This window comes from Micromonospora sp. AMSO1212t, assembly GCF_008868145.1.
Lineage (GTDB): Bacteria > Actinomycetota > Actinomycetes > Mycobacteriales > Micromonosporaceae > Micromonospora > Micromonospora tulbaghiae.
Genome location: NZ_WBKS01000012.1, coordinates 1 through 56,006 on the forward strand (window position 1 = coordinate 1; position 56,006 = coordinate 56,006).

57 protein-coding genes and 1 tRNA gene are annotated in these 56,006 nt (G+C 73.4%); 37 read left to right on the forward strand and 21 right to left on the reverse strand.

The annotated features are described in order from the left end of the window. On the reverse strand, positions 1-897 hold an 897-nt coding region (locus F8279_RS05545; protein WP_151499303.1), incomplete at its 3' end, for an A/G-specific adenine glycosylase. Positions 898-993: 96 nt separating this feature from the next. Here F8279_RS05545 and F8279_RS05550 point away from each other — a divergent pair. The 3 genes from F8279_RS05550 to F8279_RS05560 all read left to right on the forward strand — a co-directional run bounded on the left by F8279_RS05550 (position 994) and on the right by F8279_RS05560 (position 2,930). Beyond that, entirely contained in the window at positions 994-1,506 is a 513-nt protein-coding gene (locus tag F8279_RS05550) for a glycine cleavage system protein R (protein WP_073829205.1), read from the forward strand. Next, positions 1,503-2,066: a peptide deformylase gene (locus F8279_RS05555; protein WP_091047297.1), complete on the forward strand. Its 564-nt coding sequence runs from the start codon at positions 1,503-1,505 to the stop codon at positions 2,064-2,066. Before F8279_RS05550 ends, F8279_RS05555 begins: the two co-directional genes overlap by 4 nt. Before the next feature lie 105 nt (positions 2,067-2,171). Then, a complete protein-coding gene (locus tag F8279_RS05560; RefSeq protein WP_151499304.1) occupies positions 2,172-2,930 on the forward strand; it encodes a hypothetical protein in 759 nt (252 codons plus the stop codon). A gap of 8 nt (positions 2,931-2,938) precedes the next feature. Here the strand turns inward: F8279_RS05560 and disA are convergent, their stop codons facing one another. From disA to F8279_RS05580, 4 genes are all read right to left on the reverse strand, one after another. Further along, positions 2,939-4,129, reverse strand: a complete 1,191-nt coding sequence (disA, locus tag F8279_RS05565) for a DNA integrity scanning diadenylate cyclase DisA (RefSeq protein ID WP_091425665.1) — start codon at positions 4,127-4,129, stop codon at positions 2,939-2,941. 129 nt (positions 4,130-4,258) lie between these two features. Continuing rightward, entirely contained in the window at positions 4,259-5,707 is a 1,449-nt protein-coding gene (gene radA / locus F8279_RS05570) for a DNA repair protein RadA (protein WP_151499305.1), read from the reverse strand. Between the two features lie 104 nt (positions 5,708-5,811). After that, positions 5,812-6,561 carry a hypothetical protein gene (locus F8279_RS05575; RefSeq protein WP_091426048.1) on the reverse strand — a complete coding sequence of 250 codons (750 nt, stop codon included), beginning with the start codon at positions 6,559-6,561 and terminating at the stop codon, positions 5,812-5,814. A gap of 141 nt (positions 6,562-6,702) precedes the next feature. Next, positions 6,703-7,533 (reverse strand): UbiA family prenyltransferase, encoded by an 831-nt coding sequence (locus F8279_RS05580; RefSeq protein WP_091425662.1) that lies wholly within the window; start codon positions 7,531-7,533, stop codon positions 6,703-6,705. A gap of 45 nt (positions 7,534-7,578) precedes the next feature. Here F8279_RS05580 and F8279_RS05585 point away from each other — a divergent pair, with 45 nt between their 5' ends. From F8279_RS05585 to F8279_RS05600, 4 genes are all read left to right on the forward strand, one after another. Further along, on the forward strand, positions 7,579-8,337 hold the full coding sequence (locus F8279_RS05585; RefSeq protein ID WP_151499306.1) for a methyltransferase domain-containing protein: 759 nt from the start codon (positions 7,579-7,581) through the stop codon (positions 8,335-8,337). 40 nt (positions 8,338-8,377) lie between these two features. After that, a complete protein-coding gene (locus F8279_RS05590; RefSeq protein WP_151499307.1) occupies positions 8,378-9,544 on the forward strand; it encodes an acyl-CoA dehydrogenase family protein in 1,167 nt (388 codons plus the stop codon). Positions 9,545-9,631: 87 nt separating this feature from the next. Continuing rightward, entirely contained in the window at positions 9,632-10,693 is a 1,062-nt protein-coding gene (locus F8279_RS05595; RefSeq protein ID WP_151499338.1) for a type III polyketide synthase, read from the forward strand. A 39-nt stretch (positions 10,694-10,732) separates the two neighbouring features. Beyond that, positions 10,733-11,335 (forward strand): hypothetical protein, encoded by a 603-nt coding sequence (locus F8279_RS05600; protein WP_151499308.1) that lies wholly within the window; start codon positions 10,733-10,735, stop codon positions 11,333-11,335. A 30-nt stretch (positions 11,336-11,365) separates the two neighbouring features. On the opposite strand, the gene F8279_RS05605 is transcribed toward F8279_RS05600, so the two are convergent. Continuing rightward, positions 11,366-12,058: a hypothetical protein gene (locus tag F8279_RS05605; protein WP_151499309.1), complete on the reverse strand. Its 693-nt coding sequence runs from the start codon at positions 12,056-12,058 to the stop codon at positions 11,366-11,368. A 328-nt stretch (positions 12,059-12,386) separates the two neighbouring features. Between F8279_RS05605 and F8279_RS05610 the strand changes: the two genes are divergently transcribed. The 3 genes from F8279_RS05610 to ispF all read left to right on the forward strand — a co-directional run bounded on the left by F8279_RS05610 (position 12,387) and on the right by ispF (position 14,433). Beyond that, entirely contained in the window at positions 12,387-12,872 is a 486-nt protein-coding gene (locus tag F8279_RS05610) for a CarD family transcriptional regulator (protein WP_013288937.1), read from the forward strand. A gap of 53 nt (positions 12,873-12,925) precedes the next feature. Further along, a complete protein-coding gene (ispD, locus tag F8279_RS05615) occupies positions 12,926-13,621 on the forward strand; it encodes a 2-C-methyl-D-erythritol 4-phosphate cytidylyltransferase (RefSeq protein ID WP_151499310.1) in 696 nt (231 codons plus the stop codon). Between the two features lie 329 nt (positions 13,622-13,950). After that, a complete protein-coding gene (gene ispF, locus F8279_RS05620) occupies positions 13,951-14,433 on the forward strand; it encodes a 2-C-methyl-D-erythritol 2,4-cyclodiphosphate synthase (RefSeq protein WP_091425649.1) in 483 nt (160 codons plus the stop codon). A gap of 38 nt (positions 14,434-14,471) precedes the next feature. On the opposite strand, the gene F8279_RS05625 is transcribed toward ispF, so the two are convergent. Continuing rightward, complete coding sequence (locus F8279_RS05625; RefSeq protein ID WP_091426046.1) at positions 14,472-15,002, reverse strand: hypothetical protein; 531 nt, start codon at positions 15,000-15,002, stop codon at positions 14,472-14,474. Between the two features lie 174 nt (positions 15,003-15,176). Here F8279_RS05625 and F8279_RS05630 point away from each other — a divergent pair, with 174 nt between their 5' ends. The 3 genes from F8279_RS05630 to F8279_RS05640 are packed head-to-tail and all read left to right on the forward strand — an operon-like array spanning position 15,177 to position 18,673. Further along, entirely contained in the window at positions 15,177-16,529 is a 1,353-nt protein-coding gene (locus F8279_RS05630; RefSeq protein ID WP_151499311.1) for a BTAD domain-containing putative transcriptional regulator, read from the forward strand. 50 nt (positions 16,530-16,579) lie between these two features. Further along, on the forward strand, positions 16,580-17,587 hold the full coding sequence (locus tag F8279_RS05635) for a tetratricopeptide repeat protein (RefSeq protein ID WP_151499312.1): 1,008 nt from the start codon (positions 16,580-16,582) through the stop codon (positions 17,585-17,587). A 45-nt stretch (positions 17,588-17,632) separates the two neighbouring features. After that, positions 17,633-18,673 (forward strand): NAD(P)-dependent alcohol dehydrogenase, encoded by a 1,041-nt coding sequence (locus F8279_RS05640; protein WP_151499313.1) that lies wholly within the window; start codon positions 17,633-17,635, stop codon positions 18,671-18,673. A gap of 55 nt (positions 18,674-18,728) precedes the next feature. Here F8279_RS05640 and F8279_RS05645 read toward each other — a convergent pair whose 3' ends face one another. Beyond that, positions 18,729-19,895 (reverse strand): homogentisate 1,2-dioxygenase, encoded by a 1,167-nt coding sequence (locus F8279_RS05645; protein ID WP_151499314.1) that lies wholly within the window; start codon positions 19,893-19,895, stop codon positions 18,729-18,731. A 94-nt stretch (positions 19,896-19,989) separates the two neighbouring features. On the opposite strand from F8279_RS05645, the gene F8279_RS05650 reads away from it, so the two are divergent. The 5 genes from F8279_RS05650 to F8279_RS05670 all read left to right on the forward strand — a co-directional run bounded on the left by F8279_RS05650 (position 19,990) and on the right by F8279_RS05670 (position 24,471). Further along, positions 19,990-20,856, forward strand: coding sequence for a hypothetical protein (locus tag F8279_RS05650; RefSeq protein ID WP_192580637.1), 867 nt, complete (start codon positions 19,990-19,992; stop codon positions 20,854-20,856). 110 nt (positions 20,857-20,966) lie between these two features. Next, complete coding sequence (gene fahA / locus F8279_RS05655; RefSeq protein ID WP_151499340.1) at positions 20,967-22,166, forward strand: fumarylacetoacetase; 1,200 nt, start codon at positions 20,967-20,969, stop codon at positions 22,164-22,166. A gap of 177 nt (positions 22,167-22,343) precedes the next feature. Then, on the forward strand, positions 22,344-22,553 hold the full coding sequence (locus F8279_RS05660) for a DUF397 domain-containing protein (RefSeq protein ID WP_091425635.1): 210 nt from the start codon (positions 22,344-22,346) through the stop codon (positions 22,551-22,553). A 114-nt stretch (positions 22,554-22,667) separates the two neighbouring features. Further along, positions 22,668-23,150, forward strand: a complete 483-nt coding sequence (locus F8279_RS05665; protein ID WP_091425632.1) for an SRPBCC family protein — start codon at positions 22,668-22,670, stop codon at positions 23,148-23,150. A 67-nt stretch (positions 23,151-23,217) separates the two neighbouring features. After that, the gene (locus tag F8279_RS05670) at positions 23,218-24,471 is read left to right on the forward strand and encodes a PQQ-binding-like beta-propeller repeat protein (RefSeq protein WP_151499315.1); all 1,254 of its coding nucleotides are present in this window, start codon (positions 23,218-23,220) and stop codon (positions 24,469-24,471) included. A gap of 121 nt (positions 24,472-24,592) precedes the next feature. Here F8279_RS05670 and hisC read toward each other — a convergent pair whose 3' ends face one another. Genes hisC through hppD form a run of 4 tightly spaced genes read right to left on the reverse strand, consistent with a single transcriptional unit; the run spans position 24,593 to position 28,649 of the window. Further along, on the reverse strand, positions 24,593-25,696 hold the full coding sequence (gene hisC, locus F8279_RS05675; protein ID WP_151499316.1) for a histidinol-phosphate transaminase: 1,104 nt from the start codon (positions 25,694-25,696) through the stop codon (positions 24,593-24,595). After that, complete coding sequence (locus F8279_RS05680; protein WP_091425624.1) at positions 25,693-26,721, reverse strand: RDD family protein; 1,029 nt, start codon at positions 26,719-26,721, stop codon at positions 25,693-25,695. The genes hisC and F8279_RS05680 overlap by 4 nt, the downstream gene beginning before the upstream one ends. Positions 26,722-26,776: 55 nt before the next feature. After that, positions 26,777-27,433: an RDD family protein gene (locus F8279_RS05685; RefSeq protein ID WP_151499317.1), complete on the reverse strand. Its 657-nt coding sequence runs from the start codon at positions 27,431-27,433 to the stop codon at positions 26,777-26,779. A 10-nt stretch (positions 27,434-27,443) separates the two neighbouring features. Beyond that, positions 27,444-28,649: a 4-hydroxyphenylpyruvate dioxygenase gene (gene hppD, locus F8279_RS05690; protein WP_071097563.1), complete on the reverse strand. Its 1,206-nt coding sequence runs from the start codon at positions 28,647-28,649 to the stop codon at positions 27,444-27,446. A gap of 140 nt (positions 28,650-28,789) precedes the next feature. On the opposite strand from hppD, the gene F8279_RS05695 reads away from it, so the two are divergent. From F8279_RS05695 to F8279_RS05720, 6 genes are all read left to right on the forward strand, one after another. Then, positions 28,790-29,284, forward strand: coding sequence for an Lrp/AsnC family transcriptional regulator (locus tag F8279_RS05695; RefSeq protein ID WP_091425618.1), 495 nt, complete (start codon positions 28,790-28,792; stop codon positions 29,282-29,284). A 72-nt stretch (positions 29,285-29,356) separates the two neighbouring features. Then, entirely contained in the window at positions 29,357-30,793 is a 1,437-nt protein-coding gene (locus F8279_RS05700) for a PQQ-binding-like beta-propeller repeat protein (RefSeq protein ID WP_091425615.1), read from the forward strand. A 76-nt stretch (positions 30,794-30,869) separates the two neighbouring features. Next, positions 30,870-32,537, forward strand: a complete 1,668-nt coding sequence (locus F8279_RS05705; RefSeq protein ID WP_091425612.1) for a fumarate hydratase — start codon at positions 30,870-30,872, stop codon at positions 32,535-32,537. 249 nt (positions 32,538-32,786) lie between these two features. Next, positions 32,787-35,762: an AfsR/SARP family transcriptional regulator gene (locus F8279_RS05710; RefSeq protein ID WP_091425609.1), complete on the forward strand. Its 2,976-nt coding sequence runs from the start codon at positions 32,787-32,789 to the stop codon at positions 35,760-35,762. Positions 35,763-35,806: 44 nt separating this feature from the next. Further along, entirely contained in the window at positions 35,807-37,216 is a 1,410-nt protein-coding gene (locus F8279_RS05715; RefSeq protein WP_175438833.1) for a class II fumarate hydratase, read from the forward strand. A 54-nt stretch (positions 37,217-37,270) separates the two neighbouring features. Next, on the forward strand, positions 37,271-37,870 hold the full coding sequence (locus F8279_RS05720) for a GNAT family N-acetyltransferase (RefSeq protein WP_091425607.1): 600 nt from the start codon (positions 37,271-37,273) through the stop codon (positions 37,868-37,870). Here the strand turns inward: F8279_RS05720 and F8279_RS05725 are convergent. Further along, positions 37,834-38,379 (reverse strand): CGNR zinc finger domain-containing protein, encoded by a 546-nt coding sequence (locus tag F8279_RS05725; RefSeq protein WP_091425604.1) that lies wholly within the window; start codon positions 38,377-38,379, stop codon positions 37,834-37,836. The genes F8279_RS05720 and F8279_RS05725 overlap by 37 nt on opposite strands. Before the next feature lie 72 nt (positions 38,380-38,451). Here F8279_RS05725 and F8279_RS05730 point away from each other — a divergent pair, with 72 nt between their 5' ends. Further along, a complete protein-coding gene (locus F8279_RS05730; protein ID WP_091425602.1) occupies positions 38,452-39,408 on the forward strand; it encodes a DMT family transporter in 957 nt (318 codons plus the stop codon). Further along, positions 39,405-40,103 (forward strand): HAD family hydrolase, encoded by a 699-nt coding sequence (locus F8279_RS05735; RefSeq protein WP_151499318.1) that lies wholly within the window; start codon positions 39,405-39,407, stop codon positions 40,101-40,103. The genes F8279_RS05730 and F8279_RS05735 overlap by 4 nt, the downstream gene beginning before the upstream one ends. On the opposite strand, the gene F8279_RS05740 is transcribed toward F8279_RS05735, so the two are convergent. Together F8279_RS05740 and F8279_RS05745 are read right to left on the reverse strand one after the other, a co-directional pair. After that, positions 40,100-41,221, reverse strand: a complete 1,122-nt coding sequence (locus F8279_RS05740) for a hypothetical protein (protein WP_192580638.1) — start codon at positions 41,219-41,221, stop codon at positions 40,100-40,102. The genes F8279_RS05735 and F8279_RS05740 overlap by 4 nt on opposite strands. 121 nt (positions 41,222-41,342) lie before the next feature. Beyond that, positions 41,343-41,990, reverse strand: coding sequence for an IclR family transcriptional regulator (locus tag F8279_RS05745; RefSeq protein WP_091425597.1), 648 nt, complete (start codon positions 41,988-41,990; stop codon positions 41,343-41,345). Between the two features lie 63 nt (positions 41,991-42,053). Here F8279_RS05745 and cysS point away from each other — a divergent pair, with 63 nt between their 5' ends. Together cysS and rlmB are read left to right on the forward strand one after the other, a co-directional pair. Further along, positions 42,054-43,469, forward strand: a complete 1,416-nt coding sequence (cysS, locus tag F8279_RS05750; protein WP_151499319.1) for a cysteine--tRNA ligase — start codon at positions 42,054-42,056, stop codon at positions 43,467-43,469. Continuing rightward, positions 43,469-44,590: a 23S rRNA (guanosine(2251)-2'-O)-methyltransferase RlmB gene (gene rlmB, locus F8279_RS05755; RefSeq protein ID WP_091425593.1), complete on the forward strand. Its 1,122-nt coding sequence runs from the start codon at positions 43,469-43,471 to the stop codon at positions 44,588-44,590. The genes cysS and rlmB overlap by 1 nt, the downstream gene beginning before the upstream one ends. Before the next feature lie 60 nt (positions 44,591-44,650). Here rlmB and F8279_RS05760 read toward each other — a convergent pair whose 3' ends face one another. After that, complete coding sequence (locus F8279_RS05760; RefSeq protein WP_091425590.1) at positions 44,651-45,742, reverse strand: ABC transporter ATP-binding protein; 1,092 nt, start codon at positions 45,740-45,742, stop codon at positions 44,651-44,653. A gap of 364 nt (positions 45,743-46,106) precedes the next feature. Here F8279_RS05760 and F8279_RS05765 point away from each other — a divergent pair. Both F8279_RS05765 and F8279_RS05770 read left to right on the forward strand, forming a co-directional pair. After that, a tRNA-Thr gene (locus F8279_RS05765) sits at positions 46,107-46,183 on the forward strand. Between the two features lie 81 nt (positions 46,184-46,264). Next, entirely contained in the window at positions 46,265-46,603 is a 339-nt protein-coding gene (locus tag F8279_RS05770) for a hypothetical protein (protein ID WP_151499320.1), read from the forward strand. Between the two features lie 43 nt (positions 46,604-46,646). On the opposite strand, the gene F8279_RS30210 is transcribed toward F8279_RS05770, so the two are convergent. Then, on the reverse strand, positions 46,647-47,183 hold the full coding sequence (locus F8279_RS30210; protein ID WP_175438831.1) for a hypothetical protein: 537 nt from the start codon (positions 47,181-47,183) through the stop codon (positions 46,647-46,649). A 71-nt stretch (positions 47,184-47,254) separates the two neighbouring features. Here F8279_RS30210 and F8279_RS05780 point away from each other — a divergent pair, with 71 nt between their 5' ends. Genes F8279_RS05780 through F8279_RS05790 form a run of 3 tightly spaced genes read left to right on the forward strand, consistent with a single transcriptional unit; the run spans position 47,255 to position 48,790 of the window. Continuing rightward, complete coding sequence (locus F8279_RS05780) at positions 47,255-47,674, forward strand: helix-turn-helix domain-containing protein (protein WP_091425581.1); 420 nt, start codon at positions 47,255-47,257, stop codon at positions 47,672-47,674. Between the two features lie 35 nt (positions 47,675-47,709). Then, entirely contained in the window at positions 47,710-48,129 is a 420-nt protein-coding gene (locus tag F8279_RS05785) for a VOC family protein (RefSeq protein ID WP_030502816.1), read from the forward strand. Positions 48,130-48,178: 49 nt separating this feature from the next. Further along, on the forward strand, positions 48,179-48,790 hold the full coding sequence (locus F8279_RS05790) for a histidine phosphatase family protein (protein WP_091426029.1): 612 nt from the start codon (positions 48,179-48,181) through the stop codon (positions 48,788-48,790). 7 nt (positions 48,791-48,797) lie between these two features. On the opposite strand, the gene F8279_RS05795 is transcribed toward F8279_RS05790, so the two are convergent. Continuing rightward, positions 48,798-49,454, reverse strand: a complete 657-nt coding sequence (locus tag F8279_RS05795) for a type 1 glutamine amidotransferase domain-containing protein (RefSeq protein WP_225853152.1) — start codon at positions 49,452-49,454, stop codon at positions 48,798-48,800. Between the two features lie 76 nt (positions 49,455-49,530). Then, positions 49,531-49,983, reverse strand: a complete 453-nt coding sequence (locus F8279_RS05800; protein ID WP_151499321.1) for a protealysin inhibitor emfourin — start codon at positions 49,981-49,983, stop codon at positions 49,531-49,533. Between the two features lie 170 nt (positions 49,984-50,153). Here F8279_RS05800 and F8279_RS05805 point away from each other — a divergent pair, with 170 nt between their 5' ends. The 3 genes from F8279_RS05805 (at position 50,154) to F8279_RS05815 (ending at position 54,068) form a co-directional block, all read left to right on the forward strand. Next, positions 50,154-52,553, forward strand: coding sequence for a M4 family metallopeptidase (locus F8279_RS05805; RefSeq protein ID WP_151499322.1), 2,400 nt, complete (start codon positions 50,154-50,156; stop codon positions 52,551-52,553). A gap of 77 nt (positions 52,554-52,630) precedes the next feature. Beyond that, positions 52,631-53,398 (forward strand): enoyl-CoA hydratase/isomerase family protein, encoded by a 768-nt coding sequence (locus F8279_RS05810; protein WP_151499323.1) that lies wholly within the window; start codon positions 52,631-52,633, stop codon positions 53,396-53,398. Positions 53,399-53,456: 58 nt separating this feature from the next. Beyond that, on the forward strand, positions 53,457-54,068 hold the full coding sequence (locus tag F8279_RS05815) for a hypothetical protein (RefSeq protein ID WP_091425570.1): 612 nt from the start codon (positions 53,457-53,459) through the stop codon (positions 54,066-54,068). On the opposite strand, the gene F8279_RS05820 is transcribed toward F8279_RS05815, so the two are convergent. Beyond that, complete coding sequence (locus F8279_RS05820) at positions 54,043-54,594, reverse strand: peroxiredoxin-like family protein (RefSeq protein ID WP_151499324.1); 552 nt, start codon at positions 54,592-54,594, stop codon at positions 54,043-54,045. The two genes, F8279_RS05815 and F8279_RS05820, sit on opposite strands and share 26 nt — an antisense overlap. 69 nt (positions 54,595-54,663) lie before the next feature. On the opposite strand from F8279_RS05820, the gene F8279_RS05825 reads away from it, so the two are divergent. After that, positions 54,664-55,287, forward strand: coding sequence for a TetR/AcrR family transcriptional regulator (locus F8279_RS05825; RefSeq protein ID WP_175438830.1), 624 nt, complete (start codon positions 54,664-54,666; stop codon positions 55,285-55,287). Between the two features lie 73 nt (positions 55,288-55,360). Here F8279_RS05825 and F8279_RS05830 read toward each other — a convergent pair whose 3' ends face one another. Continuing rightward, positions 55,361-55,801 (reverse strand): HNH endonuclease, encoded by a 441-nt coding sequence (locus F8279_RS05830; protein WP_091425560.1) that lies wholly within the window; start codon positions 55,799-55,801, stop codon positions 55,361-55,363. Between the last annotated feature and the right edge of the window lie 205 nt (positions 55,802-56,006).

The window sequence follows — 56,006 nt, forward strand, 5'->3', positions numbered from 1 at the left end:
GGGGAGGGGGACGGCAGGGCCGTCGCCGGCCAGGCGGAACGACTCCTCGCCGACCGGCTCCACCAGGCCGTCCGTGACCAGGCCGGCCAGTGCGCGGGCCCGCTGCACGTCGTCGTGCCAGACCTGGTCCAGCCGCTGGTGCGGCACCGGGCCGGTGGACTCCCGCAGCACCGCGAGCAGTAGTCCGCGTACCTGCCGGTCGGTGCCGGCGTAGCGCTGCGGCCGACGGGTCGGTCCGGTGGGCGCGGCCTGCCCGGAGGCCCGCCAGGCGCAGCTCGACTCGACCGGGCAGATCGCGCAGCGCGGCGCGCGGGCCGTGCAGACGACAGCGCCGAGTTCCATGAACGCGGCGCTGGCCAGCGCTGCGGCGGCTGGTTCGACCGGCAGCAGTTCCTCGGTGGCGACCAGGTCGGCAGGGCGGGTGGTGGGGCCGGCGTCGGGTTCACCGGCGATCGCCCGGCACACCACGCGCCGCACGTTCGTGTCCACCACCGGGTGCCGCTGCCCGTACGCGAAAGCGGCGACCGCGCGGGCCGTGTACGTGCCGACGCCCGGTAGTGCCAGCAACTGGTCGAGCCGGTCGGGCACCACGCCGCCGTGGCGCTCCACGATCGCGACCGCACACTCGCGCAGGCGTACCGCCCGGCGCGGGTAGCCGAGCCGTCCCCACATCCGGATCGCCTCGGCCGGAGTGTCCTCGGCGAGCGCGCGCGGCTCCGGCCAGCGGGCCAGCCACGCCTCGAAGGCGGGCACCACCCGGACCACAGGGGTCTGCTGGAGCATGACCTCGCTGACCAGGATCGCCCAGGCGCCGATGCCGGGCTTGCGCCAGGGCAGGTCGCGGGCGTTGCGCTCGTACCACCGGCTGACCTGGGTGGCGAATGTGGGATCGGACATCGCGCCGTCGATCATGTCACGGCGGTCTTTCCCGCAGGTTGGGCGGGCCGGGTGGCCGGGCGCGATCGATCATGGACGACGGGGCAGAATGTCCGAATGAACGAGCTCGCGATCACCGTCATCGGCCGGGACCGGCCGGGCATCGTTGCCGACGTCGCGGAGGTCCTCGCCCGGCTGGGCGCGAACCTCACCGACTCGACGATGACCCGGCTGCGTGGACACTTCGCGATGACGCTGATCTGCGTGGGCCCGGCCGCCGCCGATGTCGAGGCCGCGCTGGCCCCGCTCGCCGCCGACGGGCACCTGCTGGCGACCGTACGCGCGGTCACGCCCGACGCCGGCAGCGAGCCCACCGGGGAGCCGTACGTGCTGGCGGTGCACGGCGCCGACCGGATGGGCATCGTCGCGGCGATGACCCGGGTGCTCACCGACGCGGGCGGGAACGTGACCGACCTGAGCACCCGGCTCACCGGTTCGCTCTACGTGGTGGTCGCCGAGGTCGAGCTGCCGCCCGGTGTGTCGGACGAGGTGGCCGGCCGGCTCACCCGCGTCGCGGCAGAGCTGGGCGTGGGGGTCAGCCTCCGCCCGGCGGACACGGACCTGCTGTGACCGGGCCGGAGTACGCGGGCCTGGGCGGCTGGACACCGGAGAAGCTCGGCGTCCCCGGCGCGGTACGCCCGGTGGTCACCGCGCCGGAGCCGGTGCTGAGTCGACCCGGCCCGGAGGTCGACCCCACATCTGCCGAGGTGGTGCGCCTCGCCGCCGACCTGGTGGCGACGATGCGCGTATCGCCCGGGTGCGTGGGACTGGCGGCGCCGCAGGTCGGGGTGAGCGCGCAGGTGTTCGCGGTGGACGTCACGGGGCATCCGAAGGCGGTCACCGTGCACGGCACGTTCGTGCTCTGCAACGCCCGTGTGGTGGAGGCGTCCCGGTGGAAGGCCGGGCGGGAGGGCTGCATGTCGGTGCCGGACCTGACCGGCGACGTGAAGCGGGCCAGCCGGCTGGTGGTCGAGGGCGCGCTTCCCGGCAGCGGCGAGCCGGTCCGGCTGGTGACGGACGGCTTCGAGGCGCGTGCGCTCCAGCACGAGATCGACCACTGCGCCGGGCTGCTGTTCCTCGACCGGGTGGCCGGCGCGCACGCGATCTACCAGCGCAAGGTCTACCTCTGACGGTGGCGCTCGGAATCCTGTGTGGACGGGTGCGGCCGCACGGCGGCGGGTTCCCGGCGCGTCGGACCGCCGAGCCGTGCGCCGCGCGGCTACGGTAGGCGCATCATGCGTCTGACGGTCGGCCCCCTGCCCCCTGCCGTGTACTGGCGGCGTCGTGCCGTCGTGCTCGGAGCAGGGCTGCTCTTCCTGATTGTCCTGCTGTATTCGTGCACCGGTACGGACCGCAACACCGGAGCGCCGGGCACGGACCCGTCCCCGACCGGCTCCGCCGGGGCTCAGCCCGACCCGTCCGGCTCGGTGCTGACCCCTCGGACGGGCAGCCCGTCACCGACGGCGGGCGACTCCGGCGGCGGTGGCGCGAACACCGGCGGCGACGCCACCGGTGACGGTGGGAACACCGGCGGGGGCGCGAACAACGGGGGTGGCACCGGCAACGGTGGCGCGACCGGTCAGCCGGTCTCCGACGACGGCACCTGCACCGACTCCGAGCTGCTGGTGACGCCGGTGGCGGTGCCGCCCACCGCCCAGCGGGGCACAGTGGTCACGTTGCGCCTGAAGGTCAAGAACGTGTCGAACCGGACGTGCAGCCGGGACGTCGGCGCCGACCTCCAGGAGCTGTACGTCAAGTCCGGGGCGGAGAAGATCTGGTCGTCCGACACGTGCGGTACCGGCAAGGGGTCGGACGTGCAGTCGTTCACGCCGAACTTCGAGCGCTCCTACGAGCTGGGCTGGAACGGCCGGCTGGACAACCGGTGCGCGAGCGGGCTGGCGAACGGCGACTTCGCGGCGATCGGCGCGTACCAGGTGTTCGCCCGCGTCGGCACCAAGCTCAGCGAGCCGGTCAAGCTGACCGTCACCGGCTGAGCGGTCGGTCAGACGTACCGTTCGAGGATGCTCGCCTCGGCGAGCCGGGACAGGCCCTCGCGGACGCCGCGGGCGCGGGCGTCGCCCACGCCCTCGACCGCTTGGAGGTCTTCCACTGTCGCACCGAGCAGCCGCTGGAGGCTGCCGAAGTGCACCACCAGCCGGTCGACCACGGCGACCGGCAGCCGGGGCACCTTCGCCAGCAGGCGGAACCCGCGCGGGCTGACCGCCGCGTCGAGCGCGTCGGAGGCGGACGGGTAGCCGATCGCCTTCGCCACCGCCACGAGGTCGATGAGTTCGGTGGCGCTGAGCAGGTCGAGCTCGACGAGCGCCTCGTCGAGCGTGCGTGACTTGCGGCCGGTCGGCAGGTAGTCGCGGATGACCAGGGTGCGGTCGGCGTCCACGCCGGCCATCAGCTCGTCGAGCTGGAGGGCCAGCAGGCGACCGTCGGTGCCCAGCTCCACCACGTAGCCGGCGATCTCGTCGGCGATCCGCCGGACCATCTCCAGGCGCTGCACCACAGCCACCGCGTCGCGGACGGTGACGAGGTCTTCGATCTCCAGCGCGGAGAGCGTGCCGGAGACCTCGTCCAGCCGGAGCTTGTAGCGCTCCAGCGTGGCGAGCGCCTGGTTGGCGCGGGACAGGATGGCCGCCGAGTCGTCGAGCACGTGCCGCTGGCCGTTGACGTAGAGGCTGATGATCCGCATCGACTGGCTGACCGAGATGACCGGGTAGCCGGTCTGCCGGGCCACCCGCTCGGCGGTGCGGTGCCGGGTGCCGGACTCCTCGGTGGGGATGGACGGGTCGGGCATCAGGTGCACGCCGGCCTGCACGATCCGGCTGCCGTCGCTGGAGAGCACCACAGCGCCGTCCATCTTGCACAGCTCACGGACCCGGGTGGCGGAGAACTCCACGTCCATCGGGAAGCCGCCGGTGCAGATCTGCTCGACGACCTTGTCGTAGCCGAGCACGATCAGCGCGCCGGTGCGGCCGCGCAGGATCCGCTCCAGGCCGTCCCGCAGGGCGGTGCCGGGAGCCATCAGGGCGAGGTTGGCGCGCAGCGGATCGGCGCCGGCCCCGCCGCCGACGCTTCCGTTGACGCTCACGCTGATGGCACGAGCGGGGTTGCCGCTCACGGCGCCGGTACGGGCGTGCGGCGTCGCCGTTGCGGGCTTGGTGGCATCGCGGTCGATCGGCACGGGCACAGTCTACGGACTGCCATGCGGTGGGTGCTCTCGTGGTTACTGTGATGTGTCACGATGCCCGGCTCGGGCGGCTCGTCGCGGGCTGCGTGGCCTGCCCGGAAACGCCCGGCGGATCCCGCCGTGTCACTCCGCCGACGCGCGCGCGGCCGCCTGGAGGGCGGCCCGCACGTCAGTGACCTCGATCACCCGCATGTTGTCCGGCCCGGCGCCGCTGCTCTCGGGCCCGCACCCGGGCGGCACGAGGGCCAGCCGGAAACCGAGCCGGGCGGCCTCGGCCAGCCGGCGGGGCACCGCGCCGACACGGCGGACCTCGCCGGTGAGCCCGACCTCGCCGATGGCCACCAGGTGGGGGTTGAGCGCCAGGTTGAGCCCGCCCGAGGCGACCGCGAGCGCCACGGCCAGATCGGCCGCCGGCTCCACCACCCGGATGCCGCCGACGGTGGCGGCGAAGACCTCCCGGTCGTGCAGCGTGAGCCGCTCGGTGCGGCGCTGGAGCACCGCGAGGACCATGGCGAGCCGGGCGCTGTCGAGGCCGGAGACGGTACGCCGGGGCGAGCCGGCCACCGTCGCCCCGATCAGCGCCTGCACCTCGGTCACCAGCGCCCGGCGCCCCTCCATCGCCACCGTCACGCAGGTGCCCGGCACCGGTTCGGAGTAGCGGGTCAGGAACAGGCCGGACGGGTCGGCCAGGCTGCTGATGCCGCCCTCGTGCATCTCGAAGCAGCCCACCTCGTCGGCCGCGCCGAACCGGTTCTTCACGCCGCGCACCATCCGCAGCGAGGAGTGCTTGTCGCCCTCGAAGTGCAGCACCACGTCGACCAGGTGCTCCAGCACCCGGGGACCGGCGACCTGGCCGTCCTTGGTGACGTGCCCGACCAGCACGGTGGCGACGCCGCGCTCCTTGGCCACCGCGACCAGGGCGGCGGTGACCGCGCGGACCTGGGTGACACCGCCGGGCACGCCCTCGGTGCCGGTGGTCGAGATGGTCTGCACCGAGTCGAGCACCAGCAGCCCCGGCTTGACCGCGTCGAGGTGGCCGAGCACCGCCGACAGGTCGCTCTCGGCGGCCAGGTAGAGCTGGTCGTGCAGGGTGCCCATCCGCTCGGCGCGCAGCCGCACCTGGCTGACCGACTCCTCACCGCTGACCACCAGTGACGGGCTGCCGGCTCCGGCCGCCCACTGCTGGGCCACGTCGAGCAGCAGCGTCGACTTGCCCACGCCGGGCTCACCGGCGAGCAGCACCACCGCGCCGGGGACCAGCCCGCCGCCGAGCACCCGGTCGAGCTCGCTGACGCCGGTGGGACGGGCCCGGGCGGGCGCGGCGCTGATCGTGGCGATCGGCCGGGCCGGCTCGGCCGGCATCCGTGAGCTGACCACCCGGCCGGAGACCACCGGGCCGGTGACCGTGCACTCGACCACCGAACCCCACTCGCCGCACTCGGGGCACCGGCCCACCCACTTCGGGGGCTGGTGACCGCAGGCGTCGCACTCGTAGGCCGGGCGGGGTTCGCGGGTCGCGGCGCGACCGCGGCCGGCGCCGGCACGGGAGGAGGTCGATCGGGGCGTGGTCACCACCGGACGCTAACCGGCCCGTACGACGAAAGCCCACCCGAAACGGCGACACCGCCGACGTGGCGCTGGCCACGGCGGCGGTGCCGACGGAGGAAGTACGGAGGTCAGTGGCCGCCCTCGGCGCCGCCGTCCTCACCGGCGTGCTCACGCGGGTTCACGATCTTCGACGGCGTGGCCTCCGGGGTCAGCGGGATGCCGATCGGCGCCGGGGTCTTGACGACCTTGCCGTCGCCGAAGTCGAAGGTCAGGTTGACCTGCTGGCCGACGAGCAGCTTCTCGTTCAGGCCGACGAGCTGGAGGAACCGCGGGTTGCCGGCGTTGAGCTGGGCGTAGCTGAGCGCCGGGATCTCGATCCGGGCCGGCTGGCCGGCGGGCGCGGACTCGCTCTCGCTCGGCGACGGGCTGGCCGACGGCGACCCGGTCACCTCCAGCGACTGGCTCGGCGACGCGCTCGGGTCGGTGGCGGTCGGCGAGGAGGTGGCCGGCTCGGTGGGCGAGCCGGTCGGCGTGGCAGCGCCGCTCTCACCCGCGCCGGAACCGGTGAGCACGATCTCCCGCGCGCTGTCGGTGGTGACCGTCACGGTCACCGGCTTCTCGCTGTCGTTGTAGATCACCACGTTGACCGGCGCGTTCGACCCGGCCTCGTAGCCCTTCGGGCCCGGGAACTGCACGTAGAGCCCGCGCACCTTGTAGAGGTTGTCGGAGGTCTGGACGTTGACGCCCTGTACCGACGGGATCTTGTTGGCGGTCTCGGAAATCTGCCCGGCGCCGCACCCGGACAGCAGCAGGCTCGCCGCCGCCGTGCCGGCCAGCAGCAGGGCCGGCCCCCGGGAACCCCTGATCGAGCGCGTCACGTCGGTCCTCCTCGTCACGATCCCCGCCCGGTCGACCACCGGGCACGGGGTGGCCATACCCGCGCAGACCGCGCTCCAGGGTAGTTGGAGCTGATCGAGGCCCGCACGCGGACCCGGCAATGCCACCTCGGAGGGGACTCCTCAGACCAGCCGGCCGCTCGTCACCAGCAGCACCACATCGATGAGCGCCACCACCAGCACCGCCCGGAAGGCGGTCGCCGAGCGTCCGGCGGTCGCGCGTCCCGCGTACCAGCCGACCGCCGGCACGGCGACGGCGGCGGCGACCGCCGACATGCCGGTCCACGACGGCGGCCCGGGCGGCCCGAGGACCAGCGCGACGGTGGCCGCGAGCAGCAGCCCGGCGGCGGCCAGCCGGCTGCCGACCGGCCCGAACCGGTGCGGCAGGCCGCGTACCCCGGTCCGGGCGTCGTCGGCCAGGTCGGGCAGCACGTTGGCGAAGTGCGCGCCGGCGCCGAGCAGCGCGGCCGCGGCCACCAGCCAGGCCGGGGGCACCGGCGAGCCGGGCAGCGCCAGCACCACGAACGCGGGCAGCGCGCCGAACGAGACCGCGTAGGGCAGCACCGACACCGGCGTCGACTTCAGCGGCCGGTTGTAGAGCAGCGCGGAGACCAGGCCCAACGTCGCGCAGGCCGCCGCTGCCGGGCCGCCGGCCAGCGCCAGGACCGGCACGGCGACAGCGGCCACCGCGGTGGCCCGGGCCAGCGTCGGCCGGGCGACCTCGCCGGTGGTCACCGGTTTGTCGGTACGCCCCACCGCCGCGTCCCGCTCGGCGTCGATCAGGTCGTTGCTCCACCCCACCGCGAGCTGGCTGGCCAGCACCGTCAGCGCCACCGCCGCGACGCCCGCCGCGGAGTGCCCGACGCCGGCGGCGAGCAGCGCGGCGACGACGGTGACCGCCGCCGCGGGCTCCGGATGGCTCGCCCTGACCAGCCCTAACACCCGTGTCGACATAAGGGAAGTCTGGTCGTTACCGGGCAGTCGTGCCACGCTCGACGCATGCCCGACGCGTCGCCGGTGTCCACTCCGTACCGGGTGCTGCCGCCGAACGACCCGCGGCAGTACGACGACCTGGCCGGTGAGTGGTGGCGGCCGGACGGCGCGTTCGCGATGCTGCACTGGCTGGCCCGGGCCCGGGCGGCGCTGGTTCCGGCGGCGTCCACGCCGGACGATCTGCTCGTCGACCTGGGCTGCGGCGCCGGGCTGCTGGCGCCGCACCTGGCCGGCAAGGGCTACCGCCACGTCGGGGTGGACCTGACGCGCTCCGCGCTCGACCAGGCCGCCGCGCACGGCGTGACGGTGGTCCAGGCCGACGCGACGGCGGTGCCGCTGGCCGACGGCTGCGCGGCTGTGGTCTCCGCCGGGGAACTGCTGGAACACGTGCCGGACTGGCGGCGTGCGGTCGCCGAGGCGTGCCGGCTGCTGCGCCCGGGCGGCCTGCTGGTGCTGGACACGCTCAACGACACGCTGCTGGCCCGGCTGGTCGCGGTCGAGCTGGGCGAACGGCTGCCCACGGTGCCGCGCGGCATCCACGATCCACGGTTGTTCGTCGACGCCCGTGCGCTGGTCGCCGAGTGCGCCCGGCACGGCGTGTCGCTGACGGTGCGCGGGGTCCGCCCCGAGCTGGGCGGCACGCTGGCCTGGCTGCTGCGCCGCATGCGCGGCGCCGGTGACCGTCCGGGCAGGACGGAACCGCGCATCGTGCCGACCCGGTCGACGGCGGTGCTGTACCAGGGCTGGGGGCACCGGGGCGGGTAGCCGGGCCCGCCCGGGGTAAAGGACGCGAGGAGGGGGCGACATGACTGTGCACGCGCTGGAGGCGGCCCGCCGGTTGGCGCCGCGACTGGCCGCCCGCGCGGCCGAGCACGACCGGGACGGCTCGTTCCCCGTGGACGACTTCGCGGACCTGCGGGCGGCCGGGCTGTTCGGCCTGATGGTGCCGCCCGAACTGGGTGGCACGGGCGCGAGCTTCGCCGAGTACGCCGCCGTCGCCACCGAACTGGCCCGGGGCAACGGTGCGACCGCGCTGGTGTTCAACATGCACGCCTCGGTCACCGGCGCGCTGGGCGCGGTCACCGAGGAACTGGCCGAGGCGCTCGGCGTACCGGCGGAGGCGCTCGCGGCGCGGGACCGGCTGCTGCGCGCGGCGGCCGACGGCGCCTGGTACGCGGTAGCGATGAGCGAACGCGGCGCCGGCGCCCGGCTGTCCCAGCTCAGCACCGTCTACGAACCGGTCGAGGGCGGCTGGCACATCAAGGGCAGCAAGACGTTCTGCTCCGGCGCCGGCCACCCCGACGGCTACCTGGTGGCCGCCCGAAGCGCCGCCGACCAGTCGGTGGTGTCGCAGTTCCTGGTGCCTGCCGGGGACGGGATCACCGTCGAGCCCACCTGGGACTCGCTCGGTATGCGCGCCACCTCCTCGCACGACGTGCACCTGGACGTGACGGTCCCGGCCGACCGGCTGCTCGGCGGCGTCGAAGGACTGGCCCTGGTCGTCGCCCAGCTCATGCCGCACTGGCTGGTGGCGAGCTACGCGGCGGTCTACGTCGGCGTGGCCCGGGCCGCCGTCGACGCCGCGGCCGAGCACCTCAACGCCCGCAACCTCGCCGGCCTGCCCGCCGTACGGGCCCGCCTGGGCCGGGCCGACGCGGCCACCGCCGCCGCCGAACTGGTGGTCGCCGAGGCGGCCCGCCGGGTCGACGAGGCGCCCGGCGACGCGGAGACGAACCGCTGGGTGTGGCGGGCCAAGCTGCTGGCGGGCACCACCGCCGCCGAGGTGGCGGCCTCCATGCTGGAGGCGGCGGGCACGTCGGCGACCCGCCGCGGGCATCCGCTGGAGCGGCTCTACCGGGACGCCCGCTGCGGCTCGCTGCATCCGGCCACGTCCGACGTGTGCGCCGACTGGCTCGGCATCGCCGCACTTGGCGGCGACCCGGACCGGGACAGCGCGCTCCCTCGTTGGTGAGCGCGAGGAGTGAGCCGGGTTTGCGAGCTCCGCAGTCGCGAACGAAAGGCGGCACGGTGAGCGCGAGGAGTGAGCGAAGGGCGAGGGGTGGGGGACGTGGGCATACCGGTGATCGCGGGTCTGGGTACGGCGCAACCGCCGGCCGCGATGCAGGACGAACTGTGGACGGGCTTCTTCGCGGGGCACTTCCAGGGAAACACCCGGGCGCTGGCCGAGCGGATCTTCGCGAACTCGGGCGTGACCCGGCGGCAGGCGGCGGTCAACCCGCTGCTGGAGGACGTCTCGGAGTGGCCGACCGAGCGCCGGATGCGCCGCTACCAGGTCGAGGCGCTGCCGCTGGGCAAGGAGGCGGTCAGCCGGGCCCTCACCGCCGCCGGCCTGGACGCCGCCGACGTCGGGCTGTTCATCGTCTGCTCGTGCACCGGGTACGCCACCCCGGGCCTGGACATCCTGCTCGCCCGGGACCTGGGGATGTCCCCGAGCACCCAGCGCATGTTCGTCGGGCACATGGGCTGCTACGCGGCCCTGCCCGGGCTGGGCGCGGCGAGCGACTTCGTCACCGCCCGCGGGCGGCCCGCGCTGCTGCTCTGCGCGGAGCTGACCAGCCTGCACATCCAGCCGCCGGGTGCCCGGGTGGACACCCAGCAGATCGTCTCCCACGCGCTGTTCTCGGACGCCGCGGTCGCCGCCGTGGTCGTCCCCGGTGGCCGGGGGTACGCGCTGCGCGAGGTCACCTCGGTCACCGACACGTCCACTGCCGACCACATGACCTGGGACGTCACCGACACCGGTTTCCGGATGGGGCTGTCGCCGAAGGTGCCGCAGGTCCTCTCCCGGCACGTACGGACGCTGGTCGACGACCTGCTGGCGCGGCACGGATGCGCGCGTTCCGACGTGGACGGCTGGGCGGTGCACCCGGGCGGGCCGCGAATCCTCAACGTGGTGGAGCGTGAGCTGGCGCTGCCGCCGGACGGGCTCGCCGCGTCCCGGGGGACGCTCGCCGACCACGGCAACTGCTCGTCCCCGACGGTGCTGCTGATCCTGGACCGGCTGTGGCGTACGGAGCCGTCACCGCCGCGCCGGGTGGTGATGCTCGCGTTCGGCCCGGGCCTGACGCTCTACGCGGTGCTGCTGGAACGGGTGGGCTGACGGCTCGCCCCGCCGGGGCCGCGCGGATACGCTGCCGTCATGGCCTCCGACGAGCGGAACGGACGGGTGCTGCTGACCGTCCTGACCGTCCTGGCGCTGGCGGCCGGCGCGGCCTGGTGGCGGTCGGCGGCACCGGAGCCGGGTGCGACCACGGCAGTGCCGGCGCTGTCCGCGAGCGCCGAACCCATCTCCCGCACCTGGCGGGTCGACCCGTCGACCGGTGACGCCTGGCCGGCCCGCCCGGAGCGTGATCCGACGCCCAGGGCACGCCGTGCGCCGGCCACGTCGCCGGACCGGTCGGTGGTGATGCGGGTGGAGGGGGACGGCACGGCACGTGTGCTCCAGGTGTCGCACGTGGTGTGGCGGGAGACGTCCGCACTGACGCCGGACGGGCCGCCCGTCGTACGGCAGGTGAATCCCTCGCGGGGCGACGACTACCGGCTGACGGTGAGCTGCTCCGGGGACGGGGCGGTCGCCGTGCAGCTCTCCGGTGCCGGGTCCGGCGACGCACGCCGGTTCCTCCGGTGCGGCGGGCGACTGGAGCTGCCCTTGCTGGGTGGCACGGGCGCACCGGTGCTGGTGCGGTTCACCGGTGTACGCGGCCGGGCCGAGCTGGACGCCCGGCTCGAGGCGCTCTACTGACCGCTGTCGCGCCACCCTCGGGCGAGGGTCTCAGCCGCTCAGCCGGGCCAGGTCGGCGCCGTAGTCCGACAGCGGGCCCAGTTCCGGCACCACCCGGACCAGCGAGCCCTGCCGGTCCACGAGCAGCGCCGCGGCGGTGCCGGGGTGGGGCGACAGGTGCAGGTAGGAGCGCAGGCCGCCGGCCGGGTCGCCGAGCGGGCGTACGCCGGGGACGCTCGCGGGTCCGGCGCTGCGGCCCTCGGTCACGGTGACCACCGTGACGCCGGGCGGGGCGGCGCGTGCGGCGGTGCCGACCTGTTCGGCGCAGGTGCAGGCGTCGACCAGAATGATCATGGCGGGCAGCAGGCTGCGCAGCGGTACCGGCGTGTCGTCCGCCCCGACCAGGTCCAGCGCGGGCAGCGGGCCGACCGGTTGCGGCGCGGTGGTCGAGCGGGGAAGCACCGTCGGCGCGCCGGACCGGGTGGTACGCGGCCAGGTGACGGCGGCCAGCCCGGCGAGCGTGACCAGCACCGACACGAGCAGGATCAGCGCCGGCAGCCCGAGTCGGGCCGGACCGGTACGCCGGCTGGTGTCCTGCCGGGCGCGACGCAGCTCGCGGCGGATCTGCCGGGCCTCGTCGGCGAGCGCCGAGGCGTCGTCCGGGACGACCACCCGGCCCCACTCCGGGGGCAGGCCGGGCAGCCCGTCCGGCGGCCCCTGGCCGTCAGCGTCAGGCACGCCCATCGGACCCCCAGGAACGTCTCGGTGAGCGGACGTCGCGTCCGTTCCCAGCGTCCCGCACCGGCCGCCGTAACGCCACACCTGGGCGCGGACGGACTTGCGGAGCTACCATGGAAGGAGCGCATTGCCCTAGATCTGGACGCTCCCGTCACCCGTTACCGGGTTGTCACGTGTTCCTCACGGAGCGTGTCGAAAGCATCGGTTTGACCGCCTGTCAAGCCGAAGAAGTACCTCTCACAGGGCCCCTGAGCTGCGCCAACGATCAGGACAGCGGTGAGACATCGGTGCCTGAGCGTGTTACCCTAGACACAGCGAAAGGGGTTTCGAACCTATGGTTTTCAGTGTCGGCGAGACCGTTGTTTACCCCCACCACGGGGCCGCACTCATCGAGGCAATCGAGACTCGGGTCATCAAGGGCGAGCCCAGGGAATACCTCGTCCTGAGGGTCGCGCAGGGTGACCTGACGGTCCGGGTGCCCGCCGAGAACGCCGAGATCGTGGGTGTGCGTGAAGTGGTTGGCGAAGAGGGCCTGGGCAAGGTCTTCGACGTGCTCCGTGCACCGCACACCGAGGAGCCGACCAACTGGTCGCGGCGTTACAAGGCGAATCTGGAGAAGCTGGCCTCCGGTAACCCGCTGAAGGTGGCCGAGGTCGTCCGCGACCTGTGGCGCCGGGAGCGGGAGCGGGGCCTGTCGGCGGGCGAGAAGCGGATGCTCGCCAAGGCTCGTGACATCCTCGTCGGCGAGGTCGCGCTGGCGGAGAAGAGCACCAAGGACGAGGCCGAGACGCTGCTCGACAAGGTGCTGACCGAGGCCTGATCCACGCCTCTGCCTCTACCCACCCCGCAGCGAACGAATCCGAGGACCGCGACGTGACCGCGCAGCTCAATCCGCGCGGTGACGTCGCGGTCCTCGTTCCGGCGGCCGGTGCCGGGGTACGCCTCGGACCCGGCGCCCCGAAGGCACTCCGGTTGCTCGCCGGCGAGCCGCTGCTGATGCACGCGGTCCGCCGGATCGCCGCCGCGCCCTCGGTGCACACGATCGTGGTGGCCGCGCCGGCCACCGAGGTCGAGGCGGTACGCGCGATGCTCGCCCACGTGGCCCCGGTGACTGTGGTGCCCGGTGGCGCCGAACGCCAGGCGTCGGTGGCGGCGGCCCTCGCGGCCGTACCCGCCGGTCCGGAGATCGTCCTGGTGCACGACGCGGCCCGCGCGCTCACCCCGCCCCACCTGGTCGAGTCGGTGGCCGCGGCGGTCCGCGACGGGCACGACGCGGTGATCCCGGTGCTTCCGGTGGTCGACACGATCAAAGAGGTCGACGCGACCGAGCGGGTCCTCGGCACCGTCGACAGGTCCGCGCTGCGCGCGGTGCAGACGCCGCAGGGCTTCCGCCGGCCGGTGCTGGTCGCGGCCCACAGGTCGGCGGCTGACGCGCTCACCGACGACGCCGGGCTGGTCGAGAAGCAGGGGATCGCGGTGACCTGCGTACCCGGCTCCGAGCTGGCCCTGAAGATCACCCGTCCGTTCGACCTGGCCCTGGCCGAACACCTGCTGACCACAGGCGCCTGACGAGCCGCGCGCGGCTCGCGGCTGCGAGATCTTGGTACGAAGAAGTGGCCCCCATAGGGGCCGTTTCCTGCCAAGATCTACACGGCTCCTGGGATCTGGAACGTGGATCCCAGTCTTCGGTCGATGGTTGATCGGCGCGCTGGGGTGGGCGCGTCCGGTGTTCAAGATCTGGGCGCGCCGGTCAGAGCGACGCTCCACCGTACAGCTCACAGGCTTTGCTTCGTCGCCACGGCGGCACCTGGATAGAGGCGTAGCCTGCTGGGGCCTACAAGAACCAGAGCTGACCACAGCCCGGGCCGCCGTCAAGGCGCGACGCGTACCCTCTGGTCATGATCGTTCCTCGGGTCGCCATCGGCACCGACGTGCACGCCTTCGCGGCCGGGCGGCCCTGCTGGGTCGCGGGCCTGCACTGGCCGGACCAGGACGGCCTGGCCGGTCACTCCGACGCCGACGTGGCGGCGCACGCCGCCTGCAACGCCCTGCTCTCCGCCGCCGGTCTCGGTGACCTGGGCGCTAACTTCGGGGTGGACCAGCCCGAGTGGGCGGGCGCGTCGGGAGTGGCGCTGCTGACCGAGAGCGCACGCCGGGTACGGGCGGCGGGCTTCCGGATCGGCAACGTGTCGGTGCAGGTCGTCGGCAACCGCCCCAAGATCGGGCCGCGTCGGGAGGAGGCGCAGCGGGTGCTCTCCGAGGCGGTCGGCGCGCCGGTGACGGTCTCCGCGGCCACCACCGACGGCCTGGGCTTCACCGGGCGCGGGGAGGGACTGGCCGGGATCGCGGTGGCCCTGGTCTACGAGGCCCCGGCCGACTGACGCGGTGACCGGGGACGCCGGTCACCGCGTCCGGCGGATCAGTCGACGTCGGTGCAGACGTTGTGGGTCGTGCCGTGGAGCATCGTGATGGTCTTGTCGAAGGTGGGGGAGAACTCCACCCGGAACTGGCCGTCGACGATCCACAGGCCCTTCGGCAGCGTGCCGGCGTTCTCCCGGAAGCCGAGCAGCACCGGCCCGGTCACGTACCAGGTCATCGAGCCGTCGGTGCGGTAGACGACGAGGGAGGTGCCGCTCGCGTCCGCCGTGGACGTGGCGCCGGTCTCCAGGTTCGTCACCCGGTTGAGCAGAGCGCCGGTGAACAACTCCCGCTTCGGCGTGCCGTCCGGGTAGGTCTCGATCGTCAGCTTCCGCACCTCGTCCACGATCGGCTCGACCCGTACCGCGAACTCGCATCGCGCGCCCGCGGGCATCTCGAACGGCGCCTGGGGCGCCGGTTCCCAGGCGCCCGGGGCGGAATGCCGCTCCGGCGCGGCGGACGCCGAGCCGGGCAGGGCCGCGACCGCCGCCGCCACGACGCTCGCCACCGCGATACTCATCCTGAACCGCATGTTCCACTCCATCCGTCGCTGGTCCGGGCGGCGAGCATCACCGGGCCGGATCACCACCGGCTCACCGCGTCGAGCGGCAGCCGTCGAGCGGGCGGACCCGGCCGGCCGGGTTCCTCACCACGCGATCACCGCCGGACGACAACCCTGAGCACGGGCCGGGACATCCTGTTCGGTATGGAGTTCCGCCTGCTCGGGCCGTTCGAGGCCCGCCACGACGGCCGGCCGGTCGAGGTCGGCAGCCGGCGCCAGGAGCGTTGCCTGCTCGGGGTGCTGCTGCTCGACGTGGGCCGGGTGGTGCCGACCGATCGCCTCATCGACCTGCTCTGGAACGGCCGGCCGCCGGCCACGGCCCGGAGCGCGGTGCAGACGTACATCGGGCGGCTGCGGGGCTCGCTCAACCCGTACGGGGTGCGGATCAGCACCCGGGGCGAGGGCTACGTGGTCGAGGAGGACGGGCACCGGGTCGACGTCGACGAGTTCGCCGACCTGGTCCGGGCGGCCGGGAGAGCCGCCGATCCCACCGAGCGGGTGCGGTCGCTCGACCGGGCGCTGGCCCTCTGGCGCGGGCCGTTGCTCGCCGACGCGGCGGACGACGAGCTGCGGGACCGGCTGCTCGGCACGGTCGAGGAGCTTCGCCTGGTGGCCGTGGAACTGCGGGCCGAAGCGCAGCTGGCGCTGGGCCAGCACACGCGGGCGGTCGCCGAACTGATGCCGCTGGCCGCCCAGCACCCGACGCGGGAACACCTCGTGGCGGTCCTGATGACCGCCCTGTACCGGGGCGCCCGGCGGGCCGACGCGCTGCGCCTCTACCGCGCCACCCGGGAACTGCTCGTGGCCGACTTCGGCGTCGAGCCGGGGCCCCGGCTCCGGGAGGTGCAGCGCCGGGTGCTCGCGGGCGACGACCGGCTGGACCGGGTCGACCGGCCGATGCACGAGATCCGGGTCGGTGACGAGAGCCTGCCGTGGAGCGTCGGCGGCCATCCGGCCCTGGACTTCTGCAACACCCTCGCCGGATGGGGGTACGAGCCCCCGCTGCCCGGCGCCGAGTGGCTGCGCGGCTACCGGACCCTTGCCGTCTGGGCCGGCCACGTCGGGCTGGTGGACGAGGTCTCGACGAACCGCCTGCTGCACCTCGCCCGCCGTGACCCGAAAGCGGCGGAGGCGGTGCTCGACGAGGCCCGTACGCTCCGCGCCGCGCTCTACGCCAGCCTGGTCGACCCGGACGACGGCCCGGCCTTCGAGAAGGTCGCCCGGGCCGCGGAGGCCGCCGCCCGTACGCTCGTCTTCCGGCGTGAGGCCGACGGACGCGGTCGCTGGTGGCCGGACCTGGCGGCCGGGCTGCGGCTGCCGGTGCACGCCGCCGCGTTCAGCGGCGCGCAGCTGCTCGCCGACCCGGCCCGGTTCACGGTGCGGGTCTGCCCGGATCGGCGGTGCGGGTGGTTGTTCCTGGACGAGAGCGGGCTGCGCCGGTGGTGCAGTCTGGGGACCTGCGGCGGCCGGGCGGGCGCGTCCTGCCGGAGTGCCTGACGCCGGGCACCCTCGGCGCGCGGTGGGGCCGGGCGGATACGCTCGCCGGGATGCCGAGTGACGCCGCTCCCGACCAGTCCGCCGCCGACGGCTACCTGCAACGCGCCCATTTGCTCGCCGAGCTGGGGCGCTACGACGAGGGGATCGCCGAACTCACCGCGCTGATCGCGACCGAGCCGGCGCACCTGCCCGCGTTGACCATGCTGGCCCGGATGCACCTGGCCGCCGGCCGGCCGGCCGAGGCGCTCGCCGCCGCCGAGGCCGCCGTGGAGAAGGCGGCCGCCGGGCCCGCGGCGGTGCCGGCGCTCGTGGCGCGCGGGTTCGCGCTGCTCGACCTCGAACGCTGGAAGGACGCCGCGGCGACCGCCGACGAGATCCTGGCGCGTGCGCCGGGCGACGCGTACGCGCAGCGCAGTGCCGCCGCCCTCCTCTCCGCGTCGCGCAACGGGCAGGCGGCGCTGGACGCGGCATGGCGCGGGGTGGAGCTGTCGCCGGACGAGCCGGAGGCGCATTTGGTGCTCGGCCTGGTCGCGGTGCGGCTGCAACTGTTCGACCTGGCCGAGCGGGCCTACCGGGAGGCGCTGCGGCTGGAACCGGAGCTGGGCGACGCCGGGCAGGACGTGGGCGTGGCCCGGCTGGAACGACGCCGGTACGCCGAGACGCTGGAACACCTGACCGCGATGGCCGACCTGCCGGTGGCCCGTCCCGACCCGGTCCGGACCGTGGACGCCGGCATCCGGCGCCTCCTGCTGTCGGTGGCCGGGTTGTCCCTGTTCGCGAGCGTGCTGGTAGCCGCGCTGGCCCCGGCCTCGCCGGGCGCGTCCCGGCTGTTCGCGGTGCTGGCGGTGGCCGGGGTGGCGGTGCTGCTGCGGCGCCCGGCGACGTGGCGGCCCGGCCTGCGGGAGGCGATGTCGCGCGGCCTGGTCGTGCCGGTCTACGCGGCCGCCGCCGCTGTGGTGCTGCTGCTCGCGTACGCGCTGGTCGGCGGCCCGTGGCCGCTGGTCGGGGCGATCACCGCGTCGGTGGTGGCCGGATTCACCGCGTTCGCTCGCCGGTGAGAGGGTAGGAGGACCGGAAACACCGGCTGAAGGAAGCGGGAATCAGTGCTCACCGTCAACGCCTACGCGGCGACGTCCGCGACCGAACCGCTCGCCCCGACCACGATCGAGCGGCGCGATCTCGGACCGGACGACGTTCTCATCGACATCAGGTTCTCCGGCATCTGCCACTCCGACATCCACACCGCGCGCAGCGAGTGGGGCCCCACCCCCTACCCGATCGTGGTGGGTCACGAGATCGCGGGCGTGGTGCGCGAGGTCGGCTCCGCGGTCACGAAGTTCGCCGTCGGCGATCGAGTCGGCGTCGGCTGCCTGGTCGACTCCTGCCGGGAGTGCGACAACTGCCGCAAGGGCCTGGAGCAGTACTGCCTGAAGGGCAGCACCGGCACGTACGGCGGGGTGGGCCGGGACGGCGAGCCGACCCAGGGCGGCTACTCGCAGGCCATCGTGGTCGCCGAGGCCTTCGTGCTGCGCATCCCGGACGGCATCGAGCTGGACGCCGCCGCGCCGCTGCTCTGCGCCGGGATCACCACGTACTCGCCGCTGCGTCACTGGAACGCCGGGCCGGGCCGCCGGGTGGCCGTGATCGGCATGGGCGGCCTCGGCCACATGGCCGTGAAGCTGGCCCACGCCATGGGCGCCGAGGTGACCGTGCTGTCCCAGTCGCTGAAGAAGCGGGAGGACGGGCTGCGGCTCGGAGCCGACAACTACTACGCGACCTCCGACGAGGAGACGTTCCGTGAGCTGGCCGGCTCGTTCGACCTGATCATCAACACGGTGAGTGCGACCCTCGACATGGACGCGTACCTGCGGCTGCTGGCGGTGGACGGGACGCTGGTCAACGTGGGCGCGCCGGAGAAGCCGCTGTCGGTGCACGCGTTCTCGCTGATCCCGGCCCGGCGGTCGTTCGCCGGGTCGAACATCGGTGGCATCGCGGAGACCCAGGAGATGCTCGACTTCTGCGCCGAGCACGGGCTGGGCGCCGAGATCGAGGTGATCGGAGCCGAGAAGATCAACGAGGCGTACGAGCGGGTGCTCGCCTCCGACGTGCGCTACCGCTTCGTCATCGACGCGTCCACGTTCTGACGACCGCGTGCGAAGGAGCCGCGTCCGTGCCGGGCGCGGCCCCTTCTCGCGTACGTCAGGACTTGCGCGCCCAGGTCCAGGCGTAGCCGTCGTCCTCGCAGACGGCGGCCGCGTCGCAGAGGTCGAGCGGGCGGAACGTGTCCACCATGACCGCCAGCTCGTCGAAGAACTCCGCACCGATCGACCGCTCGGCCGCGCCCGGCTGCGGGCCGTGGGTGAAGCCGGACGGGTGCAGCGAGATCGAACCCTGCTCGATGCCGGAGCCGCGCCGGGCCTCGTAGTTGCCGCCGGTGTAGAACAGCATCTCGTCGGAGTCGACGTTGTGGTGGTTGTACGGCACCGGGATGGCGGCCGGGTGATAGTCCACCTTGCGGGGCACGAACGAGCAGATCACGAAGTTCGGGCCCTGGAACGTCTGGTGGACCGGCGGCGGCTGGTGGATGCGCCCGGTGATCGGCTCGAAGTCGTGGATGGAGAACGCCCACGGGTACATGTGCCCGTCCCAGCCCACCACGTCGAACGGGTGGTTGGCGTAGACGTACCTCGTCCATCCGCGGCGGTGCCTGACCAGCACCTCCACCTCCTCGCCGTCGACCAGCAGCGGGGTGTCCGGTCCCCGGACGTCGCGCTCGCAGTAGGGCGCGTGCTCCAGGAACTGCCCGCGTACGGAGAGGTAGCGCTTGGGCGGGCCGATGTGGCCGGCGGCCTCGACGGCGAGCAGGCGGGTCGGCTCGTCGCCGGTGGGCACCAGGCGGTGGATGGTCGAGGTGGGGATGACGACGTAGTCGCCGGCCACCGCGTCGAGCACGCCGAACGGCGACTCGACCCGCAGGGTGCCCGACTCCAGATAGAGGCAGTGGTCGCCGGTGGCGTCGCGGAACAGCGGCGACGGGCGATCGGCGAGCACGTACGCGATCCGTACGTCGTCGTTGGCGAGCAGGTACTGCCGGCCGAGCACCGGGTCCGCGCCGGCGCCGTCGAGCTTGTGTGTGCGCAGGTGGCGCGGTTTGAGCGGCAGGTTCGGCACGCGGGTGACGGTGGGCGGGGCGTACTCCTCGGCGGCGAGGATCGCGGTCGGCGCGTGCCGGTGGTAGAGCAGCGACGAGTCGGAGGAGAAGCCCTCCTGGCCGACCAGTTCCTCCGCGTAGAGCGTGCCGTCGGGCTGGCGGAACTGGGTGTGGCGCTTGCGCGGCACGTCGCCGACGCTGCGGTAGTACGGCATCTCGCCTCCCGATATGTCCCGTTCTCCGGCCGGTAGCGTCCGATAATCGGACGCTGTTGTCCGTTCCTCGTAGCGTCCCGTACATTCTTGTCTCGTGTCAACGCAGGTGCCCCGCCTCCTCTCCGGCCTGGTGGACGACGCCGCGGTCTTCCCGCCCGGCAACGCCGCGCTGCCCGACGCGGTGACCGCGCACCGCACCCACCGCGCCGCCTGGTACGCCGACATGGTCGGCCCGCTGCTGCTGCCCGCCTCGGAGATCCAGCGCGGGTCGCTGAGCGGCCTGGTGGACCCGGCCGAGGGCCTGGTGATCGGGCTGATCGGCGACACCGGCCTGGACCAGCTCCCGCAGGCGCTGGAAGCGCTCGTGCCGGACGGGATGACCGCCCGGCAGATCGAGGCGCCGGTCGCCAAGCGCGGCGAGGACCCGCAACCAGGGCTGGCCGAGCTGCTCGCGCTCTCCGACCGGCTCGACGGCGCGGCCGTGTACGCGGAGGTCCCGCTGACCTTCGGGCTGATGGGCGCGCTCGACACGCTCGCCGAGGCGCGCGCCGGCGGGCTGCCGGTGGCGGCCAAGTTCCGTACCGGCGGGCTCGCCGCCGAGCTGTTCCCCACCCCGGTCGAGCTGGCCGCGGTGATCTGCGCGTGCCGGGACCGTAAGCTGCCGTTCAAGCTCACCGCCGGGCTGCACCACGCGATCCGGCACCGCGACCCGGAGACCGGCTTCAACCACCACGGTTTCGTCAACGTGCTGGGCGCCACGCTCGCCGCCGTCGGGGGCACGGAGGTGGACGGCGTGGCCGAGCTGCTCGCCGCCACCGACCCGGTACGCGTGGTCGAGCCGGTCCGGGCGCACCGCGACGCCGAGCGCCCGCTGTGGGTCGGGTACGGCTCGTGCAGCATCGCCGAACCACTTACCGATCTGATCCGGCTGGGGCTGGTGAACGGAGGCTACGAGGCATGAGCGAACGCACCGAGCGGAGCGAGGGCCGTGAGGGCATGCCCGGCGGGTACGGCATGAGCGAACGCACCGAGCGGAGCGAGGGCCGTGAGGGCATGCCCAGTCGGCACGGCATGACCTGGGTTCCGGGTGTGGCGGGGTCGCCGTACGGGGTGACGAACCTGCCGTACGGCGTGTTCCGGCACGGCGAGGGCGAGCCGCGCGTCGGTGTCCGCATCGGTGACTTCGCGCTGGACCTCGCGGGCGCGGAGGCGGCCGGTCTGGTGCTGGCCGGCGGCGCGCTCGGTGAGCCGGCGCTCAACGCCTTCATGGCGCTCGGCCGCCCGCAGTGGACGGCGGTCCGGCAGCGGCTTGTCGAGCTGCTCACCGAGCCGGAGCACCGGGCGGCGGTCGAGCCGCTGCTGGTGCCGCTGCGCGAGGTCGAGATGGCGCTGCCGTTCGAGGTGGCCGACTACGTCGACTTCTACTCCTCCGAGCACCACGCCTCGAACGTCGGGCAGATCTTCCGGCCCGGGCAGCCGCCGCTGCTGCCGAACTGGAAGCACGTGCCGATCGGCTACCACGGCCGGGCCGGCACGGTGGTCGTCTCCGGCACGCCGGTGATCCGCCCGACCGGCCAGCGGGCCAGCGCGCAGGGCCCCACCACCGGCGCCTCGGTCCGGCTGGACATCGAGGCCGAGGTGGGCTTCGTGGTGGGCGTGCCGAGCCGGCTCGGCGAGCGGGTGCCGGTGGCCGACTTCGCCGACCACGTCTTCGGCGTGGTGCTCGTCAACGACTGGTCGGCCCGGGACATCCAGGCGTGGGAGTACCAGCCGCTCGGACCGTTCCTCGGCAAGTCGTTCGCCACCTCCGTCTCGGCGTGGGTGACCCCGCTGGAGGCGCTGGCCGACGCGTTCGTGCCCGCGCCGGACCAGGACCCGCCGGTGCAGGACTACCTGCGCGACACCCCGCACCTCGGGCTGGACCTGACGCTGTCGGTCGAGTGGAACGGCGAGCGGGTCGCCGAGCCGCCGTTCGCCGGCATGTACTGGACCCCGGCCCAGCAGCTCGCGCACCTCACCGTCAACGGCGCATCGCTGCGTACCGGCGACCTCTACGCCTCCGGCACCGTCTCCGGCCCGGAGCGCGGCCAGGTCGGATCGTTCCTGGAGCTGACCTGGGGCGGGTCCGAGCCGGTCAAGTTCGCCGACGGCAGCGAGCGGACGTTCCTGGAGGACGGCGACACGGTGACGATCACCGCCACCGCGCCCGGACCGGACGGCACCACCGTCGCGTTGGGCGAGGTCACCGGGACGATCCTCCCGGCCCGCTGACATCCGACCTTCCGAACCGGCCCCGGTCGCACCTGATGTGCGACCGGGGCCGTTTCCTTCGGCGTTGATCGCTCCGGATCACGTACGTCCCGGACGGCGGCTCCCGGTCGAACCGGAGCCGCCGGTGGTGCCGGGGCGGGGGGCGTACCCGCGGAAGCCGAACAGGAAGGACCGAGCATGACCGAGTTGACCGGTGCCGTCTGGCGCACCAGCAGCCGCTCGAACGATCAGGGTCTCTGCGTCGAGGTGGCCACGAACGTGGTCGCCGCGCACGGCGTGGTGGGCGTACGCGACTCGAAGGACCCGGAGGGGCCGGCGCTCGCGGTGAGCCCGCCGGGCTGGGCCGCGTTCGTCACCGCGCTGCGGGGCGGCGCGTTCGGCGGCTGACCGCTCGCGCACCACACCGGTGCCCCGGCCGGGGCACCGGTGATGGAAATGTCACCGGGAGGCTCCCCGTTTCCGGTCACGCCCCGTACCGTGTACGACACGGGAGGTGGGGCCATGTCGACGGTGACGGTTTCCGCATTCATCGAAGCGCAGGACGCCGACCTCTGGCGGCTGCTCACCGACCTCCCGGCCCGCGCCGACTGGCTCTCGGCGGTGGACGCGGTCGAGGTCCTCGGCGCCGACGGGTTCGGACCGGGCAGCGTGTGGCGGGAGACCCGCGTCCGGCCGGACGGCGGCACCGAACCGGAGGAGTTCGAGGTGATCGAGGCGGTCGCGCCCGGCCGCCTCGTGCTCGGGTCGCGCGGCGCCGGCGCGGACTACCGGATCACCTGGACGCTGCGCACCGTCGAGCGTCGGCGACGCGGCTGCACCGAGGTCACTGTCGAGCAGGAGGCGGTGCCGACCCGGGCGTACGGGCGGGTGCTGGCCCTGATCCTCGGCGGCCTGGCCGCCCGCGCGGTCGAGAGCGCGCTCCGGCGTGACCTGGCCGACCTGGCGCTGGCCGCCGGTACCGCCCGATCCACCGAGGCCGCCTGAGCCGACCCGGCCGCTCCCCGTACCCGGCCCGCACGCGGCCGGTAGGGTGCCGGGGCGGAGGTGACGGATGGCGAAGGCCGCGAGGCGGCGGGCCGTGATGGCGCTGGTGGCGGTGCTCGCCGTCGCGGCGTCGGTCGCCGTGGTCGTCCGGGTGCTGGCGCCCGCCGAGGTCGACACCGCAGCCCGGAAGCCCTACCCGGCGGCGCCCGCGCCGACCGCCGGGGTGCTCGCGCGGCTGCCGGTGGCGCCGCTCGTCGTGGACGGCCGGCTCCGCGTCTACGCGGGCACCCGTCAGGTGTACGCGGACCAGCCGGTCACCGGGCGGCACCGGGTCACCCCGTTCTGGTCCTTCCGTCGCTGGCCGGCGACGCTGGTCGGAGTGCTCGCCGAGGGGACCACAGTGGTCAGCCGCTGGTCCGACGGGAGGCTGGTGGCGCTCGACGCGCGTACCGGCCGGGTGGTCTGGCGGGCCGACGGCCCGCAGCCGGGGTCGGTCCCGGAGCCGCGACGTACCTTCGCCGCCACGGTCTGGGATCCGGCCGGGCTGCACGTGGCGCGCACTGCCGAGGGGCGGACCGTGCTGCTCGCGACCGGTCCGGGCGGGCTCGGCGGCTACGACCTCGCCGACGGCCGCCGGCTCTGGCACGCCGACGTGGCCCGGGACTGCCGGTCCGACGTGGGCACGACCGCCAGTGGTGAGCTGGCCGGCGTCGACCGCTGCGACGGCCCGGCCGCGGTCGAGCTGCGGGACGCGGCGACCGGTGTGGTGCGGACCCGCTGGCGGCCGCCGGACGCGCCGGAGCGGCTCGTCGTCACGCCGGTGGGCTGCCGGGACGGGCACTCCGGTTGCCGCGGGTTGCGTACCGCCGGGCCGGACGGCGCGGGCAGCCGGGGCTGGCTGGTGACCGACCCGGGCGAGCCGGCCGCCGCGCCGGGCCTGGACCACCCGGACACGGTGCTGGACGGCGAGCGGGCGGTGGACACGTCCGGCCCGGTGGTGGTCGGGCGCTCGGCGCGTACCGGCGAGGAGTTGTGGCGCCGGGCGGACATCCACCCGGCCCGGGTGCTCGCGACCGAGCCGGGACGGGTGCACCTGCTGACCGACCGGCGGGAACTGGTCACCGTCGACCCGCTCACCGGCACGACCCGGTCCAGTTTCGTGCTCGACCTGGGACGGGACGGGATCGGCTGGCGGCCGGGCCGGGCGTACGCGGTGGACGGCTACGTCGCTGTGGAACGGCTGCGGGAGAGCGCCGCTGCGGAGGACGACGACCAGGGCTACTTCCTGATGGCCGAACCGGTGCTGCTCGCCGTGACCTGATCTGGCGAGTCAAGCCGAGAAACGGACAAAAGCACCTATAGTCCTCTTGTCTGATCGGTCGGACGAAGACGCCCGGCGCCGGTCCGTAGGGGGTTGACGGACCGGCGCCAGGCGCGCCCGGTCAGGCCAGCGCGGCCTCGGCGGCGGCCAGGAACGCGTCGTTCTCGGCCGGGGTGCCGATGGTGACCCGGACGCCGTCGCCCGCGAACGGCCGGACGATCACGCCGCGTGCCTCGCACGCCCGGCCGAACTCCACCGCCCGCTCGCCCAGCGGCAGCCAGACGAAGTTGGCCTGGCTGTCCGGCACGTCCGGCACGAACTTGCGCAGCGCCTCGGTGACCCGGTCCCGCTCGGCCACGACCAGCGCGCAGCGCCGCTCCACCTCGTCGGCCTGCGCCAGCGCGGCCAGCGCGCCGGCCTGGGCGGCCATGCTGGTGGAGAACGGGGTGACGACCTTACGTACGGCGGCTGCCACCTCCGGTGCCGCGACCAGCCAGCCGATCCGCAGGCCGGCCAGGCCCCACGCCTTGGACAGCGTGCGCAGCACCACCACGTTCGGCCGGTCCAGGTAGGTCAGGCCGTCCGGCACCTCCGGGTCGGTGACGAACTCCCGGTACGCCTCGTCGATCACCACGAGCACGTCGTCCGGCATCGCGTCGAGGAAGCGGTCCAGCTCGGCCCGGCGCACCGCCGTACCGGTGGGGTTGTTCGGGTTGCAGACCAGGACCATCCGGGTCCGGTCGGTCACCGCCGCCGCCATCGCGGCAAGGTCGTGACCGTGGCCGGCGTCGTTCGGCACCCGCACGCTCGTCGCGCCGCTGGTCGCCGCGATGATCGGGTACGCCTCGAAGGAGCGCCACGAGTAGAGCAGCTCGTCACCGGGCAGGCAGGTGGCGCGTACCAGGTGCTCGGCCAGTGCCACCGAACCGCAGCCGGTGGCAATCCGGTCGGCGTCCACGCCGTACCGCTCGGCGAGCGCCTGGCGCAGCGCCACCACGCCCATGTCCGGGTAGCGGTGCGAACCGGCGACCGCCTCGGCGACCGCCTCCACCACGCCCGGCAGCGGGCCGTACGGCACCTCGTTGCTGGCCAGCTTGATCGCCTCGGCCAGGCCCAGCTCGCGGGCCAGGTCGGCCGGACTGCGGCCGGGCACATAGTTGGGCAGCGCGTCCAGGTCGGCGCGGGTGAGCCGCAGCGCAGGCTGGTGACGTCCGGTCTCGGTCATGGGGTGTCTCCCGGGGTGTCGGCGCTCTCGGGCGGGGCGGTACTGGTGTCACGCTTGCGGGGGAGCTGGACCACCACCGTCTGCGCCCGCTTGTCGTGCAGGGCCTGGCGCAGCGGTTGGTCGAACAGGGGTGAGATCGCGTCGATGAGCTGGAGCAGCAGACCCAGCCCGCAGCAGTACCAGAGCAGCGTCGGCAGGCCGAGCGTGCTCCAGCGCCGGGTGGCCCGGCCGAAGCCGAGCGGCTGGTCCGCCTCGACCGGCAGCGCGCGTACGCCCATCAGCCGCTTGCCGAAGGTCTGACCGCGCGCCGCCATCGACGGCACCTCGTACGCGTACCAGAGCGCGGTGGCGATCACGAGGATGGCGATCTGGAGGCCGCCGGCCTGGTCGTCGATCTGGGGCAGCCCCTCGGTGGACGTGTCGCCGTTGAGCGCCCGGCGCACCGATTCACGCAGGTACGGGGAGACGGCCTCGATGTAGCGCCAGACGAACCAGCCGTTGACCACGGCGTTGAGCAGGAACACGATGCCCAGGTCGATCAGGCGCGCGACCAGCCGGGCGCCGTACGACGCCAGCGGCAGTCCGTGCGGACGCGGGATCGGCTGCGCGCCCGGCCAGTGCGGGTACGGCCAGCCGGGCGGCGGTCCCTGCATTCCCTGCCCGGCCTGCCCGGCCTGCCCCGGCTGTCCGGGCTGTCCCGGCCAGGGGTTCGGCTGTCCCGGCTGTCCCGGCTGACCCGGCCACGGGCCGGCCTGGCCGGACTGCCCCGGCTGGCCCGGCCAGGGGCTCGGCCCGCCGGGCGTGCCGGGCGTCGGGGTCGCGTCGGGGCGGCCGCCGGTCCCGGCGGCCGGCTGGTCGGCGGCGGGCGTCGCGGTGACCGGCGCGGGCTCGGGTTCGGCGGGCGGCGGGCCGTCGGGCGGGGTGACGTCGACCGGGATCGGCGCGCCGATCCAGCCCTCGCCGTCCCACCACCTGCGGGTCTCCGTGTCGGCGGGGTCGACGTACCAGCCGGGTTCCAAACTCACGATGCCGTCCTAGTTCCCGACTGCGGGGCTCGCAGGCCCGGCTCACTCCTCGCGCTCACGGGCCAACCTTAACGACGACCGTCCCGGCGAACTTGTCGTGGAGGCACTGCTGCCAGGGCTTGTCCCACAGTTGCCAGAAACCGTCGAGGTAGTTGAGGAACGGCACGAACATCCCACCGGCGAACTCGACGAGCCAGCGCTTGCCGAGCATGCCCCGGGTCAGCGCGGCGTCCGTCTGCACCGGCACGATCCGCAGCTTCATCACCTTCTTGCCGAACGTCTGCCCGGTCCGGCGGGCGAATTCGACGTGGTAGACCCAGTAGAAGGCGAGCATCAGCAGCAGGACACCGAGCTCGGCGGCGAGCAGCGGCAGGAACACGCTGGTCCAGACGTCGACCGGGTCGGGGCCGTTCGGGCCGGCCTGCTCCATCTCGTCGATCATCCGGAAGAAGACGAGGAAGAACACCGGCACGAACAGCACCATCATCACCGCCATGGCGACGGCGGTGTCGATCAGGTAGGCGAGCAGCCGGTCGCCGAAGCCCGCCAGCGGCTGCCCGTTCGGCGCCACCGGAGGCGGGACGGGCCTCGGGGCGTACCCCGGAGGAACGTGCTGCGCGGGCACCGCCGGTCCGCCGGGCGGCGCGAAGCCGCCGCCCGCGGGTGGATGTCCGGCGAGCGGCGGCGTCGGGTTCGGAGGAGGCTGGGTCACGCGGACAGTGTTACAGGTTCCCGCGCTTCTCCTGCTCGCGCTCGATCGCCTCGAACAGGGCCTTGAAGTTGCCCTTGCCGAAGCCGAGCGAGCCGTGCCGCTCGATCAGCTCGAAGAAGACGGTGGGGCGGTCCTGCACCGGCTTGGTGAAGATCTGGAGCAGGTAGCCGTCCTCGTCCCGGTCGACCAGGATCTTGCGGGACTGAAGCTCCTCGATCGGCACCCGGACGTTGCCGATGCGGGCGCGCAGCTCCGGGTCCTCGTAGTACGAGTCCGGGGTGTCCAGGAACTCGACGCCCGCCGCGCGCATGGCGTCCACGCTGGCCAGGATGTCGTTGGTGGCCACGGCGATGTGCTGGGCGCCGGGGCCCTGGTAGAACTCCAGGTACTCGTCGATCTGCGACTTCTTGCGGGCCACGGCCGGCTCGTTGAGCGGGAACTTCACCTTGCGGGTGCCGTTGGCGACGACCTTGCTCATCAGCGCCGAGTAGTCGGTGGCGATGTCGTCGCCGATGAACTCCGCCATGTTCGAGAAGCCCATGACGCGCTTGTAGAACTCGACCCACTCGTCCATCCGGCCCAGCTCCACGTTGCCGACCACGTGGTCGACCGCCTGGAAGAACCGCTTCGGCTGGATGCCGGCGTCGATCATCGGCTGCCGGTCCACGATCGGGCCGCGGGCCACGAACCCGGGCAGGAACGGGCCGGTGTAGCGGGACCGGTCGACCAGGCTGTGCCGGGTGTCGCCGTACGCGGCGATGGACGCCATCCGGACGGTGCCGTGCTCGTCGCTGACGTCGTGCGGCTCGACCAGGCCGGTCGCGCCCTGCGCCACGGCGTGCGCGTACGCGGCGTCCACGTCCGGCACCTCCAGCGCGATGTCGGAGACGCCGTCGCTGTGCTTCGCCACGTGCTCGGCGCCGTCGGCGTCCGGGCGTACCGCGCCGGTCAGCACGAAGCGGGCGGAACCGCTGGTCAGCACGTACTGCGCGTGGTCCCGGTAGCCCTGCTCCGGCCCCCGGTACGCCACACACGTCATGCCGAACGCGGTGGAGTAGTAGTGCGCGGCCTGCTTGGCGTTGCCCACCAGGAAGTGGACGTGGTCCATGCCCTTGACCGGGAACGGGTCGCGGGTGATGTCGTGGTCGACTGCGCCGACGAGAGCGTCGACGTCGACCTCCTCGGTCGACTGGGGTCGGTCGATCGCCTGGGTCATGGTGGCCTCCCTCGCGTACCGGCCGGCCTCGCGGGCCGCCGTGGATGTGCTCTTCCGGCGAGGATCTACGGGCCACAGTGAGTTGGGCAACAGTTGACGTAATTCCTGGTCAGGTTGTGCATTCGGTACCGTGGTACACCATGAACACTGGTCAGGATGTACAGCTCGACGAGCTGGACGCGCGCTTGATCGAACTGCTGGCGGAGGAACCCCGGATCGGCGTGCTGGAATGCTCCCGGCGGCTCGGCGTCGCCCGCGGCACGGTCCAGGCCCGGCTCGACAAGCTCGTCGGCCGGGGTGTCGTGACCGGGTTCGGTCCGGACATCACCCCCGCCGCGATCGGCTTCGGGGTGACCAGCTTCGTCACGCTGGAGATCAGCCAGCGGCACGGCCACGACCAGGTCACCGCACACCTGGCCGCGATCCCCGAGGTGCTGGAGGCGCACACCATCACCGGCTCCAGCGACCTGCTCTGCCGGATCGTCGCCCGGTCGAACACCGACCTCCAGCGGGTCATCGACCAGATCGTCGCCTCGGAGGGCATCCGGCGCGCCTCCACCATCATCGCGCTGGCCGAGCAGATCCCGTACCGGACGCTGCCGCTCGTCCGCTCCGCCGCCCGCGGCGGCCCTTAACACCCCGGACCACCCAAGAAGCGCCGCGACACGCACCGCACGCGGCCCGGGGGACCGGTGATCGTCGCTACCGTGTGCGGTGTGAAGGGCCTAGGGGTACGCGGCTGGTTGCTGCTCGGGCTCGTCACCGTGGTCGTACTCGCCGCGACAGGCGTCTGGAACCCCTTCCCGGCGCTGTGGGACTGGGTCGACCGCAGCAAGCCGATCTCCGAGCCCGACGTGGTCTGGCAGCAGCGCGTCGGCGGCACGCCGCGCAGCGTCACCATCGCCGGCGACACCGTGATCGTCGAGCAGCGCACCCGCATCGAGGCGCGCAACCTCGCCGACGGCGGCCGGCTGTGGGAGCGCAAGGCCGACTGGTCGGCGGTAGCGGGCAGCGGCCGGGAGTCGGTCGTCGCCGTGGGCCGGCTGCTCGACAAGGGGTACGAGGTGCTCGACCCGGTCAGCGGCGTGACCCGCCGGCGCGACGACCGCGCGATCGCCGTCTGGACCTACCGGAACCTGCTGCTGGACGCGTACTGCGTGCAGGCCACCGACTGCACGCTGCGCGCCTGGGAGCCGCGCGGCACCGCTCCGCTGTGGAGCGCGTTCCTGCCCGGCGTGCACAGCGGCGTGCTCGCCGACAACCCGGAACTGCTCGGCACCCGGAGGCTCGGCGCCACCCGGATCGACGGCGGGGTGGCCGGGCCGGAGTCCGTACCGCCGCTTCTCGGCTTCCCGGTCGACGGCCGGGTGCACGTGGTGGACACCGCGACCGGCCGGGTGCTCCAGAACGTCCAGCCCGGCCGGGAGGAACGGCTCGCAGTGGTCGGCGGCCGGCTGCTGCGGATCGCGGCCACCTCCCGCGACGGGAGCTGCTACTACGCGGTGACCGCCGTGGACCCGGCCACCGGTCAGCAGGTGTGGCGGCGTACCGGGATCAACCTGCGCACCGCCGACTACGCCGGTTGCGTGCAGCGGGAGGATCCGCAGGGCGGGCGCAACGTGATCATCGGGGTCGCCCCCGACGGCCGGGAAGCGGTGCTCGACGGGTACGACGGCCGGCTGCTCCAGGTCGGCGCGGACGGCGAGAAGCTGCTCGCCGTGGACGACCGCTACACAGTGGTGCGCAGCGCCGACAAGGGCTCGCTGCTCGGTCGGGAACTGTCGGCCGACCGGACCCGCTGGACCCGGCCGGCGGGCGGCAAGAACGGTGCGGCCCTCACCCCGTACGCGGCGGTGATCAGCGAGGAGAAGCCGTCCCGGCTGATCGCTGTCCAGCCGCGGGAGGGCCGGGTGCTGGTCGAGCTGCGTACCTCGGCGAACGCGCTGGCGGTCGGCCCGAACGGCATGATCATCGGCGAGGGGCGGGAGATCGGGTACGTCCGCTGGGGCGCCGGCACGGGTGAGGCGCCGGGGCCGGACCAGGACGGCGCGCCGGTGGCGCCGGACCCGGGAGGCAGCTGGCGCCCGCCGAGCGACCAGGGAAGTTGTGGGCCGAAGAACGAACTCTGCGCCGGCGGCAAGTGACAGCGGGTGAGAGCGTCGTCCCACGACCCACCTGCGGGTGTCACCGATCGACGGCTCTGCCCTAGGCTTTTCGGTCATGAGCAGTGCCGCCGCCTTCTCGTACGCACCCCTGCTGCCGACCGGTCCCGACCAGACCGAATACCGCCTGGTCACCGACGAGGGGGTGGACGTCGTCAACGGCCCGGGAGGCCGCCGGTTCCTCACCGTGGATCCGGGCGCGCTGACCGCGCTGACGGCGGAGGCGATGCACGACATCGCCCACTTCCTGCGCCCGGCCCACCTGGCTCAGCTCCGCTCGATCATCGACGACCCGGCGGCCTCGCCGAACGACCGCTTCGTCGCGCTCGACCTGCTGCGCAACGCCAACATCGCGGCCGGCGGCGTGTTGCCGATGTGCCAGGACACCGGCACCGCGATCGTGATGGGCAAGCGCGGCCGGCACGTGCTCACCGACGGCACCGACGCGGAGGCGATCTCGCGCGGCGTCTACCAGGCGTACACCCGGCTCAACCTGCGCTACTCGCAGCTCGCCCCGCTGACCATGTGGGACGAGCGGAACACCGGCAGCAACCTGCCCGCCCAGGTGGAGCTGTACGCCGAGGACCCGGACGGCCACGCCGACGCGTACAAGTTCCTGTTCATGGCCAAGGGTGGCGGCTCGGCCAACAAGTCCTACCTCTACCAGGAGACCAAGGCGCTGCTGAACCCCACGCGGATGATGCAGTTCCTGGAGGAGAAGCTGCGGCTCATCGGCACCGCCGCCTGCCCGCCCTACCACCTGGCGATCGTCATCGGCGGCACCTCCGCCGAGTACGCGCTGAAGACCGCGAAGTACGCCTCCGCGAAGTACCTCGACGCGCTGCCCACCGAGGGCTCGATGAGCGCGCACGGCTTCCGTGACCTGGAGCTGGAGGCCGAGGTGCTGGAGCTGACCCGCAACTTCGGCATCGGCGCGCAGTTCGGCGGGCGCTACTTCTGCCACGACGTGCGGGTGGTCCGGCTGCCACGGCACGGCGCCTCCTGCCCGGTGGCGATCGCTGTCTCCTGCTCGGCCGACCGGCAGGCGGTGGCGAAGATCACCCCCTCGGGCGTCTGGCTGGAGCGACTCGAAACCGACCCGGCGCGGTTCCTGCCCGACGTGACCGACGAGTCGCTGGAGACCGAGGAGGTCGTCCGCGTCGACCTGAACCGGCCGATGGACGAGATCCGGGCCGAGCTGTCGAAGTACCCGGTGAAGACCCGGCTGTCCCTGACCGGCCCGCTCGTCGTCGCCCGGGACATCGCGCACGCGAAGATCGCCGAGCGGCTGGACGCGGGCGAGCCGATGCCGCAGTACCTGCGCGACCACGCCGTCTACTACGCCGGGCCGGCCAAGACCCCCGAGGGCTACGCCTCCGGCTCGTTCGGCCCCACCACCGCGGGCCGGATGGACGCGTACGTGGAGAAGTTCCAGGCGGCCGGCGGCTCGATGGTGATGCTGGCCAAGGGCAACCGGTCCGCCCAGGTCACCCGCTCCTGCCAGGCGCACGGCGGCTTCTACCTCGGCTCGATCGGCGGTCCGGCCGCCCGGCTGGCGCAGGACTGCATCAAGCACGTCGAGGTGCTCGAATACGCCGAGCTGGGCATGGAGGCGGTCTGGAAGATCGAGGTGGAGGACTTCCCTGCCTTCATCGTCGTCGACGACAAGGGCAACGACTTCTTCGCCGAGGTCACCAAGCCGGTGCTCACCGTCGGCCGGCGCTGACGTCAGACGTACGCGAGGGGCGCCCGGGAATGTCCCGGGCGCCCCTCGGTGTGTCCGTCGTGCATCGACATCGGTGCGCCTGTCCGGCCGAGTGGCCGGGCAGGCGCACCGCCCCCGTCGGATGCCGTCACCGACAACCCGTGACGAGTCTGGGTGCCGTCGCTATCGGATCGCTATCGCCTCGTCGCGCCGCTCGGTGACCGCCGGGCTACGCTGCTGGAAGTTGCATGGCGGCAGGCGGGGGCGCGGATGCGATTCGGGATCTTGGGGCCCTTGCGGGTCGGCGGCGGCGAAGCCACCGTCACCGCGGGCCGGGATCGCACCGTGCTCGCCATGCTGTTGCTGCGCCCCGGCCGGGTGGTGCCGGTGGAGGATCTGGTCGACGCCGTCTGGGAGGACCGTCCCCCGGCGACCGCGCGGACCCAGCTCCAGATCTGCGTGTCGAGACTGCGGCAGCGGTTCGCTGCGCTCGGGCTGCCGGCCGACACGATCGTCACCGACCCGGCGGGCTACGGCATCCGGATCGAGCCGGACGACCTCGACGCCGACATGTTCGCCCGTGCCGTGGAGACGGCCCGCGCCGAGGCGGCCGCCGGCCGGCCGGCCGAGGCCCGCCGCCACTACCGGGCCGCCCTGGCGCTGTGGCGCGGTCCGGCGCTCACCGGTATCCCGGCCCGGCTGGTGCGGCTGCGGGCCCAGGCGCTCGACGAGCAACGGCTCGCGGTACTGGAGGACTGCGTCGACGTCGAGCTGCGGCTGCGCCGGGGGACCGAACTGGTCGACGAGCTCACCGAGGCGGTCGAGAACAACCCGCTGCGGGAACGGCTGCGGGGGCAGCTGATGCTGGCCCTCGCGGCGGTCGGCCGGCAGGCGGACGCACTGGCCGTCTACCGGGACGGCCGCCGGATCTACGCCGAGGAACTGGGCATCGAGCCCGGCACGGCGTTGCAGGAACTGCACCAGCGCGTACTGGCCGGTGACGAGGCGGCCGGCCCGCGCCCCGCGGCACCGGTACGCACGCTGCCCCGGGCCATCCGGGACTTCACCGGCCGTCAGCAGACCATGGCGCGGCTGGTCAAGGACATCGTCGAGGAGGGGACGCGGCTGTACCTGATCGACGGCATGGCCGGCAGCGGCAAGACCACCCTCGCCGTCCAGGTCGCGACCGCGTTGCGCGAGCGGTTCCCCGACGCGGAACTCTTCATAGACCTGCACGGCTACAGCGAGCGCAGCCCACTGACCCCCGCGGCGGCCGCGGCCACCCTGCTGCGACAGCTCGGCGTGCCCGCCGAGCGGGTGCCGGTCGACGCGGAGGACCGGCTGGCGATGTGGCGCTCCGAGCTGGCGGACCGGCGGGCCGTGGTGGTGCTCGACAACGCGGCGAGCGCCGCCCAGGCCGCGGCGCTGCTGCCCAGCGGTCCGGACAGTCTCGTGCTGGTGACCAGCCGTCGCCGGCTGGCCGGCCTCGACGAGGGGCGTCCACACTCGCTGCCCGTCCTGGACCCGGACGAGGCCGTCGAACTGCTCGGCCGGATCGTCGGCGCCGACCGGGTCGGCGCCGAGCCGGCGGCCGCCGCCGAGGTGGCCCGGCGGTGCGGTCATCTGCCGCTCGCCATCCGGCTGGCCGGTTCCCGGCTCGCGCACCGCCCGCACTGGCGGGTCGCCGACCTGGCGCGGCGGCTGGCCGAGGCGCAGGATTCACTGGCCGAGCTGGCGGTCGGCGAGCGCTCCGTCGGGCACGCCTTCACGCTCTCGTACGCGCAGGTCTCGGCGCCGGCCCGGCGGCTGTTCCGGCTGCTCGGGCTCCACCCCGGCGTACGGTTCGACAACCGGGTGGCGGCGGCGCTCGCCGACGTGCCACTGCCGGAGGCGCAGGAGCTGCTGGACGAGCTGGTGGACGTGCACCTGGCCGAGGAGACCGCGCCGGGCCGGTACCGCCTCCACGACCTGCTCCGGGAGTACGCGCGCCGGTTGCTGGCCGAGACCGAGCGCCCGGCCGAGCGCCGGACGGCGGTGGCCCACCTGCTCGACCATCACCTTCAGGTGGCGGTCGGTCTGGCGATCGTCGCCGAGACGAAGCAGGGCGCGCTGAGCCAGGTCGCCTTCCCGCCGCCGCGGCGTCCCGACCTGCTGCCGGTCCGGGACAGGCCGGGTCAGTCCTGGTTCGACGAGAACCGGGCGGCTCTCGTCGGGCTGGTGCACCTGGCCGAGTCGGAGGGCCTCTCGGCGTACTGCTGGCAGCTGACCCGGGCGTGCTGGTGGTCCAACTTCGTCGGTGGCCACCTCGACGAACTGGTCGAGACGCACGAGGTGGCGCTGCGCGCCGCCACCGGGTCGGGGGACGAGGAAGCAGTGGCCATCACCATGAACTACCTCGCCTCGGCGAAGTTCCGGCTGGGGGACTTTCCGGAGGCGATCCGGTTCCTGGAGGCGGGCGTCGACAGGTACCGCCGGCTCGGTCTGCGCCGGGAGCAGGTCCAGGCGCTCTGCAACCTCGCCGCGGTGTGTTTCGGGACCGACGACGCGGAGCGCTGCATCAGGTACGTCGACGAGGCGCTGCGGATCAGCCGCTACCCGGACGACGCGGCGACCATCTCCAGCCTGTTCAGCATGTTGTCGATCGCCGAGCTGTTCCGTGGCCGGTACGACCTGGCCCTCGAAGCGGCCCGCCGGCACGTCCTCCTGGCGCGGGTGGCGGGGGACCCGCGGCACACCTCGAACGCGCTCGGCCACCTCGGCATGATTCGGCACCGCCTGGGCCAGACCGGGCCGGCCCGCCGGTTGCTCCGGGCGGCGCTGCACCTGAAGCGGACCACCGCGAACCGGTTCGGGGAGGGGGAGATCCTCAACGAGATCGGCATGATGGAGCGTGAGGCGGGCCGCCCGGCCGAGGCCGCCGCCCGGCACCGGGCCGCCCTGATCGCGATGACCGACGCGGGGGACCGGATCGGGCAGTGCGCCTCCCGGAACCTCCTGGCCCGCGCCCTGCACGATCTGGGCGATGTCGACGCCGCGATCGACCTGCACCGCCGGGTGCTGGACGACGCCACGCGACTGAGTCTGCGCTACGAGCAGGCCCGGGCCCTGGACGGCCTCGCCCGCTGCCTGCGCCACGCCGACTCCGACCAGGCCCGCCGGTACGCCGGGCGGGCGCTGGCGCTGTTCCGCCAGGTCGAGTCGCCGGACCGGCGGGAGACCGAGAGGCTGCTCGCCGAGCTGGGCTGAGGGCCGCGCCACTTTCCCTGCACACCGCCCGGTTGCGCGGCAGGATGGAACGCGTGACGACTCCAGAGGCGACCGGCTACCGGATCGAACGCGACTCGATGGGCGAGGTGGAGGTGCCCGCCGAGGCGCTGTGGCGGGCGCAGACCCAGCGTGCGGTGCAGAACTTCCCGATCTCCGGGCGCGGGCTGGAACCGGCCCAGATCAAGGCCCTGGCGCAGATCAAGGGTGCGGCGGCCCTGGTCAACGGTGAGCTCGGGGTGATCGACGCGGACGTGGCGCAGGCGATCGCCACCGCCGCCGCGCACGTGGCCGAGGGCGGCTACGACGACCAGTTCCCGGTGGACGTGTTCCAGACCGGTTCCGGCACGTCGTCCAACATGAACACCAACGAGGTGATCGCCACGCTGGCCGGCCGGGAGCTGGGCCGCGACGTGCACCCGAACGACCACGTCAACGCGTCACAGTCCAGCAACGACGTGTTCCCCACCTCGATCCACCTGGCCGCCACACAGTTCGTGGTGGAGGATCTGATCCCGTCGCTGAAGCAGCTCGCGGGCGCGCTGGAGGAGAAGGCGGCCGAGTTCGAGACGGTGGTCAAGGCGGGGCGTACCCACCTGATGGACGCCACGCCGGTCACGCTCGGGCAGGAGTTCGGCGGCTACGCCGCGCAGGTGCGTTACGGCGTCGAGCGGCTGGAGTCGGCGCTGCCCCGGCTGGCCGAGCTGCCGCTGGGCGGCACCGCTGTGGGCACCGGCATCAACACGCCGCTGGGCTTCGCCGACCGGGTGATCGGCAAGCTGCGGGAGTCGACCGGCCTGCCGCTGACCGAGGCGCGCAACCACTTCGAGGCGCAGGGCGCCCGGGACGCGCTCGTGGAGACATCCGGGCAGCTCCGAACCGTCGCGGTCGGCCTCTACAAGATCGCCAACGACGTGCGCTGGATGGGCTCCGGTCCGCGCGCCGGGCTGCGTGAGCTGCGCATCCCGGATCTCCAGCCGGGGTCTTCGATCATGCCGGGCAAGGTGAACCCGGTGGTGGCCGAGGCGATGCGGCAGGTCTGCGCCCAGGTGATCGGGAACGACGCGGCGGTGGCGTTCGCCGGGTCGCAGGGCGACTTCGAGCTGAACGTGATGCTCCCGGTGATGGGCCGCAACCTGCTGGAGTCGATCAAGCTGATCGCCGCGTCCAGCCGGCTGTTCGCCGAGCGGCTGGTGGCCGGCCTGGTCGCGGACGCCGAGGTCTGCCTGGCGTACGCGGAGGGCTCGCCGTCGATCGTCACCCCGCTCAACCGCCACCTCGGGTACGACGAGGCCGCATCGATCGCCAAGGAGGCGCTGGCCAAGCAGGTGTCCATCCGCGAGGTGGTGATCTCCCGGGGTCACGTCGACTCGGGCAAGCTCACCGAGACCCAGCTGGACGAGGCGCTGGACCTGCTGCGGATGACCCACCCCTGAGCCGGCGCCGGTAATTGCCTCGACCCCTCACGCTGGGCGCGGCATGATCCGACCGTGCGTGACGACGGCGGCGTGTTGCTGGAGACCGCGCGGCTGACGCTGCGCCGGTTCACGATGGACGACGCGGACCGGCTGGTTGCGCTGGACGCCGACCCGGAGGTCATGCGCTTCCTGACCGGCGGCGCGCCGACCCCGGCCGGGACGTACCGGGACGAGGTGCTGCCCCGGGTGCTCGCGCAGTACGCCCTGCACCCCGGCCTCGGCCGCTGGGCGACGCTCGACCGGTTCACCGGCGAGTTCCTGGGCTGGCACTCGCTCGACCCGTCCGACGACGGCGCCGAGGCGGAGCTGGGCTACCGGCTGCGCCGCGCGACGTGGGGACACGGGCTTGCTACCGAGGGCGCGCGGGCGCTGGTGCGGCACGCGTTCGACACGGTCGGCGTCCGCCGGGTGTGGGCACAGACGATGGCGGTGAACGACCGCTCCCGCGCGGTCATGGCCCGCGCGGGGTTGCGCTACGTCCGTACGTTCCACCTCGCCTTCGACGACCCGATCCCGGGTACGGAGCACGGCGAGGTGGAGTACGAGCTGCGCCGCGACGCCTGGCCCGCGACCCGTCAGGAGTGGGACGCGGCGGCCCTGCGGGCCCGGTAGGCGCTCACCGCGGCCCGGTTGCCGCACCCGGCTTCGCAGAACCGGCGGGACCGGTTCCGGGACAGGTCGACCAGCACGTTGTCGCAGTCGGGGTGGTCGCAGTGCCGCAGCCGGCTCAGCTCGCCCATCCGGACCAGGTCGGCCATCGCCATCGCGGCCTCGACCGCCATCCGGGTCGCCAGCGGCGCGTCCTGCGGCACGGCGTGCACGTGGTACGGCTCGTCGTCGTGCCGGACGAGCTGCGGCAGCGCGTGCGACTCGCGCAGCAGCCCGTTGACGATCGCCACCACCTCGTCGGTGTCGGCGTACCAGATGCGGCGCAGCCGGGGCCGCAGCGCGCGGACCTGGCGCAGTTCGGCGTCGGTGTGCTCGTGCCGGCCGCTCCACCCGTGGGTGGCGAAGAAGGCGTCCAGGGCTGCCACGTCGGGCAGCCCGTCCGGGTCGCCGACGGTGTTCACCAGCGCGGCGGCGGCGACCAGCGCGCATTCGGTGTCATGAGCGAAAAGCAACTTGACTCCTGTCGGAGGCTGCGCCTAGCGTCATCAGCATAACCTCCCTTCACTCATGACCAGGAGCTCCCGATGCGTGAACGGTCCGGCGCCGGGCTCGGCCTGGCACTGCTCTCCGCGATCACGTTCGCCACCTCGGGCACCTTCGCCCGCCCGCTGATCACCGGCGAGTGGTCGGCGGTCGCGGTGGTGATCGCCCGGGTCGGCATCGCCGCGCTGGTGCTCGCCGTCCCGGCCGTGCTGGCACTGCGCGGCAGGTGGGCGGTGCTGCGCCGCAACGCGGTGAGCGTGGTGCTGTTCGGGCTGCTCGGCGTGGCCACCGCGCAGGCGTGCTTCTTCAACGCGGTGCGCTACCTCCCGGTCGGCGTGGCGCTCCTGCTGGAATACCTCGGCATCGTGCTCGTGGTGGGATGGATGTGGCTGGTCCACGGGCAGCGCCCCCGGCTGCTCACAGTGGCCGGCTCGGTCACCGCCCTGTGCGGGCTTGTGCTCGTCCTCGACCTCACCGGCGCCGGGCGGCTCGACCCGGTGGGCGTGCTCTGGGGCCTCGGCGCGGGCGTCGGGCTGGCCGGATACTTCGTCATCGCCGGCCGGATCGACGCGGGCCTGCCCTCGGTGGTGATGGCCAGCGGCGGCATGGCCGTCGGCGCGCTGGCGCTGCTGCTGCTCGGCGGCATCGGAGCGCTGCCGCTCGCCGCCGGCACCGCCGACGTCACCTTCGGCGGGCACCGGGTGAGCTGGCTGGTGCCGATCGCCGGGCTGTCGCTGATCGCCGCCGTGGTCGCGTACCTGGCCGGTGTCGCGGGCACCCGGCTGCTCGGGGCGCGGCTGTCCTCCTTCGTGGGGCTGACCGAGGTGATGTTCGCGGTGCTGATCGCCTGGCTGGTGCTCGACGAACTGCCCAGCCTGATCCAGCTGGCCGGCGGCGTGCTCATCCTCGGCGGCGTCGCCCTGGTCCGGGCGGACGAACTGCGGGGCACCCCGTCGGCGTCTGCGCCGGCCGAGCCGGTGCTGGCCGGCGACCGATGAGCGGGCCGCGCGGCGCCGTCGTCTTCGACGCCGACGAGACGCTCGTCGACCTGCGCCCGGCGGTCACCGGCGCGCTCGTCGCCGTACTCGATGAGATGCGGCGGCGGACCCCGGCGGCGGCCGGAGTGGTGCTCGCGGACCTGGAGGGGGACTGGGGTGCGGTCTTCGGCGCGCTCAGCGCCGCCCCCGTGCAGGAGGTGCGGCGGGCCGCCCTGGCCCGTTCGCTGGCCCGAGCCGGGCTGGAGGCGGACCTGGACGAGTTCGCGACCTTGTTCTTCGACCGCCGGTACGCGCTGAGCCGCCCCTTCCCGGACGTGCTGCCCGCGCTGTCGGCGCTGCGCCCGCACCACGTGCTGGGCTTCGCGACGAACGGCAACAGCCGCGCCGAACGCTGCGGCCTCGCCGGACAGTTCGCCTTCGAGGTGTACGCGCACGAGGGCGGCCTGCCCAAGAAGCCGGCGCCGGAGTTCTTCGCGGCGGTGGTGGCGGCGACCGGACTGCCGGCCGAGCAGATCGTCCACGTGGGTGACTCGCCGGAGCACGACGTGGTCGCCGCGCAGCGGGCCGGACTGCGTGCCGTCTGGCTCAACCGGGCCGGACTGCCCCGTCCGCGCGGCCTCGAACCGGACGCCGAGGTGTCCACAATCGCCGGACTGTCGGCGGTGCTCACCACCCTGACAAGCGCGAACGCCTAGTTGCGGCCCGGCTGCCATCCCCGGGCCACCAGAGCGGCGCGGATCTCCCGCACCATGCCGGGGAACTCCTTGCGCAGGCGACGGCCGGTCACGTGCGACACCAGCCAGCCGGCCTCGACGAGCTGGTCGAGCCGCCGCCGGTCGCTGTGCGCCCCGTCGGAGTGCGGCCGATCGTCGTACTCGACGGCGACCCGGAACTCCGGCCAGGCCAGATCGGGATGCAGGATCCGGCCGGCCGACACGCGTACCGGATGGCGGGCCACCGGGCGTGGCAGGCCGGCGAAGACGAGGCGTACCCGCAGGTGGGACTCGGCCGGGGACCGGGCCAGCCCGTCGGTCAGGCCGAACACCCACGCCGCCCGCCGGCCACCGGGGCGACAGGCGTTCCGGGCCGCCTCGCTCGCCAGTGCCGAGCGGCTCACCGAGCCGGCACGCAGCAGCCCGTCGACGATGCCGACCGCCTTCACGGGATCGGCCCAGACCGCCGTCTCCCAGGCACAGGAGACCGGCTCGGTGCGCGGCGGCGGCCCGGCCGGGATCATCGCCGCGCCGAGGGGTGACGGATTCGATGCCAGGGCTGAGGCCGGCGGGACGGCCGGGCCGGGCGGTCCGGGCCGGGCGCGGTGGTCGGCCGGATCCGGCGGCCTGGTCCGGCCCGATGGGCGGCCCGCCGTCGGCGGTGCCGGGACGGGGAACCTCGTGCCGGCGGGTGGGCTCGTTCGCGCGGGTGCGGCGGCGCCGACGGGGACCAGGAGCCCGCTGCGCGTGCTCGACACGGGGGCGTGGTGCACCCGGACACCCGGCTGCGAGTCGGCCCGGACCATGGCCGGCAGCAGGACGTGCACGTCGTCGGTGAACCCGGCGGCGTGCTCGACTCCGTGCAGGTAGGCCGCCGACGGCCCGGCGATCACCGTGCCCTGCGGCATGCGCAGCAGGGCCGCGCGGCAGGCCAGCGCGTGGTCGCGGTCGAGCCGCGCGTCGGCGTACACGTCCTGCCGGAGCCGGACCCAGGACGCGCCCCGCAGATGATGCCGGGACAGCAGCCCGCGCCGGATCGCTTCCGAGCCCCGGAACACCTGCCAGGCCAGCTCCGGCGGTCGGTGAGGATGAGGTGGCATGGGACGAGCGTGACGGCGCACGGGTGAAGATCGGTACCCCTGTGGACAGCCGCGGCCGTGCCGCCCGCCGCGCCCTGTGGACAACCCCCGAGCGGCCCGCCGGTGTGCTAGTGCCCCCGGTTCAGCAGAGCGCGGCGGCGACCGCCTCGGCGGCGGCAGTGACCTGGGCGCCGACGTCCGCCACGTCGAGCGGGGTCAGCGACACCACCCCGACGCTGCCCTCCAGGCCCGGTACACCGAGCACCGGCGCGGCCACCCCGTACGCACCTGACTGAAGCTCGCCGCTGGTGGTCACCGGCCCCGGATCGCCGGCCCGCCCGGCCAGTACCGCCCGGCCGGCGGCGCCCCGCTCCAGCGGGTGCCGGGTGCCGGTCCGGTACGCCACGTGGAACGACGTCCAGCTCGGCTCGACCACCGCGAGCGCGACCCCCTCGCCGCCCTCGACGACTGTCAGGTGGGCGGTCGCCCCGGTGCCCTCGGCGAGCCGGCGCAGCGCGGGCAGCGCCCCCTCGGCCAGCAGCGGCTGGGCGCGGCGGGCCAGGTGCAGCACGCCCACGCCGATCCGCAGGCGGCCCTCGCCGTCGCGCCGGAGCATCCCGTGGCCGGTCAGCGCGCCGACCAGCCGGTAGACGGCCGCCCGGCCGATGCCCAGCCGGTGCGCCGCCTCGGTGACCGTCAGGCCGCCCGGCGCGTCCGCGACCAGGTGCAGCAGCCGCAGACCCCGGTCCAGGGTCTGTGCCGTCTCTCCCGTGCGCGCCGCCGTGTCCACAGCACGCAGCGTACGACCCGGCTCCGGCCAACCCGGAAATGTGCGGACGGCTACCCTTGTGAGGTGACGCTACGCCTGTATGACACCGCCACCCGATCGGTGCGGGACTTCGTCCCGCGGGAAGCCGGCAAGGTGGGGGTCTACCTGTGTGGTCTCACGCTCCAGGCCCCGCCGCACATCGGCCACCTTCGCTCCGGCGTCAACTACGACGTGCTGCGCCGCTGGCTGCTGAGCAAGGGCTTCGAGGTCACGTTCATCCGCAACCTGACCGACATCGACGACAAGGTCCTGGCCAAGGCGATGGAGCAGGACCGGCCGTTCTGGTCGATCGCGTACGCGAACGAGCAGATCCTCACCGCCTCCTACCTGTCGCTCAACGTGCTTCCGCCCACGTACGAGCCGCGGGCCACCGGGCACATCCCGGAGATGCACGAGCTGATCGCGCGGCTGATCGAGACCGGCCACGCCTACCCGGCCACCGACGGCTCCGGCGACGTCTACTTCGACGTGGCCTCCTGGCCCGCGTACGGCTCACTGTCCGGCCAGTCCCCGGCGGACATGCAGCCCGCCGGCGACGCCCCCGACCGGGGCAAGCGCGACCCGCGTGACTTCGCGCTCTGGAAGGGCGCCAAGCCGGGCGAACCGGCCGACGCCTACTGGCCGTCGCCGTGGGGCCGCGGCCGGCCCGGCTGGCACATCGAGTGCTCGGCCATGTGCTGGCGCTACCTCGGCCCCGAGTTCGACATCCACGGCGGCGGGCTCGACCTGACGTTCCCGCACCACGAGAACGAGATCGCCCAGTCGCAGGCCGCCGACCTGCCGTTCGCCCGCTACTGGGTGCACCACGGCCTGCTCGGCATCGGCGGCACCAAGATGGGCAAGTCGCTCGGCAACACGCTCGACCTCGACTACGTGGCCTCGCTCGGGGTCCGCCCGGTGGAGCTGCGCTACTACTACGTGGCCGCGCACTACCGGTCCCGCATCGACTACTCCGAGGACGCGCTGCGCGAGGCCGCCGTGGCGTACCGGCGGATCGAGGGCTTCGTCCAGCGGGCGACCGAGCGGGTCGGCCCGGGCCGGCCCGGCGACCTGCCGGCCGGTTTCGCGGCCGCGATGGACGACGACCTCAACACGTCGGCGGCGCTGGCGGCGCTGCACGAGGTGGTCCGCGACGGCAACACCGCGCTCACCGCCGGCGACGATGTGACCGTCCGCACGACGCTGGCCGCCACCCGGGCGATGCTGGATATCCTCGGCGTCGACCCCCTGGACCCGGCCTGGACCGGCGGCGGCCGCACGGACGACCTGCGCGGCGTGGTGGACTCCCTGATCGCGCTGGCCCTGGAGCAGCGCGCGCAGGCCCGCAGCCGCAAGGACTGGGCTGCCGCCGACGCCGTACGCGACCAGCTCAAGCAGGCAGGCGTGGTCGTCGAGGACACCCCCCAGGGCCCGCGTTGGACTATTGGAGAGCAGGACTGATGGCCGGCAACTCGCAGCGCCGTGGCCGGCGACTGACGCCGAAGGCGGGCGCCCCCAAGGGCACCGGAGGCAAGAACAAGGACTCGCTCGCCGGGCGGGGTCGCACGCTGCCCGCCGACGAGCGGCCGTGGCACAAGGCGTACTCGGGCACCGAGAAGCTGCCCCAGCGCACCGCCTGGAAGCAGGACAAGGAGCGCCGCGCCGCCGCCGAGGAGGGCCGCTCGCCCAAGATCGGTCAGCCCGGCACCAAGGACACCACCTGGGGCAAGGGCGGTGGCCGAGGCACGCCTACGACGAAGGGCCGGGGCGGCAAGCCGACCGGCGGCCGGTCCGGGCCCCGGGTCGCGCCGGGCCGCAAGGCCAACCCGGCGAAGGACAGCCCGGAGCTGCTGGTCGGGCGCAACCCGGTGCTGGAGTCGCTGCGCACCCAGGTGCCCGCCACCGCGCTCTACACCGCGCAGGGCATCGACGTCGACGACCGGGTCAAGGAGATCATCCGTACCGCCGCCGACCGCGGCATCGCGATCCTGGAGGTCAGCCGCGCCGAGCTGGACCGGATGACCGGTGGCGTGCTGCACCAGGGCGTCGGCCTCCAGGTGCCGCCGTTCGCCTACGAGCCGTTCGACGACCTGGTCGCCGCCGCGCTGGAGCAGGCCGCTCCGCTGCTGGTCGCGCTGGACGGGGTCACCGACCCGCGCAACCTCGGCGCCGTCATCCGGTCGGCCGCCGCGTTCGGCGCGCAGGGTGTCTTCGTACCCGAACGGCGTGCCGCCGGGATCACCGCGACCGCCTGGCGGACCAGCGCCGGCGCGGCCGCGCGCGTGCCCGTCGCCCAGGTCACCAACCTGACCCGGTCGCTCAAGGCATGCAAGGACGCCGGCTTCGTCGTGGTCGGCCTCGACGCCGACGGGCAGACCGACCTGTACGACCTGGAGGCCGCCGTCGGCCCGCTCGTCGTGGTGGTCGGCTCGGAGGGGCGCGGGCTGTCCCGCCTGGTCGGGGAGACCTGCGACCTGACCGTCAGCATCCCGATGGTCTCCGACGTGGAGTCGCTCAACGCCAGCGTCGCCGCTGCGGTCACGCTGGCCGAGGTGGCCCGCCGCCGGTCCGTCGAGGTCTGATCGAGAGCACGAAAAAGGGGCGGTCCGCCGTGGCGGGCCGCCCCTTTTCGCGTACGTACGTCAGATGCGCTGGCCGGTGGTGGCGTGGAAGACGTGGCTGCGGCCGGTACGCGGCTTGACGAACACGGTGTCACCCATGTTCGGCATGCTGCGCCGGTCGGTACGGACCACGAACCGCTCGTTGTGGCCCTCCAGCGCGGCGTGGCCGTAGACGTTGGCGTCGGAGCCGAGGTCCTCGACCAGCTCGACCACGACCGGCATGCCGCCCTCGGACGGGCTGACCATGTCGCAGTCCTCCGGGCGGAAGCCGACGGTGACCTTGCCGTCGCCGCCCTCGGAGCGGGCCGCCTCGACCTGCTCGCGGGTCAGCGGCACGATCATCTCGGCGAACACGCCGCCCTGGTCGGTCAGCTTCACCGTCTTGATGTTCATGGCCGGGGAACCCATGAAGCCGGCGACGAAGACGTTGGCCGGGGTGTCGTAGAGCGCCCGCGGGGTGTCCACCTGCTGGAGCACACCGTCGAGCATGACCGCCACCCGGTGACCCATGGTCATGGCCTCGACCTGGTCGTGGGTGACGTAGACCGTGGTGACGCCGAGCTTCGCCTGCAGCGAGGCGATCTGGGTACGGGTCTGCACACGCAGCTTGGCGTCGAGGTTCGACAGCGGCTCGTCCATGAGGAAGACCTGCGGTTCGCGGACGATCGCGCGGCCCATGGCCACACGCTGGCGCTGACCGCCGGAGAGTGCCTTCGGCTTACGGCTGAGGAACTCCTCCAGCTGGAGCAGCCCGGCCGCCTCCTTGACCCGCCGGTCGATCTCCGACTTCGAGGTCTTGCGCAGCTTGAGCGCGAACGCCATGTTCTCGTACACCGTCATGTGCGGGTAGAGGGCGTAGTTCTGGAAGACCATCGCGATGTCACGGGCCTTCGGGGGGAGGTGCGTGACGTCGCGGTCGTCGATGTAGATCGCGCCGTCGTCGACGTCCTCCAGGCCGGCGAGCATCCGGAGGCTGGTGGACTTGCCGCAGCCGGACGGGCCGACCAGGACGAGGAACTCCCCGTCACCGATCTGGAGGTCGAGCTGGTTGACGGCGGGGCGCTCGGTGCCCGGATAGATCCGGGACGCCTTCGAGTAGGTGACCGTAGCCATGATGGAGCGCTTCCTTTCACCGGCAGGAACGTGCCGGACGATCCGAGTGAAGGAGCGACCGGTGCCCGAGGCACCGGCCACGGGGTCGTCGCTCAGGCAGCCGAGGCCGGCCGGAGTGTCGTCCGCGTCACTGCACGGTAAACGGCTTTCGCGATCGTGCCAAGACGTGGCGCGTCGGATGGGACGGACGGCATACGCATAACGGTCAGGAGGGCACTGGGAGGCATCAATCTCCCCACCCGTGAGCGCGGCCGGGCGATGATCCATCGGCCGCACCGGTCGGGATGCCGACGTTTTCCGTGCTCGGGAGCCCTGCCAGGCGGGATTTCCGGGGCCCAGTCGCTATGCTGAGCCCGACGCACGCGCCCCTGTAGCTCAGCTGGCCAGAGCACTCGCCTTGTAAGCGAGATGTCGCCGGTTCGATCCCGGCCGGGGGCTCCAATATCCACAAGGCGTTCCGGGGCCGACGTCGCCGCGGGACGCACGGTCGCCGTGGCGCGATGATGCAGCTAGTCTGCGAGGGTGCGTCACGATCATGCCGGCTCGGACGCTCTGCCCGAGCTTGTCGGAGTCGAGATCGTCGAGTTGCTGGACTGGTACGACGGACCGCTGGACGGCCTGGCCCTTCATGAGGGTCGGGAGTTCTGGTTCTCGGCCGGACCCGACTGGGCCCCGGGTGAGCCACGGAGGCTCGTCCTGCATGCGATCACCGCTGAGCAGGCGGCTCGGGTGCGTGCAGAGGCCCGGCAGTTCGAGGCATTTGCAGCCGCCGCTCCGGCCGATGGCGACGCCTGGGAGCAGGCGTGGGATGCCCGATCCACCTACAGCGAGGCGCCGGCGTCGGGCTGGTTTCTCGCCTGACCCCGCCCGTGGGCGACAGTTCGGGCTGGACGATCTTCGAGCGTTACTGGATTCTGCTCGGATGAGCCAAGAGCAAGCGCAGGTCCTGTCCCGTGGTGGCAACTGGGCAGTCGTGCAGCTGGCAGGTCGGGCCTTCCCCGGCCTTCACGTGCAGGGCGATACGTTTGCCGCCCTCTGGACGCAGCTCGCCGAAGCAGCTCGCATGCTCCGTGAGGATCCTGGAGACGGAAAGGCCCTCGACGACCTGGACGACGCCGTCCGAGAGGCAGAGGAGTTCCTCCGCTTCTACGAGGCGGCGCTCGCGGAGCGAGGCATCCAGCGGCCGTACTGACAGGCGGCCGCAGAGGCTGGCCACCTGGCCACGAATGGTCAGTCCCAGTAGTTGAACAGCACCTCCCCGACGGTGGCCGGTGGCGATGAACGGCACGGTGACGTGCCGCAGCACCGTGACGTGGTGCCGGGCGTCGGCGATGCCGGCCGCGTGGAAGCTGGGCGTGACGCCGGCGGGGGTGACGCCGGTGACTGTGGCACCGACGGCGAGGTCGGCGGCCTGATGCCCGACGGCGTGCGCCGCGAGCACGTCATGACCAAGAGCCTCGTGGACGAGCCGTAGGCGGTCGAGGCGCGGACCGCGCAGTAGGCTGACCAGCGATGAGTCGCGCGGTCGAGGAGTCCAACCGGGCGATGCTGCGCGCCCGGGACGCGATGGACCGGGCGTACGCGCAGCCGCTGGACATCCCCGCGTTGGCCCGGATCGCGCACGTCTCCGAGGCGCACTTCATCCGTACCTTCCGGGCCACCTTCGGCGAGACACCGCACCGCTACCTGCAACGCCGCCGGGTGGAACGCGCCATGTACCTGCTGGCGCGCACCGACGAACCGGTCACCGAGATCTGCCACCTGGTCGGATTCGGCAGCCTGGGCACGTTCAGCCGGACGTTCCACGGCATCGTCGGCGAGTCGCCGTCGGCCTACCGGCGCCGTAAGGCCACGCCCGCCGACGTCCCGAGCTGTTTCACCAAGGCCTGGATGCGCCCGAGCGCCACCGCGGGACTGCGCACTTTTGGATAAGCAGCAGGTCGGGCCGCTGCTCTAGCGTCGTGGGCATGACGATGACTTCGACTTCCCGCTCCCAGATCTACGTGCTCGACCAGGACGAGGCGCTCGACTTCTACGTGGGCAAGCTCGGCCTGGAGGTCAGCACCGACCAGGACCTCGGGTTCATGCGCTGGCTCACCGTGAACGTGCCGGGTGACCCGGGCCGGGAGATCCTGCTGGAGAAGCCGGGCCCGCCCGCGCTGGACCCGAAGACGGCCGAGCAGGTCCGGGAACTGCTCACCAAGGGTGCTGCCGGCGGTTTCCTGTTCTTCACCACCGACGACGCGCACAAGACGTACGCGGACCTGGTCGCGAAGGGCGTGGAGGTGACCGACGAGCCGACCGACCGGCCGTACGGGATCGACTTCGGGATCCGCGACCCGTTCGGCAACCGGATCCGGATCGGCCAGATGCATCAGGGCCGGTGAACGGCGCGGCGGCGGGCTAGTCTCGCGGTCCCCGACCGTGGAGGTGCCGATGCCCAGCCGCCTGCTCTACCTGGTCCGTCACGGCGAGCAGGACCGCCCCGAGAAGGAGGCGGACACCGGACTGTCGGAGCGGGGCCGGCGGCAGGCGACGCTGCTGGGCGAGCGACTGCGCGGGGCCGGGCTCACCGCCGTACACCATGGGCCGGCCCGCCGGGCCGCGGAGACCGCCGCGCTGGTCGCGGCGTCGCTGCCCGGTGTTCCGGTACGCGAGGACGACCGGGCCGGCGACCACATGCCGCACGACACCGACCCGGCCGGCCTGCCCGAGCGGTACGCGGAGTTCCTGGCCGCGTTCACCGAGCGGGAGCGGCGCGAGGGGCCGCGCGTGACAGCGGAGGCGGTGGCCCGGTTCGCCGCCGCCCCCGCGGAGGGTGACGTCCGCGAGCTGGTCGTCACCCACAACTTCCTGGTCGCCTGGCTGGTGCGGCACGCGCTGGAGGCGCCGGAGCGCCGGTGGATCGGGCTCAACCACCAGAACTGCGGGCTCACGGTGATCCGCTACAGCTCGGGCGGCCCGCCGACGCTCGTCGCGCTCAACGACGTCGCCCACCTGCCGCCCGAGCTGCGGGCCACCGGCCTGCCCGACGACTACCGGTTCTGATCGGCGCTCAGGGGATGAGCTTCACCACGGCGTCGGCCACGGCGCGGGCGGACTGCGGGTTCTGGCCGGTCACCAGGCGCCCGTCGACGACCACGTGCTCGGTGAAGTCAGGTGCCGGCACGTGCTGTGCGCCCGCCTCGGTGAGCTTGTCGGCGAGCAGGAACGGCACCTCGTCGGTGAGGCCGACGGCCGCCTCCTCGCTGTTGGTGAACCCGGCCACCCGCTTCCCGGCGATCAGCCGGGAGCCGTCGGTGAGGGTGAGGTTCACCAGTGCCGACGGGCCGTGGCAGACGGCGGCCACCACGCCGCCGCGCTCGTGGACCGAGCGGGCGATCCGGGCCAGGTCGGGGTCGTCGGGGAAGTCCCACATGGTGCCGTGGCCGCCGGCGAAGAGGATCACGTCGTACCGCTCCGGGTCGACGTCGGCGGCCTTCGGGGTGTCGGTGACGCCGGCGGTGGCGAGGAAGTCGTTCTGGGTGGTGTCGTTCTCGTCCCGTCCGTCGACGGGCGGTTCGCCGCCGGCCACCGACGCCAGGTCGACGTCGTACCCGGCGGCGCGGAACACCTCCCACGGCTCGGCGGCCTCGCCGACGTAGTAGCCGGTCGAGCGGCCGGTGCGGCCCAGCTCGGAGTGACTGGTCAGGGCGATGAGTGCGCGAGTCATGCCTTCCATGCTGGCCCGGTCGCCGGTCTGCCGGCCATAGGCCGATGTCACAGCGGCAGGGGGTTTGAGAGCCGGGTCAGCCGGTGGCGCGGGTGAGCAGCTCGACCACCTCGGCGGTGACGGCCGGCGGCCGGGCGGCGGGCCCGCAGTCCACGTACCCGCTCTCGGCCGGGCCGACGGTGAGCCGGTAGGTGAACCCGTCGGCGCAGTTGCCCGGGCCCTTGGTCTCGGTGGCCTCGGTGGCCAGCCGGGGGTCGGTGGCGAGCTGTCGCAGCCGGGCGGCGTCCGCCTCGGCGAGCCGGCCCTCCTGGGAGGCGCCGGTCCGGTCGGTCTTCGTCCAGCGGCCGTCCGGCCGCACGGTGACGGTGTCCTTCACCCCGGCGATGCCGCCCGACTTCACGAGCACGACCTCGGTGGCGGGCAGCGGCGAGGGCCCGTCCGTGAGGACGGGTGGCGCGTCGGCGCGGGCGCAGCCGGCGAGCGGGAGGAGAAGCGCGGCGACGGCCGCCGCGGCGGAGGCAGCTCTCATACCCGATCGGACGCGCGACGGGACCACCCGGTTCCGGCCCACCGGTCCTCCTCATCCGTTCGGTCAATGTCTCCGGCGGGATCTCGCCAGCCTCTTTCACGTTCTTCGATGTATCGCTATATCTACATCAGTGACTACCCCCGTCACAACTTCGCCTTCCAGGAGGGCCCGTGAAAAGATCCGTCGCCGCCGTCAGCGCAGCGCTGCTCACCAGCGGCGTGCTGGCCTGCGTCACCACCTCGGCGCAAGCGGCAGCGCCAACCGCCCCCAGCCCCGAGACCTCGGCCGCAGCCAAGGCCGCGAGCTTGCTGCGCGCCAACCCCGGCGTCGTCCAGGGCGCCGGCGGTGAGGCCTATCAGGCCGTCCGCACCAAGGTCGACCCCTCCGGGGCCGCGCACACCCGGTACAGCCGGACCTACCAGGGTCTCCGCGTGTACGGCGGTGACTTCGTCATCCACACCGCCCCGAACGGCACCCTGACCAGCGCGTCGGTCAGCCTCTCCGCCCCGCTGACCCTGAGCACCACCGCGAAGGTCGGCGCGGACGCGGCCAAGGCCAGCGCCCGCAAGACGTTCTCCGGTTCGCTCACCTCGGTCGGCGCGCCGGAGCTGTTCGTCGACGCCAGCAGCGGCAAGGGCCGGCTCGCCTGGGAGACCGTCGCGACGGGCTGGAAGGCGGACAAGCAGACGCCGTCGAAGCTGCACGTCGTCACTGACGCCACCACCGGCAAGGTGATCGGCTCGTACGACGAGATCGAGACGGTGGCCGGCACCGGCCAGGGCATCTACACCGGCTCGGTCACCATCGACACGACGCTCTCCGGCAGCACGTACCAGATGATCGACCCGGTACGCGGCAACGGCCGTACCTGCGACATGAACAACGGGACGTCCTCCTGCACCACGTTCACCGACGCGGACAACGCGTGGGGCAACGGCGCCACCTCGAACCGGCAGTCGGCCGCGGTGGACGCCCACTTCGGCGCCGCCAAGACGTTCGACTACTTCAAGAACGTGCACGGCCGCAACGGCATCTTCGGCAACGGCCAGGGCGTGCCGAGCCGGGTGCACTACGGCAACAACTACGTCAACGCGTTCTGGGACGGCTCCCAGATGACCTACGGCGACGGCTCGGGCAACTCCCGCCCGCTGGTCTCGCTGGACGTGGCCGGGCACGAGATGAGCCACGGCGTCACCGAGGCGCTGGCCGGGCTGGTCTACTCCGGCGAGTCCGGTGGCCTCAACGAGTCCACCAGCGACATCTTCGGCAACATGGTGGAGTTCTACGCCGCCGCGCCGAGCGACCCGGGCGACTACCAGGTCGGTGAGAAGATCAACATCAACGGCAACGGTACGCCGCTGCGCTACATGTACAACCCGTCGCTGGACGGCTCGTCCGACTCCTGCTGGTCCACCAGCACGAAGAACAAGGACGTGCACTACTCCTCCGGCGTGGGCAACCACTTCTTCTTCAACCTCGCCGAGGGCACCGGCGCCACCGCGTACGGCACCTCGCCGGTCTGCGGCTCGGCTCCCGCGGTGACCGGCATCGGCCGCGCCAAGGCGGAGAAGATCTGGTACCGGGCGCTCGACGTGTACTTCACCTCGAACACCTCGTACGTCAACACCAGCAACCCGGCCAACACCGCCCGCGCGTACACCCTGCGGGCCGCGACCGACCTGTACGGCAACTGCTCCACCGAGTACAAGACCGTCCAGGCGGCGTGGACCGCGGTGAACGTGGCCGGCAACGACGCGCCCTGCAGCTCCACCGGCAACGACTTCTCCGTCTCGCTCTCGCCGACCGCCGGGTCGGTCACCGCGGGCGGTTCGGTCTCCGCCACCGTCGCCACCTCTACCACCAGCGGCACCGCGCAGACCGTGACGTTCTCCGCGTCCGGCCTGCCGACCGGCGCGACCGCGTCGTTCAGCCCCGCCTCGGTGACCTCGGGCGGCTCGTCCACGCTCACCGTCTCCACCAGCTCCAGCACCCCGGCCGGCACCTACTCGGTGACGGTCAGCGGCAGCGCGGCGTCCGGCGCGAAGACCGCCACGTACTCGCTGACCGTGAGCAGCGTCGGCGGCGGCTGCACCGGCGCGGGCCAGAAGCTCGGCAACCCGGGCTTCGAGTCCGGCAACACGGTCTGGGCCACGACCTCCGGCGTCATCGGCCAGTACGGCTCGCAGGGCCAGCCGACCCGCACCGGTACGTGGAACGCGTGGCTGAACGGCTACGGCAGCACCCGCACCGACACGCTGTCGCAGTCGGTGAGCCTGCCGAGCGGCTGCTCCGCGTACTCGCTCTCGTTCTGGCTGCACATCGACTCGGCCGAGAGCACCACCAGCGTCCAGTACGACAAGCTGAACGTGCAGGTGCTCAACTCGTCCGGCTCGGTGCTGGCCACGCTGGCGACCTACTCGAACCTGAACAAGGCCAGCGGCTACAGCCAGAAGTCGTTCTCCCTGGCGGCGTACGCCGGGCAGACCGTCACGCTGAAGTTCACCGGCACCGAGGACAGCTCGCTGCAGACCTCGTTCGTGATCGACGACACCGCGCTCAACGTCTCCTGACCTGACCGCCCGACCCCGGGGCCCGGCGGCCACCCCACGCGGGTGGTCTCCGGGCCCCGCCCGTTACGGTCGGACCCATGTCCGATGCGGAACTGACCGTCACCCTGGACGGCCCGGTGGCGACCGTGGTCATCCACAACCCGGCCCGGCGCAACGCCATGACCCCGGCCATGTGGCGGCAGCTCCCGGTGCTGCTCGACGGCCTGGAGGCGGACCCGGCGGTACGGGTGCTGGTGCTCACCGGCGCGGGCGGCACGTTCTGCGCCGGCGCCGACCTGGGCGACCTGGACGAGCTGCTGGCGGCCGGTGACGGCAGCATCGCGGTGGCCGCCGAGGAACGGCTCGCCGCGTTCGGCCGCCCCACAGTCGCCGCGATCGAGGGCGCCTGCGTGGGCGGCGGCTGCCAGCTCGCCGTCGCCTGCGACCTGCGCCTGGCCGCTGCGGACGCCCGGTTCGGCGTACCCCCGGCCCGGCTCGGCCTGGTCTACCCGGCGCCGACCACCCGGCGGCTGGCCGCGCTGGTCGGTCCGTCGGCGGCCAAGCACCTGCTGTTCACCAGCGAGCTGGTCGACGCCGGGCGGGCGCTGCGGATCGGCCTGGTGGACGAGGTGCTGCCGGCCGGTGAGCTGACCGGGCGGGTGGCGGCGCTGACCGCCACCATCGCCGAGCGGTCCCGGCTCACCGTGACCGCCGCCAAGGAGATCGTCGACGGGTGTGCCGACGCCGACCGGCTGGCCTGGTGGCACGCCCAGGTGCGGGACAGCGGCGAGGCCCGCGAGGGGGTTGCGGCCGTCAACGAGCGCCGGCCGCCGCGCTTCGGCTGGACCCCGCCCGCCGCGCGCTGACCGCCGTTTGCACGGCATCCCGCGACGGGTACGCTCCGGCCGTCGAACGGGGGCCATCGTGGACGGTGATTCGGAACGTCGGAAGATCAAGCGAGGACGCCGCCGTGTCCGGCTGCTGCTGGTCGGCACGGTGTTGACGTTCGCGCTGGCGTCGCTGCTGGTCGGGCTGATGGCGGACGGTGCGTTCCCGAGTAGCTGGCTGGAACGCGGCGACCCGCCCGACTGGGTGGAGGTGACCGGCCTGGTTCTCGCGGTGCTGGGTCTGGGGCTGGAAATCGTCGCGCTGGTCCGCATGGTCCGCAGCGGTAGCTATCGGGCCGACCGCGAGTCGCGGCTCTGGGCGGTGAGTTTCGGCCGTCGCCGGGAACTGGCCCGGGCCGTCCGGCGCGGCGTGGTGGACTCCCCGGACGACCTGCCCTGGCTGCGGACGGTCGCGGCGCAGATGATCCGGCAACGGAGGTTCGTCCCGATGATCGGGGGCCTGCTGACGATGAACCTCGGCCAGTTGCTGCTCAGCCTCACCCCGATGTGGTTCGTCCTGTTCGGCGTCATCGGCGTGATGTTCGCGTTCGCCTGCTGGCAGATTCTCCGGGATGCGTACCGGGCCGAGGCGTTCCTGCGGGAGCACCCCGGCGATCCGGCGGTCAGCGTGTCGACCGGCTCCCGCTGACCTGGGTCAGCAGCTCGTCCACCGACCACTGGTCGGAGGCGTGTTCGCCGTGTTTCGCGGCGAGCACCCGCCCGTCCGGCGCGATCAGGAAGTCGGCCGGCAGCCCGAGCCGGCCGCCGTGCGGCGTGCGGGACGGCAGCCGTTCGCGGCCGCGCAGGACGTGCCAGGTGCCGGTCGCCACGGCACGCAGGATCGGCAGCCAGGCGCGCGGGTCGAGCAGCGACCGCCGCGCCGACTCCACCCCGAACTCCCGGTAGAGCCGCCGGTCCGGATCGGCCACCACGGCGAACGGCAGGTCGGCGACGTGCTCGCGCAGTTCGTCGGCGGGGGAGTGGAAGAGGACCACCTCGCGTACGCCGGCTGCCTCGATCTCGGCGTGCCGGCGGACGATCGAGCGCAGGTGGAGGTTGCAGACCGGGCAGCCGGCGAAGCGACGGAACTGCAGGTGGACCAGGCGGTCCGGGTCCGGCAGGGCGACCTGGGCGCCGGTCACGCTGGTCAGGTGGTGGGGGTTGACGACGTCCATGCGCGCTCCCGTTGTAGGCGTACGACGTACTCCTACAACGGTAGGCGTATCTTGTACGCTGTCAAGGCCATGCCTCGTCCCCGTTCCCTGACCCCGGCCCGGCTCGCCGACGCGGCGCTCGCGGTGCTCGACCGGGACGGCCTCGCCGGCCTCACCATGCGCGCGGTCGGCGCGCAGCTCGGCACCAGCACGATGGGCCTCTACCGCTACGTCGCCGACCGCGACGAACTGGAGGCGCTCGTCGTCGAGCGGGTCCTCGACCGGGTGGACACCCGGCCGCCGCTCGACGTCCCGTGGCCGGACGGCGTCCGGGAGCTGGCCGGCCGGGTACGCCACGCGGTCGGCGCCCATCCGGCCGTCGTCCCGTTGCTGCCCGCGCACCGGCACCGCTCACCGGCGATCCTGCGCTGGGGAGAGGCGGTGCTCGCGGTGCTGACCCGGGCCGGCTTCACCGGAACCGGGCGGGTGGTCGCGTTCCGCGCCCTGCTCGGCTACGTGGTCGGCGCGATCCAGATGGAACACCTCGGCGCGCTGGCCGGCCCCGGCACGGCTGCCATCGCGGCGCTGCCCCGCGACGAGTTCCCCCTGCTCGCCGAGACCGCGCGCGACGCCGGCGCGGTCGGACCGGAGGACGAGTTCGGCGGCGGGCTGGACCTCCTGCTCGACGGGCTGGCCCGGCGTCTCGACACCTAGGGACTGGTGGGACCGGCGGGCGCGGCGCCGGGAAGTACCCCCGGCACCGCCCCCTGTGCCCGCCGGTCGTCCGTCACCGCGCCAGCGCGGCCCAGCTCGGCGTCACCGGTTCCCGCCGCAGCGGCATGCCCGCCTCGGCCGGGGTCCGGTCGCCCTTGCGCTGGTTGCACGCGTAGCAGGCGGCGGTGGTGTTCCCCCAGGTGTTCCGGCCACCGCGCGAGCGGGGCAGGATGTGGTCGATCGTGCTCGCCGCGCCGTCGCAGTAGGCGCACCGCCGCCGGTCGCGCGCCAGCACCCCGGCCCGGGACCAGGCCGGGCCGGCGCTGAACCGCCAGCGGGTCACCACGTACCGGACGAGGCGGACCACCCGCGGCAGCGGGAAGACGCCGATCACCCGATCGGGCTCGGCCTCGTGGATCTCGGCGACCCGGCGGCAGAGCATCCGTATCGCGTGCTTGACGGTGACCCGGTGCAGCGGGCCGAGGTCGGCGTTGACGACGAGGACGGCGTCCACCGGGCTCTCCCTTCACGATCGGCGGTACGGCGACGAAAAAGCCGCCCGGTCCACGGGACCGGGCGGCGACGACGGGGACGCGCGGCGCGCGTCAGTCGTGCCCTCCGGGCCAGGGACCGTGTTCCCGGCAGCCGTCGCCGAGCAGCCACGACGTCATCGTGGTGGCGGATCGCAGCGACATGGACGGCTCCCGGAGCGGTGGTTG

Bases quoted from the DNA above. Each gene is read 5' to 3' on its own strand.
- F8279_RS05760 (WP_091425590.1), bottom strand. From the start codon at position 45,742: ATGGCTACGGTCACCTACTCGAAGGCGTCCCGGATCTATCCGGGCACC.
- hppD (WP_071097563.1), bottom strand. From the start codon at position 28,649: ATGACCCAGGCGATCGACCGACCCCAGTCGACCGAGGAGGTCGACGTC.
- F8279_RS05670 (WP_151499315.1), top strand. From the start codon at position 23,218: ATGGCGAAGGCCGCGAGGCGGCGGGCCGTGATGGCGCTGGTGGCGGTG.
- F8279_RS05825 (WP_175438830.1), top strand. From the start codon at position 54,664: ATGCCTCGTCCCCGTTCCCTGACCCCGGCCCGGCTCGCCGACGCGGCG.
- F8279_RS05625 (WP_091426046.1), bottom strand. From the start codon at position 15,002: ATGCGGTTCAGGATGAGTATCGCGGTGGCGAGCGTCGTGGCGGCGGCG.
- F8279_RS05715 (WP_175438833.1), top strand. From the start codon at position 35,807: ATGGAACGCGTGACGACTCCAGAGGCGACCGGCTACCGGATCGAACGC.
- F8279_RS05740 (WP_192580638.1), bottom strand. From the start codon at position 41,221: ATGCCACCTCATCCTCACCGACCGCCGGAGCTGGCCTGGCAGGTGTTC.
- F8279_RS05730 (WP_091425602.1), top strand. From the start codon at position 38,452: ATGCGTGAACGGTCCGGCGCCGGGCTCGGCCTGGCACTGCTCTCCGCG.
- F8279_RS05585 (WP_151499306.1), top strand. From the start codon at position 7,579: ATGCCCGACGCGTCGCCGGTGTCCACTCCGTACCGGGTGCTGCCGCCG.
- F8279_RS05790 (WP_091426029.1), top strand. From the start codon at position 48,179: ATGCCCAGCCGCCTGCTCTACCTGGTCCGTCACGGCGAGCAGGACCGC.
- F8279_RS05550 (WP_073829205.1), top strand. From the start codon at position 994: ATGAACGAGCTCGCGATCACCGTCATCGGCCGGGACCGGCCGGGCATC.
- F8279_RS05735 (WP_151499318.1), top strand. From the start codon at position 39,405: ATGAGCGGGCCGCGCGGCGCCGTCGTCTTCGACGCCGACGAGACGCTC.
- F8279_RS05705 (WP_091425612.1), top strand. From the start codon at position 30,870: ATGAGCAGTGCCGCCGCCTTCTCGTACGCACCCCTGCTGCCGACCGGT.
- F8279_RS05645 (WP_151499314.1), bottom strand. From the start codon at position 19,895: ATGCCGTACTACCGCAGCGTCGGCGACGTGCCGCGCAAGCGCCACACC.
- rlmB (WP_091425593.1), top strand. From the start codon at position 43,469: ATGGCCGGCAACTCGCAGCGCCGTGGCCGGCGACTGACGCCGAAGGCG.
- F8279_RS05560 (WP_151499304.1), top strand. From the start codon at position 2,172: ATGCGTCTGACGGTCGGCCCCCTGCCCCCTGCCGTGTACTGGCGGCGT.
- F8279_RS05665 (WP_091425632.1), top strand. From the start codon at position 22,668: ATGTCGACGGTGACGGTTTCCGCATTCATCGAAGCGCAGGACGCCGAC.
- F8279_RS05635 (WP_151499312.1), top strand. From the start codon at position 16,580: ATGCCGAGTGACGCCGCTCCCGACCAGTCCGCCGCCGACGGCTACCTG.
- F8279_RS05590 (WP_151499307.1), top strand. From the start codon at position 8,378: ATGACTGTGCACGCGCTGGAGGCGGCCCGCCGGTTGGCGCCGCGACTG.
- F8279_RS05785 (WP_030502816.1), top strand. From the start codon at position 47,710: ATGACGATGACTTCGACTTCCCGCTCCCAGATCTACGTGCTCGACCAG.
- F8279_RS05710 (WP_091425609.1), top strand. From the start codon at position 32,787: ATGCGATTCGGGATCTTGGGGCCCTTGCGGGTCGGCGGCGGCGAAGCC.
- fahA (WP_151499340.1), top strand. From the start codon at position 20,967: ATGACCTGGGTTCCGGGTGTGGCGGGGTCGCCGTACGGGGTGACGAAC.
- ispF (WP_091425649.1), top strand. From the start codon at position 13,951: ATGATCGTTCCTCGGGTCGCCATCGGCACCGACGTGCACGCCTTCGCG.
- hisC (WP_151499316.1), bottom strand. From the start codon at position 25,696: ATGACCGAGACCGGACGTCACCAGCCTGCGCTGCGGCTCACCCGCGCC.
- F8279_RS05695 (WP_091425618.1), top strand. From the start codon at position 28,790: ATGAACACTGGTCAGGATGTACAGCTCGACGAGCTGGACGCGCGCTTG.
- F8279_RS05630 (WP_151499311.1), top strand. From the start codon at position 15,177: ATGGAGTTCCGCCTGCTCGGGCCGTTCGAGGCCCGCCACGACGGCCGG.
- F8279_RS05580 (WP_091425662.1), bottom strand. From the start codon at position 7,533: ATGTCGACACGGGTGTTAGGGCTGGTCAGGGCGAGCCATCCGGAGCCC.
- F8279_RS05660 (WP_091425635.1), top strand. From the start codon at position 22,344: ATGACCGAGTTGACCGGTGCCGTCTGGCGCACCAGCAGCCGCTCGAAC.
- F8279_RS05795 (WP_225853152.1), bottom strand. From the start codon at position 49,454: ATGACTCGCGCACTCATCGCCCTGACCAGTCACTCCGAGCTGGGCCGC.
- F8279_RS05605 (WP_151499309.1), bottom strand. From the start codon at position 12,058: ATGGGCGTGCCTGACGCTGACGGCCAGGGGCCGCCGGACGGGCTGCCC.
- F8279_RS05780 (WP_091425581.1), top strand. From the start codon at position 47,255: ATGAGTCGCGCGGTCGAGGAGTCCAACCGGGCGATGCTGCGCGCCCGG.
- F8279_RS05600 (WP_151499308.1), top strand. From the start codon at position 10,733: ATGGCCTCCGACGAGCGGAACGGACGGGTGCTGCTGACCGTCCTGACC.
- F8279_RS05820 (WP_151499324.1), bottom strand. From the start codon at position 54,594: ATGGACGTCGTCAACCCCCACCACCTGACCAGCGTGACCGGCGCCCAG.
- F8279_RS05610 (WP_013288937.1), top strand. From the start codon at position 12,387: ATGGTTTTCAGTGTCGGCGAGACCGTTGTTTACCCCCACCACGGGGCC.
- F8279_RS05810 (WP_151499323.1), top strand. From the start codon at position 52,631: ATGTCCGATGCGGAACTGACCGTCACCCTGGACGGCCCGGTGGCGACC.
- F8279_RS05800 (WP_151499321.1), bottom strand. From the start codon at position 49,983: ATGAGAGCTGCCTCCGCCGCGGCGGCCGTCGCCGCGCTTCTCCTCCCG.